The organism is Rhodococcus sp. 06-1460-1B (assembly GCF_002258475.1).
Taxonomy (GTDB): domain Bacteria; phylum Actinomycetota; class Actinomycetes; order Mycobacteriales; family Mycobacteriaceae; genus Rhodococcoides; species Rhodococcoides fascians.
Map to the genome: position 1 here is coordinate 1 of NZ_NOYS01000046.1, position 57,671 is coordinate 57,671.

General features: G+C 60.8%; 40 protein-coding genes and 1 pseudogene (1 of these 41 running past the window's edge). 17 read left to right on the forward strand and 24 right to left on the reverse strand.

Annotated elements, in window-relative coordinates; translation table 11 throughout:
* Nucleotides 1–267 precede the first annotated feature (267 nt).
* From CH268_RS27155 to CH268_RS27170, 4 genes are all read left to right on the forward strand, one after another.
* Nucleotides 268–1,413: a DUF6361 family protein gene (locus tag CH268_RS27155; RefSeq protein ID WP_094666546.1), complete on the forward strand. Its 1,146-nt coding sequence runs from the start codon at nucleotides 268–270 to the stop codon at nucleotides 1,411–1,413.
* A gap of 13 nt (nucleotides 1,414–1,426) precedes the next feature.
* A complete protein-coding gene (locus CH268_RS27160; protein WP_255182521.1) occupies nucleotides 1,427–3,184 on the forward strand; it encodes a phospholipase D family protein in 1,758 nt (585 codons plus the stop codon).
* A complete protein-coding gene (locus CH268_RS27165) occupies nucleotides 3,177–6,380 on the forward strand; it encodes a DEAD/DEAH box helicase (RefSeq protein WP_094666463.1) in 3,204 nt (1,067 codons plus the stop codon). Before CH268_RS27160 ends, CH268_RS27165 begins: the two co-directional genes overlap by 8 nt.
* 165 nt (nucleotides 6,381–6,545) lie before the next feature.
* A complete protein-coding gene (locus CH268_RS27170; RefSeq protein WP_094666465.1) occupies nucleotides 6,546–7,904 on the forward strand; it encodes a Fic family protein in 1,359 nt (452 codons plus the stop codon).
* Nucleotides 7,905–8,045: 141 nt separating this feature from the next.
* Here CH268_RS27170 and CH268_RS28495 read toward each other — a convergent pair whose 3' ends face one another.
* The 3 genes from CH268_RS28495 to CH268_RS27185 all read right to left on the reverse strand — a co-directional run bounded on the left by CH268_RS28495 (nucleotide 8,046) and on the right by CH268_RS27185 (nucleotide 13,027).
* The gene (locus CH268_RS28495) at nucleotides 8,046–8,300 is read right to left on the reverse strand and encodes a DUF262 domain-containing protein (RefSeq protein ID WP_094666467.1); all 255 of its coding nucleotides are present in this window, start codon (nucleotides 8,298–8,300) and stop codon (nucleotides 8,046–8,048) included.
* A gap of 141 nt (nucleotides 8,301–8,441) precedes the next feature.
* Entirely contained in the window at nucleotides 8,442–11,012 is a 2,571-nt protein-coding gene (locus CH268_RS27180) for a DEAD/DEAH box helicase (protein ID WP_094666469.1), read from the reverse strand.
* The gene (locus CH268_RS27185) at nucleotides 11,009–13,027 is read right to left on the reverse strand and encodes a site-specific DNA-methyltransferase (RefSeq protein WP_094666471.1); all 2,019 of its coding nucleotides are present in this window, start codon (nucleotides 13,025–13,027) and stop codon (nucleotides 11,009–11,011) included. The genes CH268_RS27180 and CH268_RS27185 overlap by 4 nt, the downstream gene beginning before the upstream one ends.
* A 1,044-nt stretch (nucleotides 13,028–14,071) precedes the next feature.
* Between CH268_RS27185 and CH268_RS27190 the strand changes: the two genes are divergently transcribed.
* The 4 genes from CH268_RS27190 to CH268_RS27205 all read left to right on the forward strand — a co-directional run bounded on the left by CH268_RS27190 (nucleotide 14,072) and on the right by CH268_RS27205 (nucleotide 23,239).
* The gene (locus CH268_RS27190) at nucleotides 14,072–16,810 is read left to right on the forward strand and encodes a PD-(D/E)XK nuclease family protein (protein ID WP_255182522.1); all 2,739 of its coding nucleotides are present in this window, start codon (nucleotides 14,072–14,074) and stop codon (nucleotides 16,808–16,810) included.
* Between the two features lies 1 nt (nucleotide 16,811).
* A complete protein-coding gene (locus tag CH268_RS27195; protein ID WP_094666473.1) occupies nucleotides 16,812–20,060 on the forward strand; it encodes a UvrD-helicase domain-containing protein in 3,249 nt (1,082 codons plus the stop codon).
* A 567-nt stretch (nucleotides 20,061–20,627) separates the two neighbouring features.
* Entirely contained in the window at nucleotides 20,628–21,509 is an 882-nt protein-coding gene (locus CH268_RS27200) for an SIR2 family protein (protein WP_176458076.1), read from the forward strand.
* Nucleotides 21,506–23,239, forward strand: coding sequence for an ATP-binding protein (locus CH268_RS27205; protein WP_094666477.1), 1,734 nt, complete (start codon nucleotides 21,506–21,508; stop codon nucleotides 23,237–23,239). Before CH268_RS27200 ends, CH268_RS27205 begins: the two co-directional genes overlap by 4 nt.
* Before the next feature lie 190 nt (nucleotides 23,240–23,429).
* On the opposite strand, the gene CH268_RS27210 is transcribed toward CH268_RS27205, so the two are convergent.
* Nucleotides 23,430–24,611: a glycosyltransferase family 4 protein gene (locus CH268_RS27210; RefSeq protein WP_176458077.1), complete on the reverse strand. Its 1,182-nt coding sequence runs from the start codon at nucleotides 24,609–24,611 to the stop codon at nucleotides 23,430–23,432.
* Between the two features lie 75 nt (nucleotides 24,612–24,686).
* On the opposite strand from CH268_RS27210, the pseudogene CH268_RS28500 reads away from it, so the two are divergent.
* From CH268_RS28500 to CH268_RS27220, 3 genes and pseudogenes are all read left to right on the forward strand, one after another.
* A pseudogene (locus CH268_RS28500) lies at nucleotides 24,687–24,869 on the forward strand (HNH endonuclease); the annotation flags it as partial.
* Nucleotides 24,870–25,106: 237 nt separating this feature from the next.
* Nucleotides 25,107–25,946, forward strand: a complete 840-nt coding sequence (locus CH268_RS27215; protein ID WP_255182523.1) for a hypothetical protein — start codon at nucleotides 25,107–25,109, stop codon at nucleotides 25,944–25,946.
* On the forward strand, nucleotides 25,909–26,778 hold the full coding sequence (locus tag CH268_RS27220) for a glycosyltransferase (protein WP_141215199.1): 870 nt from the start codon (nucleotides 25,909–25,911) through the stop codon (nucleotides 26,776–26,778). The genes CH268_RS27215 and CH268_RS27220 overlap by 38 nt, the downstream gene beginning before the upstream one ends.
* 312 nt (nucleotides 26,779–27,090) lie before the next feature.
* Here the strand turns inward: CH268_RS27220 and CH268_RS27225 are convergent, their stop codons facing one another.
* The 7 genes from CH268_RS27225 to CH268_RS27255 form a co-directional block, all read right to left on the reverse strand.
* Nucleotides 27,091–27,912 carry an ABC transporter permease gene (locus CH268_RS27225; protein ID WP_094666484.1) on the reverse strand — a complete coding sequence of 274 codons (822 nt, stop codon included), beginning with the start codon at nucleotides 27,910–27,912 and terminating at the stop codon, nucleotides 27,091–27,093.
* Nucleotides 27,912–28,736, reverse strand: a complete 825-nt coding sequence (locus tag CH268_RS27230) for an ABC transporter permease (RefSeq protein ID WP_094666486.1) — start codon at nucleotides 28,734–28,736, stop codon at nucleotides 27,912–27,914. Before CH268_RS27230 ends, CH268_RS27225 begins: the two co-directional genes overlap by 1 nt.
* Nucleotides 28,733–29,497: an ABC transporter ATP-binding protein gene (locus CH268_RS27235; protein ID WP_176458080.1), complete on the reverse strand. Its 765-nt coding sequence runs from the start codon at nucleotides 29,495–29,497 to the stop codon at nucleotides 28,733–28,735. The genes CH268_RS27230 and CH268_RS27235 overlap by 4 nt, the downstream gene beginning before the upstream one ends.
* A gap of 76 nt (nucleotides 29,498–29,573) precedes the next feature.
* Complete coding sequence (locus CH268_RS27240; RefSeq protein ID WP_094666490.1) at nucleotides 29,574–30,590, reverse strand: ABC transporter substrate-binding protein; 1,017 nt, start codon at nucleotides 30,588–30,590, stop codon at nucleotides 29,574–29,576.
* A gap of 175 nt (nucleotides 30,591–30,765) precedes the next feature.
* The gene (locus tag CH268_RS27245) at nucleotides 30,766–32,025 is read right to left on the reverse strand and encodes an amidase (RefSeq protein WP_255182524.1); all 1,260 of its coding nucleotides are present in this window, start codon (nucleotides 32,023–32,025) and stop codon (nucleotides 30,766–30,768) included.
* Nucleotides 31,971–33,788 carry a hydantoinase B/oxoprolinase family protein gene (locus tag CH268_RS27250; RefSeq protein WP_037148397.1) on the reverse strand — a complete coding sequence of 606 codons (1,818 nt, stop codon included), beginning with the start codon at nucleotides 33,786–33,788 and terminating at the stop codon, nucleotides 31,971–31,973. The genes CH268_RS27245 and CH268_RS27250 overlap by 55 nt, the downstream gene beginning before the upstream one ends.
* Nucleotides 33,785–35,866: a hydantoinase/oxoprolinase family protein gene (locus CH268_RS27255; RefSeq protein ID WP_094666492.1), complete on the reverse strand. Its 2,082-nt coding sequence runs from the start codon at nucleotides 35,864–35,866 to the stop codon at nucleotides 33,785–33,787. Before CH268_RS27255 ends, CH268_RS27250 begins: the two co-directional genes overlap by 4 nt.
* A 305-nt stretch (nucleotides 35,867–36,171) precedes the next feature.
* Here CH268_RS27255 and CH268_RS27260 point away from each other — a divergent pair, with 305 nt between their 5' ends.
* The 6 genes from CH268_RS27260 (at nucleotide 36,172) to CH268_RS27285 (ending at nucleotide 42,200) form a co-directional block, all read left to right on the forward strand.
* Nucleotides 36,172–36,906 carry a FadR/GntR family transcriptional regulator gene (locus CH268_RS27260; protein WP_032399112.1) on the forward strand — a complete coding sequence of 245 codons (735 nt, stop codon included), beginning with the start codon at nucleotides 36,172–36,174 and terminating at the stop codon, nucleotides 36,904–36,906.
* Between the two features lie 131 nt (nucleotides 36,907–37,037).
* On the forward strand, nucleotides 37,038–37,586 hold the full coding sequence (locus CH268_RS27265) for a MaoC family dehydratase (RefSeq protein ID WP_032368993.1): 549 nt from the start codon (nucleotides 37,038–37,040) through the stop codon (nucleotides 37,584–37,586).
* Nucleotides 37,583–38,800, forward strand: coding sequence for a CaiB/BaiF CoA transferase family protein (locus tag CH268_RS27270; RefSeq protein ID WP_094666494.1), 1,218 nt, complete (start codon nucleotides 37,583–37,585; stop codon nucleotides 38,798–38,800). Before CH268_RS27265 ends, CH268_RS27270 begins: the two co-directional genes overlap by 4 nt.
* Nucleotides 38,797–40,167: an MmgE/PrpD family protein gene (locus CH268_RS27275; RefSeq protein ID WP_094666496.1), complete on the forward strand. Its 1,371-nt coding sequence runs from the start codon at nucleotides 38,797–38,799 to the stop codon at nucleotides 40,165–40,167. The genes CH268_RS27270 and CH268_RS27275 overlap by 4 nt, the downstream gene beginning before the upstream one ends.
* A gap of 39 nt (nucleotides 40,168–40,206) precedes the next feature.
* Nucleotides 40,207–41,370, forward strand: a complete 1,164-nt coding sequence (locus CH268_RS27280) for an acyl-CoA dehydrogenase family protein (protein WP_032384865.1) — start codon at nucleotides 40,207–40,209, stop codon at nucleotides 41,368–41,370.
* Nucleotides 41,367–42,200: an HpcH/HpaI aldolase/citrate lyase family protein gene (locus tag CH268_RS27285; protein WP_057474841.1), complete on the forward strand. Its 834-nt coding sequence runs from the start codon at nucleotides 41,367–41,369 to the stop codon at nucleotides 42,198–42,200. Before CH268_RS27280 ends, CH268_RS27285 begins: the two co-directional genes overlap by 4 nt.
* Nucleotides 42,201–42,202: 2 nt before the next feature.
* Here CH268_RS27285 and CH268_RS27290 read toward each other — a convergent pair whose 3' ends face one another.
* The 13 genes from CH268_RS27290 to CH268_RS27350 all read right to left on the reverse strand — a co-directional run.
* Nucleotides 42,203–42,580 carry a DUF6941 family protein gene (locus CH268_RS27290; protein ID WP_094666498.1) on the reverse strand — a complete coding sequence of 126 codons (378 nt, stop codon included), beginning with the start codon at nucleotides 42,578–42,580 and terminating at the stop codon, nucleotides 42,203–42,205.
* 61 nt (nucleotides 42,581–42,641) lie between these two features.
* Nucleotides 42,642–43,952, reverse strand: a complete 1,311-nt coding sequence (gene codB / locus CH268_RS27295) for a cytosine permease (protein WP_094666500.1) — start codon at nucleotides 43,950–43,952, stop codon at nucleotides 42,642–42,644.
* Nucleotides 43,949–44,413: a nucleoside deaminase gene (locus tag CH268_RS27300; protein WP_217900947.1), complete on the reverse strand. Its 465-nt coding sequence runs from the start codon at nucleotides 44,411–44,413 to the stop codon at nucleotides 43,949–43,951. Before CH268_RS27300 ends, codB begins: the two co-directional genes overlap by 4 nt.
* 87 nt (nucleotides 44,414–44,500) lie before the next feature.
* Nucleotides 44,501–45,337: an SDR family oxidoreductase gene (locus CH268_RS27305; RefSeq protein WP_094666504.1), complete on the reverse strand. Its 837-nt coding sequence runs from the start codon at nucleotides 45,335–45,337 to the stop codon at nucleotides 44,501–44,503.
* A 9-nt stretch (nucleotides 45,338–45,346) separates the two neighbouring features.
* Nucleotides 45,347–47,278 carry a hydantoinase B/oxoprolinase family protein gene (locus CH268_RS27310; RefSeq protein WP_032389507.1) on the reverse strand — a complete coding sequence of 644 codons (1,932 nt, stop codon included), beginning with the start codon at nucleotides 47,276–47,278 and terminating at the stop codon, nucleotides 45,347–45,349.
* Nucleotides 47,278–49,377, reverse strand: coding sequence for a hydantoinase/oxoprolinase family protein (locus tag CH268_RS27315; RefSeq protein WP_094666552.1), 2,100 nt, complete (start codon nucleotides 49,375–49,377; stop codon nucleotides 47,278–47,280). The genes CH268_RS27310 and CH268_RS27315 overlap by 1 nt, the downstream gene beginning before the upstream one ends.
* A 248-nt stretch (nucleotides 49,378–49,625) precedes the next feature.
* A complete protein-coding gene (locus tag CH268_RS27320; RefSeq protein ID WP_094666506.1) occupies nucleotides 49,626–50,288 on the reverse strand; it encodes an SRPBCC family protein in 663 nt (220 codons plus the stop codon).
* Nucleotides 50,285–52,765 (reverse strand): aerobic carbon-monoxide dehydrogenase large subunit, encoded by a 2,481-nt coding sequence (cutA, locus tag CH268_RS27325; RefSeq protein WP_094666508.1) that lies wholly within the window; start codon nucleotides 52,763–52,765, stop codon nucleotides 50,285–50,287. The genes CH268_RS27320 and cutA overlap by 4 nt, the downstream gene beginning before the upstream one ends.
* On the reverse strand, nucleotides 52,762–53,400 hold the full coding sequence (locus tag CH268_RS27330; RefSeq protein WP_027497753.1) for a (2Fe-2S)-binding protein: 639 nt from the start codon (nucleotides 53,398–53,400) through the stop codon (nucleotides 52,762–52,764). The genes cutA and CH268_RS27330 overlap by 4 nt, the downstream gene beginning before the upstream one ends.
* Complete coding sequence (locus CH268_RS27335) at nucleotides 53,400–54,314, reverse strand: FAD binding domain-containing protein (protein ID WP_094666510.1); 915 nt, start codon at nucleotides 54,312–54,314, stop codon at nucleotides 53,400–53,402. The genes CH268_RS27330 and CH268_RS27335 overlap by 1 nt, the downstream gene beginning before the upstream one ends.
* An 80-nt stretch (nucleotides 54,315–54,394) precedes the next feature.
* Nucleotides 54,395–55,855 (reverse strand): uracil-xanthine permease family protein, encoded by a 1,461-nt coding sequence (locus tag CH268_RS27340; protein WP_045840797.1) that lies wholly within the window; start codon nucleotides 55,853–55,855, stop codon nucleotides 54,395–54,397.
* Nucleotides 55,856–55,984: 129 nt separating this feature from the next.
* A complete protein-coding gene (locus CH268_RS27345) occupies nucleotides 55,985–57,652 on the reverse strand; it encodes a helix-turn-helix domain-containing protein (RefSeq protein WP_094666512.1) in 1,668 nt (555 codons plus the stop codon).
* Nucleotides 57,646–57,671, reverse strand: the 3' portion of a protein-coding gene (locus CH268_RS27350) for an XdhC family protein (protein WP_094666514.1). Its footprint extends 1,117 nt past the window's final position; only the last 26 of its 1,143 coding nucleotides appear in the window; its start codon lies beyond the right edge, outside the window — the gene reads right to left on this strand; its stop codon occupies nucleotides 57,646–57,648. The genes CH268_RS27345 and CH268_RS27350 overlap by 7 nt, the downstream gene beginning before the upstream one ends.

A 57,671-nucleotide genomic window follows, 5' to 3' on the forward strand; every position in this document is an offset into this window, starting at 1 on the left:
CGAAGGGTGGCCCTTGTCGTGGGCGAGTTACGACAGGACTCGCCGAGCACCTACATATGAGGTTGTACGGGGACCATCACGTGAGGGTGTACACCGATACCGGCTCGCACCTGGGAGCGCGATTCGCAACAAAACGTCCCGCTGTCCACAATCCGGTCGGTCAATCGTGTTCGGGGTGCGATGAGGAGAACGGACGCGGAGTTCCCACACCGACGTACGTCATCTGGCACGATCGGTGATCGAGCTAACTAACGGACGGGAGTGCTCGTGTCGGATATTGCATGGCTGGACACCTCACCTGACGAAGAGCGCCGGATGCGAGAGCTGGTCAAGCTCTTCTCCGACTCAAGCACACTCGACGATATAGGGATCGGACAGGTTCGAGACACGCTGTCCGACCAGCTGTTTCCGGCAACTTCGACGGTGCACACACGGGCAAAGTACTTCCTGTTCGTTCCCTGGATATATGCGGAAGCAGCGAGGAAGCACTCGGGTACGGCAGCCCGCACAAGGGCGCGCGATACCGAACGGAAGCTAATTGAGACCATGCGGAAGGACGGTCAGACGCAGGGATTGATCGGTCGAGTCGCGGGCGCAAGTGTCAACACCCTTCCCTCCAATCTCTATTGGGCCGCTCTCAAGCGGCTCGGTATTCGACACGACGGCCCGCAGGGTGCGATGTGGAGCATCAGTCTTGACCCCCCCAAAGGATTCCCAACGAAGGTCGAAACTGGTTTCGACCTGAGTCGTTCCGAGGCCGGATGGCTACAAGAACGAGTTCTTACTTCAGCGCCCGACACATATCTGGCACACCTCGTACGTGAGGGGCTCGAACACGATGTCAAAGCTGTCGACAGTCCGTGGGATCACCCCGCACTGAAGACCGCGTCGGTTACCACCCGTGGACTGGTCGAGCATGCGCGCCTGTTCTCTCTGACTATCAATGGCGCCGGCTTGCTATACAACCTGTTGATCGCAGAGAAGTACGAAAAGGCCGTCACCCCCGGTGACACGACCTATATCGAGTACTACCGCGACTTACTGGACAACTGGGCCAACGAGGTGTCCGCCCAATCCCGCGACATCTCGAGCTGGGACATGTCAGCTTTCTGGACGGCAGTCAACACGGGCAGAAGCACCCCAATCCCGCTGAACACCAAAGCGTTTGTCGATTCTTGGCTTACCGCCGTAAGTAGAGGCAATGCCTACGACCCAGCAACCTCCACGGACTTACGCGGGTTGATTGCGGACCGTGAACGGGTCAACAAAGGTGAGCAATCACGTTTGAACAACGCTCGGTTGCTGAAGGAATGGTCGGGCGCCTCAGGTGCCGGACGCCTGACTTACCGGTGGTCGACCGTTCAGACGATGGTCGGCGACATCAAGGAAGGCCTCGATCGTGCTACCTCCTGACAGCAGAGTCACCTTGCTCGAACGCCTCGAACCCGCGCCGGGCTACGCAGTCACACACGTGGTCGGCACCACCTACACGTTGGATCTCGACAGCGCACTGCTGCCGTCGCTTGCTCTATCGCGAAGTGCCTCGGCAGGATCTGCAGACCCTCTCGAAACGATCGCCGCTGTGCAAGCAAGCATCGGCAAGATCGATATCTTCCATCAGCGCGGCATGATTGGCGTCCCGACTACGCGGTCGCGCCTACACACATTGCTCGAACCGGCACTGCATGCCGTGCAGCACTCGTCCAATTTCTTGTTTCACCCCAAGTTGTGGTTGGCGAGATACGAATCCGAGACGACTGGGGAAGTGTCTCTCCGGTTGGTGGTGATGAGCCGCAACCTGGCCCGGGGCAGATCGTGGGACGTCGCCATCACCCTGGACGGCACTCTCGTCAGCACGCCGAGCGCCAAAAACAAGCCGCTTGTCGACTTTTTACGATTCCTGACCACCGCAGTCCAGCCCGGCTTGCCGGAGAATCGTGCGAGTCGCATCTTGGACCTCGCCGAAGAGATCCGGTGGGCAGAGTGGGACCTTCCCTCAGGCGCAACCGACGTCAACTTTCACATCTTTGGTGTGCGCAGCTCGCGAACATCGAAGCCTGACTTTTCCGGCTACAAACACTTGCTGGTTTCACCCTTTCTCACAGATGACGGCCTAGCGACGCTCGCCGAGTACTCCCGCGGCTCGGTGTCGGTCGTATCGCGGCAAGAATCGTTCGATGCATTATCCAGCGATGTTGCAGGATGGATCTCGGAGCCGTACGTGCTGTCGCCGACTGCGGGCATTCCGGCAGACGACCAGGATTCGACGGGTGGCCCTGCTTTGTCGGGGCTGCATGCGAAGCTGTACTGCGTCGAGCGGGACAAGCGTGCGCACCTGTTCATCGGGTCGGCGAACGCGACCCATAGAGCGTTCGGAGGAAACGTCGAGATCCTCGTCGAATTGACTGGCAAGACCGCAATATTCGGTGTCGACGCCATGCTTGGTAAGGGTGGATTCCGTTCAATTTTGCAGTCTACGACCATCGAACCGGCCGGTGACGCAGAGGACGACCCGCAGGCAGTGCTCGACCACCAGCTTCACCAGCTGGTGTTCGACGTGCAGCTTCGGGCTGAGCTGACTATGGACGACGACCGCTATGCACTGCACCTCACCAGCTCGGACCCGATTTCTGTGCCGCCCGAGTTATCTCTGGCGGTATCGCTTCTGTCTGTCAAGGCAAGTTCGCTGGTTGCGGACACGGACAGAATAATTGATCTGCAGTTCAGCAATTTAAATTTGTCTGATGTGACAGCGCTTTTCGTGCTCACTGTTTCCGACGGCGGTGGCCGTCTAAGCTCGGCCGTTGTCATGGCGGAACTGATCAACGATGTGGCCGAGCGTATGAGCTCGATCGTGATGCAGGAGATCAACACGCCCGATGCGTTCCGTCGCTTCCTCGCACTATTGCTTGCTTTCGGCGCACCAAGAGTTGCTGCCGACGGCGAGGATGGTGAAGACGACGCGTCTCTGACGGCTGGTCGCTGGGATGCGTTGGAGAATGGCCTGTTCGAGCAGATGCTCAGAGTGTCGACGTCCAACGCACAGGTCCTCGAGCACCTCGCTGGCGTCGTCACAAGCATCATCGATAATGACGATCCGAACGGCGTCTTGCCTGAGGGGTTTCGCGAGCTGTGGTCCGCGGTGTACGACCCGACCCAACGAGAGGCACAGATAGATGCCTGATCACGAGCGTTTCGCAGCGGAACCTCACCTGGCTACGTTGCGTCCGTTCCAGCGGGCAACGGTGGATCATGTCTCGGATGTGCTGTACGGGAACAAGACTGGAAATCGATTCCTTGTCGCTGACGAAACAGGCCTTGGCAAGACCATGGTGGCGAGAGGCGTCATAGCTCGGGCAATCGAAACGCTGCAGGATGATCCGGAAGTCGACCGCATCGACATCATCTACATTTGCTCCAACACCGATGTCGCACGGCAGAATATCCAGCGTCTCGACATCCTCGGCAATCAAGTGACGATGTCGACGCGGCTCAGTTTGTTGGCAACATCGACAGAAGCTCTGAAGTCTGCGCCGGGGGTCGCTGGCAAGCCGGTCAATCTCGTGTCGCTTACCCCGAAGACCTCGTTTGCAGACAAAGGATGGCGTTCGGGCACCGCCAGGGAACGAGCGCTGCTCTTCGTAATCCTGAGCAGTCATCTCCAGCTCAGCGGCGCGGCGAAGACTGCGGCTTACCGGGTTCTCCAGGGAACAGTGCAGAGCCTCGACAGTTTCAAGCAACGGGTTACCGATCTCGAATTGTCGATGAAGGCGGCACCGGGGAAGGCCCTTCAAAAGCTGGACAAGGACATCGTTGAGACGTTCTTGCGGCTGGTGGATGAGCCAGGACCCGACGCCACTACTGTGCTGGAGCGTTTTCGCACGTTGGTCGACGAAACGATCGGCAGAGCCGCGGTGCCGGGCGGCTACAAGGCCTCGTCCGCTGTGATCGGCGAACTTCGACGGGTGCTGTCGCGCGCCGGGGTGGAGGCTCTGGAACCAGATCTGGTAGTCCTCGACGAGTTTCAGCGGTTCACTGAGCTGCTCGACGTCGACAGTCCGGTCAGTGAGCTCGCGCGGGACCTGTTCGGCTACCGCCACGCCAAGGTGTTGCTTCTGTCTGCAACGCCGTACAAGCCAATCGATGACGGGCCCGACGGCGACGGTACCCATCAATCGCAGTTCCTTGGGATACTCGACTTTCTCTCGCAAGGTAAAGCCGGTGAGGGTGCGAGGGGTATCGCGAAGCTGCTCGACGAGTACCGGCAAACGGTCAAGAATCGGCAGGATCCGGGTGAGCTGCGCGATCGCATTCGCGCGGAGTTGCTCGCGGTCATGTGCCGGACCGAACGGCCCCCGCGGCTCAACGAGTCGATGGTAGAAGAACGGCGAACGGCCGCACCACCTATCAGCGCGGCTGCCGTACGCCAGTACAAGACGTTCGCTGAACTTGCGGATATCGTCGACGCACGATTCCCGATGGACGTCTGGAAATCGGTCCCGGAGTTGGCGCACTTCCTCGATTCCTACCAGCTTGGTCGGTATCTGCACGACCACATCAGCGAGCCGGACGTCCGCGTCCTGGTCGAATCGTTGGATCGTCTGGATCCTGCCGCGGTAGAGGACTACCGCCCTTTGGACGCGCGGAATCCGCGTTTGGAAGCGCTGATCTCCCAGACCACGGGTCAGGACTGGCAGACGCTCCTGTGGCTGCCGGCGTCGCTGCCTTACTTGAAGCCGGCGGGTCCGTACGCGCGGGCTGACGCGTCTCAGGTCACCAAGAAGCTCGTGTTCTCACTGTGGACAGCGACTCCTACTGCCGTTGCGTCTTTGTTGAGCCATGACGCAAGCCGTCGAATTGCGAGGTCCGGGGTTGAGTCAGGACGGAGTGTCACGGCTTCACACGAAAACGTCTCGCAGAGGCTGCAGTTTCGTCGTCGCGGCGAGCAGCTGACAGCGATGGCAGGGTTCCTGCCGTTCTTCCCTATGCCGGGCCTGGCAGACATGGCGGACCCGCTGCGACGCGCCGGAGCCGCGGGGCGTCCATTCGACCGCGACTACGCCGAGTCGCGTATTGCGAGTGAGCTGTCTGTCAACCTTCCGCAGGGTGTGCGCGAAACGGGAGCCAGTGAGGTTGCGTCGTTAGTGTGGCAGTGGCCTCTGGCGCTGAGCGACGGCAAGTTGGACGAGGCTCTGAGCGGGCACGTGGCGAACCTCAGCGCTGCCGATGCCATTGCAGGGCGTGGTTCTGACAAGGGGGTCGAGAGCGACGACGACCGGGCTGATCAGTCGACGGTCATCGACGAGTATGTCCAAGCCGCGGTCACAGCGCATCGCGGGCGGGATTCGCTGGATCTATCCGAGATCCCGTCCGGACTGACGACGCTCACGGCCCGGTTGGCCATGCACTCTCCGGCCAACTGCGCCTGGCGAGCATTCGGTCGCTTGTCGGTGGATACGTCACGAGTGACTGTTGGGGGCCAGTGGCGAGCTGCCGCGATCTTGGCATCCGGTCTTCGTACGTTGTTCAACCGGTGGGAGTCGGCGCTGATTCTTGACCACCTGTACGCCGAGGAGGCGTCGTACTGGCAGCGGGTTCTTCGATACTGCGCCGATGGGAACCTCCAAGCCGTGCTTGACGAGCACCTCTTCCACCTCGTGCAGGTCGAGGGCAACAGTGAGTTCGATGACGAAGCACTGATCGCATTTGCCTGGCATGCAGCGAGCGCGCTGAAACTGAAACCTGCCGTCTACAAGGCGAAGGATCTGTTGCAGGAGGGCAACGACATCGACTTCTCGAGTCGCTTCGCGCTTCGATACGGCGACGCGGGCCAAGGGGAGACGGACTCGGCCCGGCCTGGAGAAATCCGTGAAGCCTTCAATTCACCATTCTGGCCATTCGTGCTGGTGTCCACGAGCGTCGGCCAGGAGGGGATCGACTTTCATCCCTGGTGCCACAACCTCGTCCATTGGAATGTCCCGGGCAGTCCGGTGGATTTCGAGCAGCGGGACGGCCGTGTCAATAGGTTTCGCGGCCATGCTGTTCGACGAAACATCGCAGACAAGCATGGTTCCGAGATGCTGGCTGCGGAGAACCCGTGGCAGGAGGCATATCGACTGGCTGGGGATGACGCACCGAATGCCGAGATCTCTGGTCTAGCTCCTGACTGGATCTACCCCGGTCCGTACAAGGTCATTCGGGATGTGTTGCCGTATCAGCTGAGCGTGGACGCGAACCGACTCAAGAGAACGCGTGAGCGAGTTGCGTTGTATCGGTTGACATTCGGGCAGCCGCGTCAGGAGGACTTATTCGAATTGCTGCAGTCCTCTGGAGTTTCGGACGAGCAAGCAGACTCGTGGCGAATCGACCTTCAGCCGTGAACCGCTAACGCTAAGGTCCGCAACTCAAAAACGTCAATCGCGAATTCGTGATGACATCGCGCCAAACTGGAAAGGTCAGTGTTCAGGCTTTTGCAGTAAGGCGCGGCCACAAACATGTTCGTCATTTTTGGTGTCCGTTTCAACGGCACAGGATAAGATTTCTGAATGACTGACTACATGGCCGACACACCGTACTTGCTTACGGATGATCCTGAAGTGTTGAACAACTTTGACAGACTTCTTCGTAAGGCGGAATCTGCACGAGAGTTGGCTGGCCGCGCAGCTGTGAAGATTGAATCTGACGCCAAAGACATTTTTGGCCAGTTTCGTCAAGAAATTCGTTCGGATTTGGTCTCGGAAAGTAACAAGATCGAAGGTTACATTTGGAGTTCAAAGGACGTGAGCGCGACGGTTCGCGAGTATCGTGAACTATTGAATCAGCCGGTGCGTGAATTCATGACCGGGCTGAGAGGCGACCCTAGGGTATATGAAGCCTTGGGGCTCTATCGCGCCTACGCGCTTGCTGATGAGTGGGCAAACGAGAAGCGCCGTCCTCGTCAAAGCGAAATCAGAGAGCTGCACCAATTGATCATTGGCAATGAAACCCATGCAGGCGGCTATAAGTTGCACCCAAATAGAATTGGTGGCTCCGAGCACACTCCGCCTGAGCCATTCCAGGTCCCCCAGGACATGCAGGCTCTATCGGATTGGTGGTCGAAGGGAACTGGAATTACCGTTCTCGATGCCGCAATAGTTCACGCTTGGATCACGCACATCCACCCTTTCGAAGACGGAAACGGGCGAATGGCTCGGGTTTTAGCGAATCTAACCTTGGTGCAGGATGGGTACCCGCCGTTTTTGCTGAGAGATGCATCTGACAGAAATCAATACTATGACGCTCTTGCGCGCTCCGACTCCGGTGAATTACTTCCGCTGTTTGACCTTTTCGTCAAGGTGCTGCGCCGAACTAGCAAGCAGATGTGCCGCGATAACTATGCCCGAAACCGGATTCGAGGCACTCTCTTGAGTGACAGTCGAAAGCGGTACGATCACTGGTCTGAGCAGGTCGAGTTACTTTTCGACAAAATAAATCAAGATGTTTCTTCGAGTAAGATATCGATGAAATACCAAGGTGTACCTGCGATCGATTCATTCGTTGAACTGCAAGAGCTGGATTCGGCGGGTAATAGCTGGGCTGCGATATTTGACCTCGGAAATAGCGCCTGTCTTCTTTGGTTCGGCTATGTGTCGGATAGCTTGCGAGGGATACTCAATCTTAACATCGACGCCGACCGCTATCCGTCACTATTCCTTTCGGTGAAGTCTCAAAAGGGGGATTCTGTACATCCGTTTGTGTCGAGAATAAATTCTTCAGACGGTCTACTGAATGAAATCTATATTTCACCGTTGACCTCTATGCCTGTTGATATTCGCACGGGGCATGATGTGCGAGACTACTCCATTTCAGAAGCGGCCAGAGAAATTGGCGACAGCATCCGAACTGCGCTAGTGAAAGAGCTCTAATTGCCTGAATTCATTGTCGGAAGCGGCTTCTTTTGGTTGAGTTTGTTTTGACGGTGTTCGGTGCCGGGATTTGGCCGGTCGTTTCTGGTCGGGGTTTACCTCCTCAGGATGTGCGTTCGTACATCGGCCGGTTGTTAATGGTCAAGTATTTGCCGGGGTTCGGCACTTTCCCTGTGTGTCTTCGACTGGAGTGGGTTGGAACTGTAGATGCTCACCACTAGCCTGCAACGTCATGATCACGCCGAGTGGGTAGCCAAGTGAAACGGTCATGAGCAGGGAACGAATTTGCTCGTCGTCCCACCGATAGCTTCGCTGAAATTTTGTGAGCTGGATTTCGCCACAGTGCACCTGCTCCACGAGTTTGGAAAGCATGTATTGCGGTGCTTCGAACCCCATGGAGCAATGCCTTTCCGTTTATCATATTGTTAAATCAAGACCGCACCCAGAAGCTCCTACAGGGGTTGCGTCACCGTAGATGACGCAGGTAGTTCTCTGGGCCTGGCCAACGTCAAAGGGGAGCCGCGGGCCATTGCTCGTTTAGCTGATACGTCCTCCGACGGTGGCAGAGCGATGTTTCAAGTCTGTCCAGCTCTCGGACGCTGCGATGTCATCTTCGTAAGCTATGAAGTAACCCCAGCGTTGGCCCACGAAGTCGTCGTGACCCAGCAATTCACGCACCAGTTCTTCAGTGGCAATGCGCTTGGCTTGCACCGAGAGATCATGCCGCCCGGCTGCAGCCTTACCCTCGACAATCCAATATACGTCGTCTGCACGGTCGAAAACCACGAAGTCCGGGTAATAATTGTCGCGCACCGTGTAAGCGATCCGCGCTTGATCCTCCGGGTAGAGCTTCTTCCACCAAGCCACTTGGTTACTTGTCTCCAGAAGTTGCGCAAGCGCGTATTCGCCGCTGTAAGAGTCAAACCTTACCGCTGGGAACAACGATAGAACGAAGGGTGCGTATAACCGGCCGTTCGCGTATTCACTGCGATCATCCACAAAAGTGTACGTACGCGCGCCGACTCCATAGGATTGGACTTCGCGGATCGGCAAACGTCTTGGTTCGATGACGGTGACCATGGGCCGATTTCGGTCAACGCGCTTGATCTCTTCTGCCAGTAAATCTACGAGCTCCTTGATTGCTGACGTCAATGACTTTTCCGTCCACTCCACGTCCACATGAGACATGAAGCGAGGCACCGTCTCCGCTCTGGCGATCGTCAGGTTTGCCTGTGTACGCGGCACTGGTTGATAGCAGGCCACCACATCGACCAGGGATTCTTCGATCTCCGCGCTTGCCATCGGCGCAGCTTCTCCCTCGGCCTGCATGATCCGATGCGTCGCCAGAAGACGTTTGGCAACACGAGCGCGTATCTCTTCCCGGTGTATCACGACACCCGAGCCCGAGACCCTTCGGGCGGCTGCACGTAAGGTCTCTTCGCCGATTTTGCTGAGCTTAAAGTCCTCTTTAATTCGCTCGATGCGGGTCGTGGGAAATAGAAATGTTGTTCCCGCATATGCGGGATTGATTTCTACTTCTAATACTTGCTGGGCTGGCTGGTCGACGATACCCTCACCCAGATTGACAATCACTGGGCCCGAGCTAGTTCCATCCCGCTCGGCCTCTGCGTCGGAAATCGGGCCGGAAGGGTGTCGATCTTCGTGGCCCTCAGTGCCCGCGTCGTCGTTATTGGTGTGGTCGGCGTTACCACCAGGTATCGGCGGGTCAGGGCATGTAACCACTCCTGTTGAAGGATCAAACTGTCCGACTTGTGGTGTGGTGCCGCTACGAGTGGCGCTTTCAAGCCCAAATGTACGCAGGATGTTCTCATCGTTAAGCATTGAGCGGAACGACTGATGGCTGATGATGTCTAGTTGGTTCACTGCTGGTTCGTCGGTGTAGGACCCGTATGGCAACCGCAAACCGCGGCCCATTGTCTGCTGGGTCAGTACATCGGACGCCATCGCACGTAACGTACACATCACGGCGATATTTTTTACGTCCCAGCCCTCTTTGAGCATGTCAACACTGACCACAGCCCTAACGGGCGAATGCGGTCTCTCAATCTCCTCAAGCTGGCGGCGGACTGAGTCGTTGATGGTCCTAGAGTCCACGCGGAGTACTCTTGTTGCGTCCGCGAAGAATTCGGGTGACGCGAGTAGTCTGGCGATCTCAGCTGAATGCTCGGTGTCCGAGCAAACTACAAACAGCACGGGGCTAACTGCCGGAACTCCGGTCTTCGACGCCCACTGCGAGTACGCCAACTCTTTAATCGCCAATAAGTTCATCGCATCGCGCAACTGACGCTCTTCCGCGACAGCAAGTTGGTCCGCTGTGTCCGTGTCCCCGTACCCCGAGTTGCGGAACGCTAGGACTGGGATCTTAACGTTACGGTCTTCAATTGCTTGATACAAAGGATAGTTGTAAATCACGTGATCTACTTTGCTTGCCGATGCGGTCAATCCTATTGCTGCTGCGGGCTCTAGTTCGCGTAGCGCCGCATTGAACGCCGTCGCTGAAGCCCCATATAGATGAGACTCGTCGGCTATGAGAACGAGATTTTGACTATTTTTGAGCTCTGTAAAAACATTACCATGAACCTCATTGTCCTTGCGTAATCCACGCTGCACTGCGCTGGCGGTGCCATTTTTAGTGTTACCCTCAAGAGAAATTGGCGCGATGAGCTGCTGTACGTTGAAAACATACAACCGCATTGGGTCCTGGCCCATCATTGCCAGATTTGTCGTCATTGCTGATAGGTCTGTCGGCGTCGCGACCAGTGGAGAAACCAATGCCCCCGGAATGTACCGTCGATGACCCGGGGCAAAGTTCGCGACAGTCTTCTCCTGCACGACGAGGCCTGGAGTCACAATAACGACTTTTTGTACACCTTCGTGCCGTAGGTATTCAATGAATGCAGCCATCAAGTACGTTTTTCCAGACCCAGTAGCCATATTGAGAACCTGCTGCACCAGTGGATCGTATTCTCCCGATAGCGTCTTCACTAGCACGCCCAGGGCATCGATATTGTGACGACGTAGAGCGAACCGAGCGCCGATGTCTTCAATTAGTTCGGGTCGATAGCCGACTGCAAGGTTGCGAATCATTCTTGTATCCCCATCTCGATCGCGTTGTCGCCTAGGGTTGCAAACAAATCGTCAGGAACATGCAATATTCGAGAACCACGTGATGCCTTACGTAAAGCCGCTCTCATACCATCCGGAACGCCGGTGGCTGCAATAGTTACCCTCTCCTGATTCCCTAGAACAGCAACCGCGTCTGCGACATCCTCTTCGGACACGGGCCCTTCAATCACGAGGAGTTTCATGCTGCCTAGTCGGCCGTGGAAATGTGGGTCGGATGGAGTACAAGTGAAACCAAGATTCGCGGCAATAGCTGAGATCAAGACCTGGCCGCGCGCATTCTCGGTGAGCACCACCAGACCAAGTTTTGGGTCTACGTCGAACACTTTTGGAGACAGCTCCATGACCCGGAACGACCCACCGCCAAGCCAATTGACTGTTGCTGCGTCCCTTGTTCGAGTGGCTTCCCTCAGCTGCTTCGTCACACCTGCGAATAGATCTACGATCGGTGGTTCAGGATCCTTACTGAGCTTTCTTAGCAGCGAGTTCAACAGTTTGCCCTCGTCCTCGGTGAGGGATGTCTGATTCTCCTTTGCCCTTGCTCTTACTAGCTTCGCGATCTCCTTCGCGACATCGACTGGAGTGTCGACCACTTTGGCTAACTTTGTGAGCGTCGAGTTGAACACCCTAGCTTCAGCCGCGGACATGTCTCCGGGGAGCTCGCAGCCGTCGTCTGAGACGCGCTCGACTGTCGAAGTAACTCCACCCGGGTCCTCTCCGCACACTACTTTGGTGAGGCGGGGGAGCGTGAACTTTGTGAGAGTGTCTTCGATGAGCTCCGCAGTCACCCAACGACGGCCCATTTTGTGGGCCACTGCCGCGGTCGTGCCCGATCCTGCGAAGACGTCAAGAACGATGTCGCCCGGGTTTGAACCGATGTGGATTATTCGCTCCAGTAGACGCTCCGGCTTAGGGGTCGAGAATGGGTCCTCGCCGGGAAAAAGGGCTTTTATCTCTTCTTTTCCTACTGGATTTCCACCCACGTCTAAGGTTTGCCAGATAGATGTGGGGGGAACCGGTTTCTTTCCATCGTCCATGAAGGATCGCACGTATGGCGTCAGACCCACGGGCGCGGGCATCTCTAGCCATTCGAGTGATTCGTAGTTTGCGTCTACCATTTTTCTTTTCCAACGCCAGCAGCCTTCTCTGCCATCTGGACGAATCGGATATACATTCGTGCCGTCCGGCGCTGTGATGGGATACCACATGGTCGGACGGTCCGTCCGTAGCGAGTTCTTTCCCCACTTGCGCAACTCGCGACTGGAGTAACGTCGTCCATCCGTCGTGACCTTTGGAAAGTCTTTTTCGGTAGCCTCAACTCCGAATTTATTAGGAGACCAATTCTCGCTTTTTCGGTAGCAAGTAATCGTGTCGTGAGTGATTGAGACGCCTTCGTCATCCATCTTCGGGCTGTCCTTTTTCTCCCACGCCACCTCGGCGACGAAATTCCCAGCACCGAATATTTCATCGAGTAGGCAGCGCATCCGGTGGTTTTCGGAGTTATCGAGGTGTACCCAAATCGATCCGTCGTCTGCAAGCAATTCCTTGATGTGGAGCATGCGGTCTCGCATCATTGTGAGCCAAATTGAGTGCTCCAGGTTGTCTTCGTAGTTCGGAAAAGCTTTCTCGGTGTTGAACGGCGGATCGATGTAACAGAGCTTGATATTTCCTAGGTACTGAGCAGCGAATTCAGGCACGTACCGTAACGATTCGAGTACGTCACCGGACTCTCCCCAAACCAGCAGATTGTCCATTGATGGCTCAAGCTCGGTCAGGTCAGAGTACGCGGTACCCTCCAATTTCTCCTTGCGTTCCCCGCAGACGTAGTCCGTTTCGACGAGCGTGTGAATCTCGGAGTACCGAGGGTTATGGGGATCGACCCATGCGTAGCCATATTTTCCGCGCTCCGCGGGGATCAACACCCTATCTTTGTTGAACCACGTCAGCTCAAGCCGCTGGGATCGCGCGGACGATGCCATACCTACTCCTCATTTAAATTAGACCACGAGAGCGTTTGGCTCAGCGTGTACCAGACGTTCTGCAGCTGCTGAAGTTGCTGCGCATGAAATTGCGTACTCTAACTGGTGGTGAGCAGACCCGCCGTGATCAGCCAGCCACTATTGCGCCTAATCATCGGGCCAGGGAATGGTATTTCGCGCTCCTTGTTCTGGAGCCGCTGAAGGCTCATGTCGCAGTGTACGTGCTTCATCCAGTGGGCTGGCGTGCTTTGCCGCCCGTTGCGGTTCGCGATTCGATAGTGCAAGGGATCTTCTCTTGGGAACGTTTGTCGCGCCCTGTCGCCACGGTCGGATCCACGGGACTTCACGATCTGGAACCTCGGCGGCACTCGGTTCCAGCGGGACCAACAAGCAGTGATCACGTCTTGGTGGTCCAACGTCATCGGGTGAGGTGTAGTCACAGTCTTATATTAGAGGGCTAGCTCTGTGGGCGTTTGGAGTCTCACCGAGATGGCAACATTCGTCGTTCTGCCCGGGACATGACGCGTGCACCGGTGTCGAATTGCCGAGCGATAAGTGGTTCAGAGGGTGGGAGCCAGCACAGCCGCACACTACTGACCACGGGTAAACTAGATCGTGATGTTACCCCGTCGATCATCGAAGCCTCGGGTGATGTACCGGAATATCGAACCCCTAAGTCTGACTATCATGGAAACGCGTTGTATTGCAGATTGTTTGAAGAGGCGCACGGGTTTCGTGACGTACGCCGGAGCGCACGCTGGCGGAGTTGGCGGACGTCGTTCAGGTCGTTTGTGCGCTGGCCGCTCATCTTGGATTGAACGAGGCGGCTTTGGACGCCGTCGCGGCTGACAGGTGGGCAGAGCGCGGTGGCTTCCAGCAGCGGATCTGGCTTGAGTAGCCACTGTTGACAGCGCTGCGTTGGTCAAGCGGCGGACGCGGACGGTGACAGTCAGACATGATGTGAGGGTGGGAAACGATCTGTATGGCCGCCTCGCCGACGCCGTCACTCGAGCGAAGGGGGATCGCCCACTTAGGCTCGTCACCGTGATCGTGCCCAGTCGAGGTGCCATCCGAGACGTTCTGCAGTATCTCGCCCGACATGGCGGTGTGGCCAACACTCGAGCCCTGACGCTGGATTTGGCCGTCCACACGCTGGCTGCCCCGGCACTGGCACCCCGCGAGCCACTGACGTTCCCGTATCTCGCCGCGTCTGTGCAGAAGGTGCTCGCCGACGAGCCCGGAGTGTTCGTCGATGTTGCAGATCAGCCCATCACGGCCGAAGCTCTGGCCGCTGCCTCACGCACGCTCGGTGCGGTAGCTGACCCATCACCGGTTGACGCGACTCCTCTGGTGCGCGACATGCTCCGCGTCCACACCACCGCGACCGCCGCGCACGCCGAGACGCACTACCTTCCGCACGAGGCATACACCGCTGCAACATCGCGTATCGATGAGCTGGGTGAAGTGGTGGTGTTTCTCCCGACAGCTGCGGACGCAGGAGCGTCGCAGTTTCTCGACGCTCTCTCCAGCCGGGCTCACTTGATCGAGAGCGATGCTGAACTAATCGGCACCATGGTGATTCACGCATCCGACGCCGACGACGAGGTTCGGTCCATCACCAGGCTTGTCCGGCAGCATCTCGCAGCCGGAGTTCCCGGGCACCGGATCGGCGTGTTCTATGCGAACGCCGACCCTTACCTGCGCTTGATCCACGAGCACTTCGACAGCGCGGGAATCGAATTCGCCGGCGAACAGTGCCACACCATGAAGCATCGGCCGGTCGCACGATCATTGCGCCGACTGCTCAGTATCGACACCGACGTCATGCCCCGACGCGAATTGCTGTCGATACTGTCCGAACGCGTCGTGACCTGGTACTACGGAACTCCTATCGCAGCTCTTCCACTCCGGCGCGTCGAGCGTCTGACACGCGCAAGGATCAAGATTGTCGGCGGCTCCGATTGGGGAAAACTAATGGAGCTGGACCCAGAGGACCCGGACGCCATCGTCGCCACAGCACTGCATTCTTTGATGACCACCCTCCGCGATGATCTCAATGCGGTAGCACACGCCTCGACGTGGTCTGAGGCATCGCGACGCGTGATCGATGTCCTTGGGCGGTACTTCAACAGCCGGTCGAAACAGCCAGATGATCCGACCACCAGAGACTTACGTTCCTTGGCGACGATCTGCCTCGAGCTTGGCGAGCTGGACGGCGTGGCACCGCCGCCCACCCTGTCGAGAATTGTCAACGCGATCTCCGTGCGAATCGATGCTGTGCCGGAGACAGTCGGAACCACGACATCGGCTGTCACCGTCGGCACACTCGCCGCCGCCGCAGGACGAGACTTCGAGGAGTGCTTTGTGGTCGGAGCGGCCGAGGGCATCCTCCCTGCCACACGTCGCGAGGATCCGCTGCTGCCGAGCGCACTCGTCAACCGCACTCTGGCCGACGAGATCCAGCAACAGAAGTCGCAGTTCCTGGCCACGCTTGAGTCGGGAAACCATCACCGCATCGTGTCCTTCCCTCGTGGGAGTATGCGAGGCGGAGCGGAGAAGGTACCGTCGCGCTGGCTCATGCCCACGCTCGATGCCCTGTCCGGAAACAAGATCGGCGTCGTCGACTGGCAGAAGCAGACTGCGAACGTCGAGTCCATCGTCACGGTCGAGTCGTTCGATGTCTCGACCCAAACCGTCGATCCCCGCATCGGCCTTAGTGCCGCCTCGGAGACCGAATGGCGCCTGCGAGGACTGGCAGAGCACGCAGCGCCTCACCGCCGCGGCGCTCTGGCCGACCCGGTCGTCGACGCGGGAATGGAACTTCGCAGCGACAGACTAAACGGCCGGTTCACCCGATTCAACGGCAACGTCTCCAACATCGAGAACGCCGTGACGTTCTTCGATAAACCGGTGTCGGCGAGCAGGCTCGAAGACTGGGTGGCGAGCCCATACCGCTTCTTCGTCAAGACAGTCCTCGGCGTCGACACACTCGACGATCCCGACGACGCCGCACAGCTCGATCCGCTGACCCGCGGCAACCTGATCCACCTATCCCTCGAGCGCTACGTCCAAGGAACGATCGACGGCATCGACGCAACGCTCGACCACCTCATCGAAGTCTCCGAAGAGGTCCTTGCTGACGCCCGCGTTGACGCTCCCGGATGGCTGCCGCAGCTGTGGGAGAAGGACAGCAGCATGATCCGACGCGAACTCGTCGAGTGGTTCGCACTCGATCGAACCGATCGTGACGACGGATGGACACCATTGCACGTCGAAAGGAACTTCGGCGTCGAACCCGATGTCGTGGTTCTCGACTTAGTCGGCGAGAAGATCGCGTTCGCCGGGAAGATCGACCGGATCGATCGGCACACCGACGGTCGAATTCGCGTTACCGACTACAAATCCGGCCAGGCAACGTCGTATAAGAAACTCTCCGAATCCGAGCCGACCGATGGCGGCACCAAGTTCCAACTCCCCGTGTACGGGCTGGTGGCGCTGACGTTGGGCGACGACGTCACGACGCGGTATTGGTTCGTCAACCACAAAGCGAAGTACGAGACCATCGGCTATCCGCTCACCGATGCCGCAGTCGAAGTGTTGAAGGCAGATATCTTCCGGGTGCACAGAATGATTCGAGCCGGGTACTTTCCGCCGCGTCCACCGGACAGCTTCTGGGCCAATCCGCTGATCGACCTCATCGGGAAAGCAGGACTGGAACGAGCGTGGTCGAGTCTGCGAGATGTGCCCGAGCTCGCCGACTACCGCGCGAAGTACGGAGACTGACATGGCAAACCAAGACACCCTTTTGGTCGACCGCGTCGATCGAACACGCATCGCAACCGACACCTCTGCAACGCTGTTCGTCGAAGCCGGCGCAGGAAGCGGCAAGACGCACTCACTTGTTCAGCGGATCTGTCACCTCGTACTCGTCGATGGAATCGAACTCGACCGCATTGCAGCCATCACGTTCACCGAGAAGGCTGCGGCCGAACTCCGTGAACGAGTCCGAACACATCTCGCGTCCTTCTCCGGTGATGCTGCAGGGAAGGCAATGCAGCAGATCGACACTGCCGCGATCGGGACGCTACATTCGTTTGCCGCACGCATCGTCAGCGAACATCCGCTGGAGGCAGGGGTACCGCCGCGGGTGGCCGTCGTGGATGCGATGGGTTCGCAGCTGTCGTTCGAGCGCCGGTGGCGGAGAATTCGGGCTGCGCTCTTTGCGGATGAGTACGCCGCTCCTAGCGGGCTCACGGACGCGATGCGCATCGTCCTGGGCGCGGGAGCGTCGCTGGACCAGGTACGAACTCTCGCCGACGCGCTCGATCGAAGCTGGGACCGATTGATCCTCGACGACGTTGCGCCGACGATGGCTATCGCGGATATCGATGCTCTCCTTCGCGCCGCCGATGAGGTTGTCGATTCTGTTATGGACTGCACGGACCCGTCCGACAAGCTGGTCATGCGGTTATCCCTGATCGCCGAGTGGCGAGTCGCTATGGCCGACGCCCGATCTTCCACCGCCTGGATTGCACTCGCGGCGGAATGCCCGTCCAAAGGTAGCGGCGGCAGGGGCCCGAACTGGGTCGGCGGTGCTGCAATGGTCAAGGACATCAAGAGCTCGATCGACGAGTTGAACGCTGCTGCCGTTGCAGAGCGGACGCGGTACGTTGCGTCTGCGTTGGCCATCGTCGTGCACCATCTTTCCCGGGTGATCGTCGATGAGGCCACCGAGCGTCGTCGACGGGGCGAACTCGAGTTCCACGATCTGCTCGTCTATGCCCGAAACGTGCTGCAACATAACGACGTTCGTCGGATCGTCCACAGCTCCTATCAGCGGATCATGCTGGACGAGTTCCAGGACACCGACCCTCTACAATTGGAGATTGCCCGGTTGATCGTCGACGGTCCGGACGAGTCGGGCCGGTTGTTCACGGTCGGGGATCCGAAACAGTCGATCTACAGGTTCCGTCGCGCGGACATCGCGTCGTACATGGCGGCGCGCGATGCTACGGATGCCGCTGACGTGGTTCGACTCACCACGAACTTCCGATCCACAAAACCTGTTCTGGCTTGGGTGAACTCGGTGTTCGGATCCTTGGTCGTCCACAACGCCTATGTTCAACCCGACTACACGCCGCTCGATCCAGCGCCAGGCCGACCGGACTGGTCCGTCGGAACAGATTGGGGTCCGGCACCATTCGTCTTCGAGGACACCGGTGACGCCGTCGACGACGAGCACTTGTTGACTGCCTCGGAAGTGCTGAGGGCCCGGGAATCAAGGGATGTCGCGCGCATCATCGCGACCGCTCTGGATCAAGGTTGGCAGAAGGAGGCCGGCGGGTTCGGTGAATACACCCATCGGGCAGTGACCCTCAGCGATATCTGCATCCTCATCCCGTCGCGCGCAGTACTGCCGTTTCTCGAGCGATCTCTCGATGACGCCGGTATCGAGTTTCGGTCCGAAGCATCATCGTTGGTCTACTCGACGCAGGAGGTCCATGATCTGCTCGTCACCTGCCGCGCACTGGCAGACACTGCGAACGAAGCCGCGGTTGTTGCTGCATTGCGGACGCCGCTGTTCGGTTGCGGGGACGATGATCTGCTGCGGTGGAAAGCTGCAGGAGGACGGTGGGACTTCTTCTCCGACGCACCCACGGGTCTGGAAGCGTCGCCGGTTGCTGCGGGGCGTGCGTATCTGAAGTCGGTGTGGTTCGAGCTGGGGTTGTTGAGTCCTGGTGCTCTGCTCAGTCGCTTGGCTGCCGACCGTCGGGTGTTCGAGGTGTCAATGGATTCGCCACGACATCGGGATGTGTGGCGTCGACTACGGTTCGTCGTCGATCAGGCGCACGCGTGGTACGGCGAGGACGGCGGCGATTTGCGGGACTACCTCGCGTGGGCACAAACCCAGCAGGACGAGAACGCGCGCGTCACCGAAGCGGTGTTGCATGAAGTCGGGGTCAATGCTGTGCGGATCATGACCATGCACGCAGCCAAGGGATTGCAGTTTCCGATGGTCATCGTCGCGGGGATGAGTGGAGGTTTCCGGACGACATCCGACCCGGTGGTGTGGGGTGATGACGGGACGATGCATCTGAATGTCTGCGCTGCAGTGCAATCCGTCGACTACACGAGCGTCTCCACGATTGAGAAGGCGCATACCGAGGCCGAACGCGTTCGTCTTCTGTACGTGGCGTGTACGCGGGCGGAGAGCTTTCTTGCGGTGTCGGGGTATGTCGGAGCCAAGGGGAGTTGGGGCAAGACTCTGGCTGCGGGCACCGCGGGCGTTCCCAATGTGGTTCCCGATCTGATCGAGCCGGTGCGGGTCGAGGACGGCGGTCAGTCGAGTTCGGTTGCCTTGCAGAGCTGGGACGAATGGCAGGCCGAGACTGCGAGGGTGGCTGAGGTCTCTGCGTTGCCGTCGACGGTGTCCGCAACGCAGATTGCGCATCCGGTTCTGCCTGTACACGAGGCAGTGTCGGCAGAGTACCGGTCGGCAAACCTTGTCTTCCACGCGAGCTCGATCGAGATGGTTGCGCCGCTGGTCGGTTCTGTCGAGAGTGGCACGACGCTGGGTATCGCGATACACGCGCTGCTGGAAACGGTGCCGCTCGATGCGGACTTGGATTCTGAGTTCGACGAGAAGGCGAGGAACGCAGGCGCTTTGGCTGGTTTGGTCGATCTCGATCGGTTCGTGCTTCTGGCGAAGTCGGTGTTCAGCTCCGAGCCTGTGCAGCGCGCTGCCGCGCGCGAACATTGGCAGGAAATGCAGCTAGCCGGCATGTCGCCGGACGAGACATTCGTGGTTGAGGGAATCGCGGACCTGGTGTATCGCGAAGACGACGGGTCGCTGGTGATCGTGGACTACAAGACCGATGTGGTGGTTACGGCAGAGACGCTAGAGGCCTATTGGACCCAGTTATCGGTATACGCGCACCTCCTTGGCCGGGCGACGGGCGAGGAGGTGAGTCGCGTGGTGTTGGTATTTGCGAGGCCAGATTTGACTGTAGTAGTCCGGCGGCAGCCGGGGTGACGGAATCCGAGGTGATTTGGGTGGTCTCGACAACATGCGCATCGAACTTCTTGCAATTTCAATTGGAAAGGCTGGTTCAGGTTAGGAAATTAAAATCGAGAGGTAAGGGTATCTTGTCGTGACTTACGCCCAGTTTTACAACCAATACTGGGCACAATCGCTTTCCGAAACCGAGCTCGATATTGAAGATTGAAACTGATATGGGTAAGGGGGGCAAGAGATGACATAGTGCTTCTCGTATCGATATCGGGCTGTTTGTGCAAAGTTCGAGCGCGACCGTTCGACTCGCAAGACTCAGAAAGGACAAGCAACGCGGTGTACGGTTGACAAGAAACCGTTTGGTCCTCCCGGCGAAACAGTCGGACTCACATACTGTCGGAAAGGGTAGGGTGAATTTGGGTGTCCTTGTCAACTGACGACGTCTTTACCTACGTGCAGAGCTTGTTCCGTCGGGGACTCGTCGTTGTGGTGGGTTCAGGCGCTTCGTGTGCCTACGGGTTACCAGGGATGGGTGAGCTTGCAAGTCATCTTCAGGCCGAGGTACCGCGTCATATTAGAAAACTAGACGTGGATGCTGCTAGTGAATGGAGACGTGTCTCTTCTGCTCTGGACGGCGGAAAGGGATTAGAAGATGCACTAGGGACTGGTGGCCTGCCAGAAGCGCTTGTTGATGCAGTGACGGCAATAACGGCGCAGTTCGTTCAAGAGGCCGAGGGGAATGCAGTTGAGTCGATTCTGAATAGCGCAGATGTGTCACCCTTCGGCCGCATGTTCCTGCATATTTTGAAAGCATGTGAGATAGTCGATGTTGTGACTACGAATTACGATCGATTGATTGAAGTACATGCCGCCAAGGCGGGGGTGCGGGTCGATTCAATGTTCTATGGCCACACCGTTGGTAGGCTCGACGAGGAGCTCAGTCGGGGTGAACTCATCAAGAAAGCTGACTTTACTGGACGAAATATTCGAAATACGTTGCGCATGCACCCTCACATTCGACTATCTAAGCCCCATGGAAGCCTGGACTGGTTTAGCACTAACAGCGAATATTTCAGATCTGACTTGAAGATTCCTGGGTCTCGTTTAATAGTTGCACCTGGTGGTAACAAGTACCGAATTGGTTACGAGGTGCCTTTCGATCAGCAACGAAACCGAGCGAACTCCGCGATACAAAAAGCGTCGTCGTTATTTTTCATTGGCTATGGCTTTAACGACGATCATCTGCAGACGCATTTGAAGCGGGTATATCCACAAGTGCCGTCTGTAATACTGTCGCGTACATTAACTAGCAGTTCTAGGGATTATCTAAAACTCAATCCGCAGGCGGTCGGTATCGAAGCTGCTTCAGACGGAAAGCATAGTTTGATCAGTCGGGGTGCTGAAACTATCGAATTCGAACACGCGATATGGAAACTTGAAGATCTAAACGAGAGGGTGCTTGGTATATGACGTCCCCCGCATTGGAGTTTGATTTCAAGGATTCCCTCGGTCGTGCTTTTAGGATTGACACCGCAAGCGTATGGGCGGAGGCCACAGATCACGAACGACTAACCCGAATAAGTGTGGGTAGTCTTGTGGCATTCCAGGGATCCCATTCCTCGGAATATCTAATTGGCATTCTAGACAGGGTAACGCGGGATTTGCAGGATGATTCGATGCTAGACGTTGAGAGCGAGTCAATTGCTATTCCTGCAGAAATCAGACAGCGCGACTTGCTCCGCGTGATCTTGTTGGGAACATATCGGACGGTCGATGGCCTTAAGCATGACACATTCAAGCGCGGGGCGGATAGCTATCCACTGGTTGAATCCCTTTGCTGGGTCGTCGACGGCCTTAATCTGCAGCGCCTTATGGGGTTGCTTTCAAGTCAGCTCGAGCCAGAAAAGCGGCTGCAGCTCGGTGTATTCGTAGCGGATACCTCGGCAATCGCAGTTGCCGATGGCGATCGATTATTTCAACGTCATGCTGCGTTGCTGGGCAGCACAGGATCGGGAAAGAGTTGGGCAGTCGCATTGATATTAGAACGGGCTCGGGCTCTTCCGCACCCAAACTTAATTGTGCTAGACATGCACGGGGAGTACAGCCCGCTTACGAAGGGACTGAATCCCATCGCGGAAGGTTTTCGGATTGCGGGCCCAGGCGATGATGATCTCGACAATTCGATTGTCCACTTACCTTGGTGGTTGCTAAATCAAGATGAAATGCAGGCACTTTTGCTTGATCGTTCTGAGGAAAATGCACCAAATCAGGCGGCACGGCTTAGTAGGCATGTTCGGGACTTGAAGTACGATTATTTGGTCAGCCAAGGAAAGGTCGAACTCTCTGAGCAGTTTACTGTCGACAGTCCGATTCCGTACGACTTGGCAGAGTTGATTGCGCGCTTGGAACGGGACGATACTGAAATGGTCCAAGGCGCGGGTGCGAGAGAAAAGCAAGGTCCATTCTTTGGGCGATTGACGCGTTTGGTAAATAGGCTGCAGAGTCGAATCGACGATCGGCGTTATCGATTCATGTTCACGTCTTCCGGGTCTGTAAACGAGTACCGCTGGCTTCACGAGTTTGCGAAAAACATGCTAGGCACCAACCCGGGAATTAAGATACTTGATTTCAGTCAGGTTCCGAGTGATATCTTGCCCATCGTGGTTGGGGTACTTGCTCGCATTCTGTACCAGATTCATTTCTGGACTAATGAGAGTAAGCGCACGCCTGTCACGCTGGTTTGCGACGAGGCACACTTGTACCTTCCTGCCTCGAATATGGACGCTTCTGCAACTCGGGCCCTTGACTCGTTTGAGCGTATTGCAAAAGAGGGTAGAAAGTACGGTATTTCGCTCCTAGTCGTAAGCCAAAGACCTGCGGATGTAAGCAGAACGGTGCTGTCTCAGTGCAACAACTTTATAGTATTGCGGCTTACAAATGATCAAGATCAAGCAGTTGTAAAGCGGCTCATGCCGGATAGTATGGATGGGCTAACTGCGGCGTTGCCCTTACTCGATGTCGGTGAAGCCCTTTTGCTAGGTGACGCAATCATCCTGCCAACCCGCATTCGGTTAGATCCTCCAGCTGTGAAACCTCATAGCGCTACACGGAATTTTTGGTCTGAGTGGAGCGATCACGGTGTAGACGATGCCGAGCTGGTCAACGCTGTTGAAGCCATGCGGAAACAAAGCCGCAGCTAGTTTCATCACTACTAAGGACGTTGGCGTTTGCCTCTTATGCTGCAGTTTAGTGCACTGGCTACGGTGCAGCTGCAGCCCCTCATTATTGGGAAAAATCTTTCATCGCGAAAGATTGTTGACAAGGAGTCTCCGGCTCAGTCGACAGTATTTTGTTCTGATTGTGTAGGCGCTACTCGAGCCTAAATTGTGCTCAAATCCCTGCTGTATTTTTTCGGTTGGTAGAGGGAGTACTCCTGTGTGTTCCCGAGTAAACGTGATCAGTCTTTCTAGGCCGCATATTTGGATCGCAAGCTCGAAGTATCGCTGGCCCAATTTTTTCGATATCGTGACGATCTCGAATTATTTCACCGTCGGACAGGATTTTACCGTAACTGTCTGATATATCGCCAAGTGCTTTTTTCATATGAACTGCTTGGCTGACCCAGTCACCAAATTTGAATATGAATCTTGAGCAGTAAGTTCCTTGAAGCATTTCACGCACCCCGCCAACGTCGGAGCCCACGAACAGCCGGCCTGAAACGATGGATTCTAGCGCGACAGTTGGGGTTGATTCGGAGCTCGAGTGTAGGGTGGTAAGTGATGCAGATGAATAGTACTTGCTGACGTCGTCGCTCTCGCCCAAAATTTCGACGCTTTCCATCAGCTGGAGTTCTGATATTTTTTCTCGAAGAGACTTCTCCTGGTGCCTATCAACTGGGCCAATGAACTTTAATCTCGAATCAGGGTACCTTCTGTGCACGTCAGAAAATGCCAGGACAGTCAGTTGAGGACCTTTGCGCTGGTACACCTTTCCAACCTGCAGGATGTCGTAAGTTTGTGGTGGTTGGGGGTCCGGGTACCTGGAAGAATCTATCGCTATGGCGATTTGAGAGACTCGCGGGTGTGTGTCAAGGAAGTTCTGGTAGAACTGCGCAGCGTGAAACGTGGGGACTATGATATTTACATCCTCGCTGTTACGGGGAAATAATCTATGGGGCGGTTCTATTGGTTTGGTCCACAGAGTTCGAGATCCAGACATCGGAACTTCTTCATGGATACGAAGGGTCCAAGGTATCTGTAGCTCGTTTAGTGCCTGACGCCATAGGGACTGGGTGCCAGCCGTCAAAGTAAACAATGACTCGATGATGACGATGTCAGGGGCTGTCGTCTGTAAATACTCCCTGACGGCTGCGATGTTTGGCATTACATGCTCGACACCGCGTGCACAGATTCCGTTGCCTTCAAGAGGATCTTTGCCGATTGCAACGACCTTGGCGGATTCGACGACTCGGGCACGGAGAGCCCAACGCGCGAGAAGGTGAGCCTGTTCAGTCACACCATTTTTTCGAGAGTCTGGAACAATCAGCAGCAGGTTGGGTTTACTCACGTCCATCCGAGGCTCTTGGTGCGTGGTGGGTCTTGGAGTATCTGACGCGCGCATGATCGGAAGTTCTAGCATACTTCTGGCATGGTTCGCGCTGTGTCATACGCAGATCGCATCAGTGATGCGCGCCTGTTCGGGAATCGTTGTGCATACTGCCGCATCAGGCTTCCGTCTGGATATCACTACGACCACGTACAGCCCCGTTCAAAGGGGGGTGCAGACAAGCTGGAGAACCTCGTTCCTACCTGCCCCTCCTGTAACTTCGCCAAAGGTGCCACTTGGACGCCAGTACGCGATCCGTACCGCGGCGCACGCGTCCGATGGTTCGACCCGAGATCGGATATCTGGGATCATCACTTTGCAAGATCGGGAGAGATCGTGGTGGGGACGTCCCCCATAGGCCGGGCCGTGTGTGGAGTTTTATATCGCCCGTCACCCGCGTCGAAGATCGTAGACGGTGCATTCGCGCCGGCAAGTCTTGCGTCAGATGAGGGGCTTGTCGAAGTGCTGAACAGTCTCGTATCGCAACAGCGTGCGGGTAACTATAGAGAATCTTTACGCGCGAAAGTTCATTTAAAGCATTGGCTTGAAAGTGGACAAAATTCTGATCGGTGGGTTGCAAATTTCGCTGGTATCTGGCTTCCTGCAATGGCGCAGTGGAAGATTGGCACACCTAACTATCTGATTTCGAGTTGGAAGAATTCGGTAGTTAATTACCGCGAAGGTCGGAAAAGTGATGAACCTCCGCATGAGGAGCGCTTTAGGTTGGAATGGTCAGCGACCAGCGCAATCTTGCTTGCGACAGTTTATGCTGATCGAGGCAACCGGGAACTCGAGGCGAGGTTTCGGAAGATCGCAGTTGGTCTGTATTCCCGAGTATCCGTTGACGAGCGGATATGCGACCCCTGGCTGGCTTGGCGTTCCTTGTCCAATCGAATGCTGCTGGAGCCTGAGTCGATCAAGCTGGATGCGGCAGTTTTAGATGAAGTCCAGATTCGTAGCGAGGCCCTATCGTTCCAACTTTTGGGGGATTTGGCGGATTCAGTCGTTAGGGCGATGCCCATCGTGAGCTACTCAGTAGTTGAGCAAGTATGGATTCAGGTCGATGAGCTGATGCAACGTTGCGGGTATGGTGCAAGCGGCGATCTTGCGGAGAGTGTCGGGCTGCGCCGGCGCTGGTGGCTTCTTCAATGCGCCCTTGGGCAGTCCCTGGATCTCGACTTACTGTCCTGGGACATCGACTACTGGGATCGAGTGAAATTGGGGAGTGAAATTCGATTGCTCAGGGTTGATTTACAGTCGATAGGTGCACCAAGTGATGTCATACACACGGTTAGGCGGTAAGATTTTGGCAAGAGGTAGCAAGATTCGTAGCACACTCGTGGTGATTCCTTCTTACGGTCGCCGCGATCTTTTGGAGAAGTTAGTCGCTGACTTGGTTCGTGATAGGGCTGATTATGACCGGTTACTCGTTATTGACAACCTGGGCGATCCGAATATCGAAGCTCTAGGTGTCGCTACTGTGAGAGAACCAACCAACTTGCGGTGGATAGGGTCGGTGAACTGGGCTCTCGCCTATGCTGTAAGGGAGGGGTTTGAGGTGTTAGTGGTTCTTAACTCGGATGTGCGGATATCGATTGGGTTTGTGGAGGGGCTGGCGAAGTGCTTCCATGCTGACAGTGATGTGGCGGTGACGGCACCGTTGTACGACGACTTTTGGCCGCATCAGCGGGCCAATTCTATTCCGAAAGCCGCGGCTCTTTACCAGCCAAATGATACGTTGTGCAAGGTGAAGTTTGTCGACGGAACAGCTTTGGCGTTTAGCGTTCCATTAGCGACGTGCGTTGGCCTCTTAGATTCTCGTTCGTTTGACTGGCATGGGTATGGGGCGGACTTGGACTACTGTGTTCGTGTGCGGCAGATGGGTCTATCGGTGGCAATAACTGGATCGAGCTATTTGAGTCACGTTCGCCGCGCCTCTATGGACGCGGCCTTGCAGGACGAGACTCTCGCTGTACAGGAAGTGAAGACCGGAATGGAGGCCAAGTACGGCCCATCTTGGCGTCGACTGATCGGCCTCAATCCGGCAGCTTTCGAGGATGAGGCAGGAAGGGTGGCAGAGTGGAGTTGGTATCAATCCGATCAGAATCCTAGGCACGGTTTCTCGGTCACCTGAGAACCAGACGCTCAAGACTGGTGTATCAGGAGCGCAATGTCGCCAGCATGCTCTCGAGTGTTGTCGGTACCGTGTACACGAAGAGATTGGACGTGACGGTGACGGTGCGGCTGTCAATAGCGGTTCGACAGGAGGCGAAGCCGCGACGGGTGCATGGTAGTCGGTATTCTGAAGTGCAGCTTGACCAGTTTTCGCTTGGCCGTTGTGATGTGAGCGTTCGGAAGCTTTGTCTGCTCCAGCGGCGCGGTGCTTCGTATTTGGCCTGTTCGGCATCAAGACCGTTGCTTTCGCGATGAGTAAGGTTGTGCCGGTTCAAGATCCGCCGTATTTTGAGGTGATGCGGCTCTCCAACCACTGCAGGGCGATGGTTGGTGGCAGTGCCATCACGAGGATCAACACAACCGTGCCCATGATGTTTTCCATGCGCACCAGGCTGACGTTGCGGAGCAGTTCGTATCCGATGCCGCTGGACGACGAGAACATCTCGGCGAGAAGCAGACCCAAGAACGCCAGGCCGAAGGTCATCCGCATACCCGTCGCCAGCGCCGGCAGCACTGCCGGAATCACGATCTGACGGATCAGCCTGGGCCAGCTCACCTGCAATGACGCCGCCATCTTGAGATGGATTCTCTGGACCGATGCCGTCGCCTCGACCGCGACGAGAAACATCGGGATGAAGGCGGCGTAGAAGGAGAAGCCGAATCGGCTCAATGCGCCGATGCCGAGGAACGACAGGAAGATCGGGTACAGCACGATCTTCGGGATGCTGTTGATGGAGTAGACGATCGGGGCGATGGTTCGAGTCCAGAACGGACTCAGGCCCAGCGTCAGTCCCAGCAGGGAACCCACGACGGTGCTCGCCAGGAACGCGAGTACGAGAATGCGCAGGGAGTCGCCGACATTGGCGCGGAAGTCAGCCTTGCCCAGGTCCTCGAAGAGTGAGGCCATGGCCTCGGCCGGCGTCGGGAAGATGAGACTGTCGACGAGAGCCGCCGCGACCCACCAGATCAAGACCGCGACGACGGCCACGACCAGAGGGGGGAGGAACCGTCGGGCGTTGGTGCGGCCCGCGGAGGAGGTCACCTTCGGGGGAATTGTGGGGGCGGTGGCTACTCTGTCCAAGGTGCTGCTCATCAGCGGCGCCTCCAATCGAATCGGTTGAGCGCGAGAGAGATCAGCGAGGTCGAGAGCAAAGCGATCAGCGCCACGATGAGGATCCCGGCGTACATGTCGGCGATGTCGAACCCGTCGTAGGCGATCGAGATGAAGTGGCCAAGGCCTTGAGTCGACAGGATGAACTCACTGGCCAACACCGAGATGACGGCGTACGAGAGTCCCAGTTTCAGTCCGGTCACGATGCTCGGCAGCGCATACGGAAGGAGCACCGATCGGAAGTACTGCCACCGCGTCAACATCAGCGTGGTGCCGAGCTTGGTGACGATCGGAGAGACCGCATTGAAGCCGGTTCTTGCATTCAACGCCACCACACCAAACGCGAAGATGGTGGACAGAATGGCGATCGGAGCCACACCCGCACCGAACAACACCACCATGATCGGGTACAGCGCGAACGTCGGGACCGCGTAGTAGACGTTGAGATACGGTTGAAACGCTCTGTCCCACAGCTCGTATCGCCACAGGACGTAGGCGGCGGCGACACCGAGTACGGAGCTCAGCACGAAGGCAAGAACGATGATCCCCAGCGTCCGGCCCAACTCGTCGATCAGGAAGTCAGGGTCGGTCAGCAGGCTCAGCGACGTCGAGATCATGTCGGTCACCGGAACGATGTCCAGTGGTGAGGCGAAGAACCGTGCCGAGATGTCGATGGCAACCAGTGCCGCGACGAGGATGAGCACCGTCCATCCCCATGCGGGGAGACCGAGTTGTTTGAAGGGGGCAGGCCGGATGTATCCGGGGACCACGGAGGCGCGCGTGCTCTCGCGCGTGGGCGCACTCATGGTTCGATGCTCATCGTCTTCTTGGCCTCGTCCCGCAGCCGCGACCAGATACGTTCGTGCAGAGCGACAGCGTCGGTACTGGCCAGTACGTCTTCGGACCGCGGACGCGGAAGATCGATGTCCACCTCGTCGATGAATCGACCGGGCCGTGCACTCATCACCAGCACGCGATCGGACAGCAGTACCGCTTCCTGAATGCTGTGGGTGATTAACAGAACTCCGCACGTGAGCTTTTCGACGATCTTGAGAAGCTCGTACGACATCACCAGTCGCGTCTGCTCGTCGAGTGCACCGAACGGCTCGTCCGCGAGAATCAGGTCGGGCTCCATGGAGAGGCAGCGCGCGATGGCCACACGCTGGCGCATACCGCCGGACAACTGGGTGGGGTAGTGGTCGCCGAACTTGCTCAGCCCCACAGTGTTCAGCAGCTCGTCGGCGCGGGCGCGTCTCTCTTTCTTGCCGACACCTCGGACTTCGAGAGCGAACGCAACGTTGTCGCGGACGGTCCGCCAGGGCAGCGTCGCCGATTCCTGGAAGATCACTGCCGTCTTGGACCGAGGGCCGGTCAGCGGTTGGCCGTCGACGTGCACGGTGCCGCCGTCGTGATCCTGTAGTCCGGCAAACACCTCGAGCAGAGTGGACTTGCCGCAGCCACTGGGGCCGACCACGGAGACGAATTCGCCTCGGCCGATGGACAAGTCGATCTCGTGGAGTGCGGTCACATCACCGAAGCGCCGCGACACCGACGATGCGACGGCGATGGCGGAGGTGGTGTCGGGGCGGGGTCGAGTCGCTGCGTGAGTCACGTCGCTACCTTCTGGTGGTGGGAAAATGCTGTCAGGAGTCGCAGTCGCCGGGGACATCGTTCTCGACTCCTTGGGCGAGGAACTCCGGGTCGAACAGAGTGCAGAAATTGGGTACGCGATCGCTCCCCGACGCTTCCACGCCGTCCTGAGCGGATTCGACGGACGCTGTGTCGAAGCCGCCGCCCCACGTGCCGACCGAGGACGCGCGTTCGACCACTGCGGTGGCCGACTCGACGTCGAATCCCGTGTACGCCGCGTAGATCTCCGCGGCGGCAACAGGATCGGCCTCGATCGACGCGACCGCCTCGGTGTAGCCGGCGTTGATGGCTCGTACGACGCCGGGATTGCTCGCGGCGTAATCCTTCGTTGTGGTGATCGTCGACTGCAGGAACCGCGACATGTAGTCAGGGCTACTGACGATCAGCTTGAAGTCCTCCGGTCGCTGCTCGGCGACGATGGAGGGGACGAGGGCGATATCTACGTTGCCGGCTTCGAGCAGTGCAAACCCCTCGCCGATTCCGCCGGAGGCGACCCGCTCGATCTGGCCGGCGTCTACGCCCGCGAGTGAGGGAATGAGGCGGGTGAGGGCGTCGGAGGCCGAGTTGGGTCGGGTGTAGGCCCAGCGGCGGACGTCCTCGATGGAGTTGATGTTGGGGTTCGAGGCGAGCGCGTAGAAATTCATCGGGTACGGCCCCTGCGTGCCGCCGCCGACGATGCGCAGTTCGGAGCCGGCCGCGTCGGCCTGGACGATCGACGGGTAGCTGACCTCGCCGATGGGGATGTTGCCGTCGAGCAGCGTGCGCATGGTCGCGCTTCCGCCCTTGCCCGGCACGATGTTCTCCACGATCACGCCGTGCTTCTCGAACAGTCCCTGCTTCTGCGCGACAAGCCAAGGGATGCTGTAGATTTCGGCCGCTGCCGAGACGGTGACATCGATCGTGACTGGGTTGTCGGGGTCCGCGTCGGGACCGGGATCGGATCCACAGGCCACCAATGCGGTGGACAGCGTCAGTGCTGCCATGATGGACGTGGCTCGGCGTAAATGCATCTGCGTCCTCGCTGGATGATCGGCGTGACGGTGCCGAAGTGGGAGTGTCGGCTGTCGCATCTTCACCCGTAGTGAGACGTACGTAACAGCTATTACCCACCTAAACATAAGATGTTTAGGGCGTCAAGGTGAGGCAAAATCGGACAATACCACGCAAACGGCCGAGCAACTCATGCTAAAGATCTGATGTATGCGGTGGCGTGGCCCGATGCCAGTTGCTCACCGACTGATAGCGCTCGCCTACACCGAACAACGCACCCTCACGATGCGCCGCAGCGGTGAGTTGAGCTCCCACCGGCATGCCCGAGGACGGGTGGAACCCGACCGGCAGAGCGAGCGTCGGACCGTCGTGCAACGACCACGGATACGTGAATTGTCCCATCCGGCGCGAGAGCGCGACAACGTCGTCGCCCCCGTCCCTCGGGGGAACATCGACGGGCATGGCCGGGGACAGCACCGCGTCGACAATCTCGAACGTGGCGGTCATGGCCTGACGGAACCGATCGCGGCCGGTGAGTGCACGGGCATGGTCGGACTCGGAGATGCTCAGGCCCAACCTTATTCGCTCGTAAGTCGCGGGCTGGAAGCGAGAAGGCTCCGTGTCGAGCCGGTGCCGATGGCGGCGAGCGAGGTCGCTGTAGACGATCGTGTAGACGATGTCCTGGGCATTGGCGGCATGCCCCAGCTCGATGGGGACGATCTCGTACCCCAGTTCGGCGAACGTGCGCACCGCGGCCGCAACGGTCTGCGCGACGCCCGAGTCCACGTCTGCGGTGAGGAACACGGTGGGGACACCGATGCGCGTGACGTCCGAGGGCTTGGATGGGCTGGGGGACAGGACGTCGAAGAGGGCCTTCACCTCATCGACCGACCGCGCCATCGGGCCGACGGTGTCGAACTGCTCGCTCACCGGGAACACACCGTCGTTGCTGATCGATCCCCAGCTCGGGCGTAGACCGGTGATGCCGCACGCGGCGGCGGGGAGGCGAACCGACCCGCCGGTGTCGGTGCCGAGGGACGCGTCGACCAATCCGGCGGCGACGGCGATCCCGGATCCGCCACTCGACCCGCCCGGCACCCGATCGCGATGCCACGGGTTGTACGACGGGCCTGCGGCCGAGTTCTGTGAGGTGACGCCGACGGCGAACTCGGCCATGTTCAGTTTCGCGACCACCGACGCGCCCGCGCGACGCAGGCGGACGACGACCTCGGCATCAGCGTCGGCGACGTTGTTCTCGAAGAACTCCGACGCGCAGGTGGTCTCGACACCGGCCACGTCGATGTTGTCCTTGACGCCGATGCGCAGGCCGGACAGGGGCCCCGGGGTGTCGTTCCGGTCGTCTATCCACCGGACGACACCGCCGAAGGTCCCATCCTCGATCAGGCTGCGCTCCGGGCGCGGAGCTCGGCCGTCGCGTCCTCGTCGACCGTCCACGAATCGGTGTTCACGACCACACCGTAGTCGCGTCGAGCATCGTCCTCGGTGAGGTACTCGTCCCAGACATCGCTGAGCACTTGGAAGGGATCACGCTCGAACGGGTTTCCGAAGCCACCGCCCGAGGGCAGCTTGATCTCCAGCGTCTCACCGGAACGGATCGTCTCCTGAGTGACCTTGGAGTACAACACTTCCTCGCGGTCGGTCCCGGCATTTCTGGTGAACGAGCCGGACACACCGTTGTGGCCACCGAGGGCTCCGGCCGGCGGGTCCGACCGGTTGTCGGCCTCGGAACCGAGGAACGTATCGGTCTCCATCAACCACTTTCGCACACTGCCGATACCGCCGCGCCACTTGCCCGGTGCGGGAGCCTCGTCGCGCAGCTCGTAGCGCAACGCGCGCATGGCGTGATTGAGCTCGAGCTCCTCGATCGGGTTGTTGCGCGTGTTGGCCATCAGGGCGTCGACAGCGTCCATGCCGTCCTTGCCGTTGCGGCCGCCGTACGAGCCCTCGTTGATTTCGATGTAGACCCAATAGGATTCGCCGTCCGGCGCGATACCGGAATAAGCGATGGCGCACAGAGCCGCAGACGATCCCGCGATCGCATGGTCCGGAAGCACCGGGGCCAGAGCCAAGTTGATCGAGTCGAACACGCGGTTCACCTGCGAGAACCGCGCGAAGCACGATGCGGGGAAGTCCGGATTGAAGATCGTGCCCTCGGGGGCATAGGCCTTGACGGGGCGGAAGCACCCGTCGTTCTGGGGAACGAACTCCTCGGTGAGGTCCTCGTCGAGCAGAATCGTGCGAATGGCCGAGACGGCCACCGGCAGCACTGAACCCTCGAACGGGACGTTGAACGCGGTGGGCACTTGGCTGTTGGAGCCGGTGAGGTCGATGAGAATGTCCTCACCCTCGACCTGCACCCGAACGGCCACCTTGAGCGGTTCGTCGCGGTTCTTACCGTCGTCGTCGAGGTATCCGATGGGCGCGGTGTAGCTGCCGTCGGGAATCTCGCGAATCTTTTTGCGCAGCATGGATTCGGAGTAGTCCATCCAGCGTTCGCCCGCACTCATGACGGTGTCGAGGCCGTACTTCTCGAGCAGCTCGGTGAATCGTTTCTCCCCGATCCGTGAGCACGCGATCAACGCTTCGAGGTCGCCGCGGTTCTGTTCCGGTGTACGGACGTTGTCCAGGATGTGTTGAATCAGGTAGTCGTTGCGGACCCCGGCCTCGTAGATCTTCATCGAGTCCATCAGCTTGCCTTCGGCCCACACGTCGACGACGTCCATGCACAGGCCGGGGAAGTTGCCGCCGACGTCGGACACGTGTCCGGTACACCCGGCGAACCCGATGTGCTCGCCCTGCCAGAAGATCGGAATGATCACGCCGTAATCGGGGGAGTGGGCCGCACCGTGGTACGGATGATTGTGCAGCACCACATCTCCGGGCTTGTACGTTCCGGCGAGGCGACGGTTGACACCCTTGATGTAGGCGGGAATCGAACCACAGTGCATCGGAGTCGAATCCGATTCACACAGTTCGCGTCCGTTGATGTCGAAGATGCCCGCGCCGAGGTCCTCGGACTCGCGGATGAGCGAGGAGTACGCCATGCGGTAGAGCACCTGCGCCATCTCCTTGGCCATCGACTGCAGGGCTCCGCCGATGACGCGCAGCGTGATGGGATCGACCTCGACGTCGTTCCAGGTTCGAGTGGATTCGCCCGCCAGTGACACTCCGGTGGTGGGCATCAGCGCCTTGCTCATGCGGGGTTCCTCTCGATGATGATGTGGCCGACGGCGTCGACGGTGGCGTGCTGATTCATGCCGATGATCGTGGTGGAATCGAACTGTTCGACGATCGCGGGACCGTCGATCTCGTTGTTCGCCAACAACAACGACCGCTCGTAGACCGGGGTGTCCACCCACTGCGGCGCGGACGTCTCGTCCTGCCAGAACAGCGCCTGCGTGGTCGTCTTGATCGCGGCCGAGGAGTCGGCGGTGCCCACGGCGATGTCGGCGATCTGCACGTGCGGGACCGCACCCACACCGGTGACACGGACGTTGATCAGCTGCACGGGCTTGTCGTCGAACCGCTGTGAGTAGGTGCGGCCGTGCACGTCGTGGAACGCCTCCGCGACGGTCTTGACCCATACGTCGTCGATCTCGCCGTCCGGCGCAGCGACGCGCAATTCGTATCCCTGGCCGACGTAACGGCAGTCGACGCTGCGTTCGAGCGAAATGTTCTCGGCCGCAACACCGTCCTTCTCGAGCTGCGCGACGGCGAGCGCGGACAGGCGCTCGACCTGCTCCTGTAGCAGTTCGATGTTCGGGTCCGCAGACGACGTCCAGACCGTCGTCGGCTCCTCGTAGCGGATGTCGGTGGTGAGCAGGCCCACAGCCGAGGTGATGCCGGGGTGACCGGGCACGATGACGCGCGGAATACCGAGCTGGTCGGCGATCTGCCAGGCGAACAGCGGACCAGCACCACCCTCGGCGATCAGTGAGAAGTCGCGTGGGTCATAGCCTTTGCGCACCGAGTGCAGACTGATGGCCTCGGTCATGGAATGGGCGAGGATCTTGAAGATGCCCATCGCGGCGTCGTCGAGTGGGGTGTCGAGCATGTCAGCGATATGAGTCTGGATCGCCTCTCGCGCCAGCTCGGGCTTGACCTCCATGGTTCCGGACAGGAAGCTCTTCTCGCGCAGCCATCCCATCATCACCATGGCATCGGTGGAGGTCGGTTCGGTGCCGCCGTGTCCGTAACAGGCGGGTCCGGGTACGGCACCCGCACTGCGCGGTCCGACGCGGAACATGCCGCCGTCGTCGACCACGGCAATGGAACCGCCACCGGCACCGATGGTGTCGACCTCGGCCATCGGCACCATCGCGTGATAGTCACCGATCCGGGTATCGAGCAGATGCTTCATGCGCAGCGCGCCGTCCGGGGCCACGCCGACGTCCGCGGAGGTTCCGCCGACATCGAGTGTGATGACACTGGGGAAACCGGACGCTTTGCCGATGGCGCACCCGCCGAGCAGGCCGGCGACCACACCGCTGGTCAGAAGCGAGACCGGGATTTCGCTGGCGCTACGCGAGGTGACGAGCCCGCCCGCGGAGGTCATGAGATGCACGTCTTCGCCGACCTGCGCGGCCTTGGCCTTACCGGCGAGATTCTCGATGTACTTCGAGGTCTTCGGTCCGATGAAGGCGTTGAGCGCTGCGGTCGAGAAGCGTTCGTACTCGCGGTATTGCGGCGCGACCTCGCTGGAGAGGGAGATGAAGACGCCGGGGAACTCCTCCTCGATGATGGCTCTGACGCGTTGCTCATGAGTCGGATTGCGGTACGCGTGCAGGAATGCGACGGCGATGGCCTGCACGCCTCGCTCGCGCAGCAGGCGAACCTGTTCTCGCACAGCATCTTCGTCGAGCGGGGTCAGAATATTTCCTGCGGCATCGATGCGTTCCGGGACCACCCGACGGTTGCGCCGTGGCACGAGCTGCCACTTCTGCCACGGAAGATCCTGGTAATTCGAGTAATTGAGAGGACGCTTCTTGCGCGCGATGTGCAGCAAGTCGCGGAAACCCTCGGTGGTGATCATGCCGACGTCGCAACCGTTGTGCTCGAGCACGATGTTGGTGGCCACGGTGGTGCCGTGGAAGAACATGTCGATCTCGGACGGGTCGATCCCGGCGCGTTCGGCGAGGACCTTGATTCCGTCCATCGTGCCGATCGAGGGGTCGTGATTGGTAGACGGGGTCTTGTGCACGACGACCGTGCCGTCGTCGTCCCACAGGACGAGGTCGGTGAACGTGCCGCCGACGTCGACTCCAATGCGTTTCATGCTGCGTCCGTTCTGTCGGTGCCCGAGGGGAGCGGGAAGGCGTGCTCCGCGTGTCCTACGAAGTCGTGGGGTCACTGCTGAGGTGACTTCAGTCATAGTGCGGGTAATCGCAAGGAAAAGCAATACCTCTGATGTATTGCGTCGGCTTTGTCCAAATAACGGTCCTCGCCGGAGCCGATTTGCGTGTTTTCTCGATAAAAGGCGGATGTATCGAAGGGTGCGATCTCCGCATCTCGGAGCGTCGGCCACGATAAGCTCGAGCCGACCGGTCAGTAAAAACAGTCGAGCGACATCAGGGGGAAGACGTGGCCCAATCGGCTCCGCTCAAGGCGACCGCCAAGAGCGTCCCCGCGTATGCGGTTCTCGCCGGCCATCTTCGGAGCCGCATTCTGTCCGGTGAGCTGCAACCGGGGGAGCGGCTGCCCGGCGAGGCCGAGCTCACCGCCGAGTTCGGCGTCGGCCGTAGCACCATTCGTGAAGCTCTCCGGTCCCTGGCCAGTCAGAACCTGATCGAGACGACCAGGGGAGTGACCGGAGGAAGCTTCGTCGCCGTCCCCAGCGTCGGACACATCAGTGAGCATCTGGAAACCGGTGTGGCCCTGATGGCCGCCGCCGAGACCGTCACCGTCGACCAGCTGATGGAAGTGCGCAACCTGATGGAGGTACCGGCCGCAGGCATCGCTGCGTTCCGCCGCACCGACGAGCATCTCGAGCAGCTCAACGCGACGATCTTCGACCCCAACGACGTGCAGGGGCCCGAGACCTTCGCCAAGAACCAGGAATTTCACCTCGTCTTGCTGCGCGCAGCCCACAACCCCCTGCTCGAGCTCATCACGGCTCCCGTCTTCCGTGTCCTGTCCGGCCGATTCGGCCGCGATCATGCACCCGATGGGTTCTGGCAATGCGTCGACAGCGACCACCGGGGACTGCTCGACGTGGTGGAGTCCGGTGACTCGATGGCTGCGATGGATCTGATGCGTAAGCATCTCGACCACCTCGGCGACTCGTACCGCCAGATGGATCGACTCCGTAACCCATAAACATCTGCTCTTTATCGAGTCGATTCAAGTGAAGTCTGCTGATTACCGGTTTTCTCGAACCCTTGACGGCGTAAACGTCTGATGTTTATGGTCTAGGTAAGGCACTCGCCAAACCGACACGAGGAGACACGGTGGCAATCCATCCGGCCGTTCTGGGGCGCTTCTTCGACGACTACACCGTGGGGGACGTCTACCAACATCCCTTCGGGCGGACGATCACGGAGACCGACAACACGTGGATCACGCTGCTGTCGCTCAACACCAACCAGAACCATTTCAACGCGCACCTGGCATCGCAGAACCCCATCACCGATGGGAAGGTCATCGTCAACTCCGGCTTCACAGTCTCTGTGGTACTGGGACTTTCGGTGATCGACATGAGCCAGAACGCGATCTCGAACCTCGCCTTCACCGACATCAAGATGTCGCACCCGGTGTACGCAGGCGACACGCTCTACGCCGAAAGCATCTGCACCGGACTGCGTAAGTCCGAATCACGCCCCTACGCCGGCATAGTCTCGATGATCACTCGCGGCCTCAATCAAGATGGCGTCGAGGTTATTTCGTGGAAGCGCTCGGTCATGGTCGCCACCCGGGACAGCGGCATCGGGCAGAACTACTTCCCCGAAGCGCAGAACGGCCCGCTCGAACTTCCCCAGACTAAGGATTCCGACGCATGAGGCCACTCGAAGACGTCCGCATCATCTCGCTCGAGCAGTACGGCGCAGGCCCGTTCGGCAGCCTGCACCTCGCCGATTTGGGCGCGGATGTCATCAAGATCGAGGACCCCAGCGTCGGCGGCGACGTCGGACGCTACGTGCCGCCCTACAACGAGGGCGAGGACTCGCTGTTCTTCGAGAGCTTCAACCGCAACAAACGGTCTCTCTCCCTGGACCTTTCGACCCCGAGTGGCCGAGCGGTGTTCGAGGACCTCGTCCGTACCAGCGACGCGGTCTACTCCAACCTCCGTGGTGACGTGCCGGAGAAGATCGGCATCACCTACGACCAGCTCAAGCATCTCAATCCCGCGATCGTGTGCTGCAGTCTCACCGGTTTCGGCATGACCGGTCCGCGGTCGAAAGAGCCTGGCTACGACTACATCCTGCAGGGTCTCGCCGGCTGGATGAGCGTTACCGGCGACCCGGACGGCCCGCCCACCAAATCCGGTCTGTCGCTGGTCGATTACTCCGGTGGCTTCGTCGCCGCCATTTCGCTGCTGTCAGGACTGCACGCAGCCCGGCGCGACGGCATCGGCGGTGACTGCGACGTCTCGCTGTACGACACAGCGATGTCTCTGCTCACGTATCCCGCGACGTGGCATCTCAACGCCGGCTTCGAGCCGATCCGTACGAAGAACTCGGCGCACCCGTCCCTGGTGCCGTTCCAGGCCTTCGAGGCGACGGACGGTTGGCTCATCGTCGGCTGCGCGAAGGAGAAGTTCTGGGACCGGCTCGTCGTCGCCATCGATCGCCCGGACCTCGGTGCCGATCCGCGGTTCAGCAACTTCTCGCTGCGTGGCAAGCATCAGGACGTGCTGCTGCCGATCCTGGAAGAGGTGTTCGCCACGAATACCGTCGATCACTGGCTCTCGAAGCTCGGCCCTGCCGGGGTGCCTTCAGGTCCGATCAACGACGTCGAGCACGCACTCACCGAACCTCACACGCTCGCACGCAATCTCGTGGTCGAGACCGAGCACCCGGTCTACAACACGGTCCGTCAGGTCGCCTCACCGGTGAACTTCGGTTCCGAGGCCAAGCAGTACCGCCGAGCGCCGCAGCGCAACGAGCACTTCGACGACATCGTGCGCGAGCAACTGGGCTACGACGACGAACGCGTCGCGAAACTGAAGGCGGAGGGTGCCTTCGGTACGGCGAAGGACGAGGTTCGGGCGTGAGTTCGACGATCTTGGCAGAGTGGGCATCGAGTGTGACCGTTGCCGACCTGCCCGAGAACGTCCGGCACTCGGCGGCGCGACACCTTCTCGATGGCGTCGGCAATACCGTTGCGGCCCAACGTCTCGGCTACGGCCGACCGGGCTGGACAGTGGCCGACGCCCTCGGAGGCCCACCGGAGGCGCGGCCTCTCACCGGCACCCGAGGCCTGTCCGCACCGGCAGCCGCCTTCGCGACCGGGGTGATGCTGCATTCCCTGGACTTCGACGACACGCATGCGGGCGCACTGGTCCACGCGACGGCCGTATCTCTTCCTGCGGCATTCGCCGTCGGGCAGCAGGTATCGGCCTCTGGTGCAGACGTGCTGACCGCCGCAGCCCTCGGTCTCGAAACTGCCTGCCGCCTCGGTGAAGTCAGTCCGCACGGATTCCACGCTCGGGGCGTGCATGCGACGGCAGCCGTGGGACCGTTGACCGCCGCGCTCGTCGCCGGCCACCTCTCGAAGTTCGACACCGAAACACTGGTCAACGCCCTGGGCATCGCCGGGTCGTCCAGCTCGGGGCTGCTCGAGTTTCTCGATACCGACGCCGACACCAAGGCACTGCATCCCGGATCGGCGAGCATGAACGGTGTGCTTGCCGCCCGGCTCGCTGCCGCCGGTGCCACGGGACCATCGTCGGTTCTCGAAGGTCGACGCGGCATCTACGCTGCGCTGACCGATCGGCCGACGAACTTCGCGGCGTTGACGGAGGGGCTCGGCACGCGGTGGGAAGCCACCCGCATCGGCATCAAGCCGTATCCGAGTTGCCAGCTGATGCACGTGACGCTCGACGCGGTATCGGAAGCACTCGCAGACAATGCGGTTCACGTAGGCGAGATCGCCGACATCGAGGTCTTCGTGCACCCCGATTCGAGTCCCTTCGTGTGCGGCCCGAACACCGGGGTCGCGTCCCCGCGCAGCACCTACGACGGCAAGTTCGATCTGCCCTGGAGTGTGGCCGCGCTTCTGCACGACGGAGCGATCACCGTCTCGACCTACACCGACGAATCCATCGCGCGCGAGGACGTTCTCGTCACTGCCCGCAAGGTGCGGGTGACGAACCTCCCGTCCGAGGTTCCCGCGGCCGCCGCGTCGGGCAGGGCGGTTCTCACGCTCACCGACGGTCGAGTGCTCGACGCCTCCGTCGGCGGCAGTCAGGGATCCGCCGGGTTCCCGCTGAGCGACGACCGTCTGCTGGAGAAGTTTCTCGCCAACTGTGGCAACGACTCTCGTGCCACCGAATTGGCCGACCGCATCCTCGGGTTGGTCGACGAAACCGATTTGACCGCCATCCTCGACCTCGCCGCAGCCATCGCGCCGGCACCGTGACACTTCGATCGACGACACCCCAATCGACAGGACATCATCATGGACTTCACGTACGACGAGCAGCAGACGGCCTTCCGCAAAGCATTGCGCACCTTCGTCGACAAGGAAATCATCCCGGTCGCCAACGAGTGGGAGAAGACGGGCCGATACCCCACCGAGATCGTCGAGCACATGAAGGCCATGGGCCTGTTCGGCATCACGACCCCGGAGGAGTACGGCGGCCTCGACCTCGACAAGGTCTCGTTCACTTTGGTGTACGAGGAACTCGCCCGCGGATGGATGGGTGTCGCCGGAATTCTCGGCAGCCACAACCTCTCGTGCTGGATGATCGGCAAGCACGGTACCGACGAGCAGAAGAAGACACTGCTGCCCAAGCTTGCGACCGGTGAATGGCGTACGGGAGTCGGCCTGACCGAGCCCGGTGCCGGAACCGACCTGCAGGGCATCAAGACCACCGCCAAGCGCGACGGCGACCACTACGTCGTCAACGGTGCGAAGACGTGGATCACCAACGCGCGCCACGCGAATGTGCTTCCGGTACTGGTCAAGACCGACACCACCACGACGCCCGCGCACAAGGGAATGTCGCTGCTACTGATCGACACCACGACCGACGGGTTCGAGGTGCAGCGCGACATGGGCAAGCTCGGCTACAAGGGCACCGAATCGTGCGAGATCACGTTCACCGACGTACGGGTCCCCGTCGACGCAGTGCTCGGTGGCGTCGAGGGTCGCGGTCTGCAGCAGGCACTGTCGGGTCTCGAGATCGGCCGTCTCAACATCGCCGGCCGCAGCGTCGGCATCGCGCAGGCTGCCTACGACGCCGCCCTCGAATACGCCAAGCAGCGCACCGCATTCGGTCAGCCCATCGCCGAGTTCCAGGCCATCCAGCTCAAGATTGCCGACATCGCGACCCAGCTGCAGGCCGCACGCTTGATGACGTACTGGGCGGCGTCGCAGGCGGATTCGGGTAAGCGCGTGGACATGGAAGCGGGCATGGCGAAGTACTTCGCGTCCGAGGCCGCCATCACCGCCAGCCTCGAAGCGATGCGCATCCACGGTGGCTACGGATACTCCACCGAGTTCGTCGTCGAACGTCTCTACCGCGATGCGCCTCTCATGGCCATCGGTGAGGGCACCAACGACATCATGCGCACCGTCATTGCCAAGTCCCTCGTAGCGGGCACGGGCGTCATCGGATGAGGACCGCTCTGACGTACCTCTACGTCCCGGGGGATGTGCCGGAGCGGTTCGACAAGGCGCTGAATTCGGGTACCGACGCGGTGGTGTTGGATCTCGAGGACGCCGTCACTGCGGCGAACAAGGACCATGCGCGTGCGACGGTGGCCGCGTGGGTTGCCTCCTGCGAGCCGGGTGACGTGCAGATCTGGGTGCGTGTCAATCCTGGGGCGTTGCAGGAGAGCGATATTCGCGCGGTGTTGCACCCCAATCTGACCGGTATCTGGTTGCCGAAGGTGTCGTCTGCTCGGGAGATAGAGCAGGCCGACGCACTTCTCGGTGCGAGCGGCGTCGTGGTCTCGCCACTGATCGAGACGGCCGCCGGAGTGTTTGCCGCTCTCGAGATTGCCCGCGCGCCTCGGGTCAAGTTTCTCCAAATCGGGGAAGTGGACCTGGCCGCCGATCTCGGCGTCGACGGTTCCGCGGAGTCATTGTCGTTCGTGCGTGCTCAGGTGGTGGCGGCCAGCGTCGCGGCGGGGATCGATCCACCGCCTGCTGCGGTGTCGCGAAACTTCCGCGATGCCGAAGCGTTCGAGGCCGATACCCGCACTTTGGCCGGTCTCGGTTTTGTCGGGCGTGCGTGTATTCATCCGGCTCAACTCGGGCCTGTGCGAACGGTGTTCGTGCCGTCGGAGTCGGAAGTTCTGGAGGCAGAGCAACTGTTGGCCGACTTGGAACGTGCCACCTCAGGAGTGGCCGTCGACAGCAAGGGATTCCTGATCGACGAGGCTGTGGCCCGAACTGCTCGTCGAGTGGTGGAGCGCGGTGCCGCGCGGGAGACGATCAACAACTGACGTCAGCCGAAGGCGATGCGAAGCCCGACACTCGCTGTGGCCCCGCCGGCGCTGAGGATGAAGTTGTGCCGTCCTTCGTCCCGGAAGACCATCTGCATCGGCAGGAACCAGAATCGATTCTCGCCGGTGAAGCCGGCGCCGGGGATCTGGAGGCCCCGCTGATTGACGATGTGTTCGCCCTTCGCGTCGAGCACTTCGAGCGTCGTGGGGAAGTCCTTACCGATGTCGTCGGGTCCGGTCTGTAGCAGCGCGACCAGACGGCATTCGAGCATGCGGGTGTCGCGAGGGACCGTGCAGGTATCCCAGACACCGCCGAGAATGTCCAGCATGTCTTCGCTGACTCGCGCGTACTCGGCGAAGAACAGCCCGGTGATGATCATCGGTTTCGGCCACCTCTTTCGACCAACACTGGCGTCGGGGTTGACAGTCGTGTCGACAACCCTAAACGGCCAGGGAGCCATGTGCTGACGCAGCGGCGCGTCGATGCAGAACCACCGTCAGTGCGATGGCGACGATGATGCCGATCAACGGCGGGATTCCGATGTCGAGTTCCCCGGACAGCCAAGCAAGGAATGCGGCAAAGGCGTACACCGCGAGATGTCGCCAGTGCACGAGCGGGGGAGTGTGCCCCTCGGGGATACCCCGACGCCAGCGGCACAGGAAGTCTCCAATGAGAACACCGCCCAACGGAGGAATGAAGGTACCGAGCAAACTCAGGTAGTCGACCAGATGATTGTGCACACCGACGAGCGCGAGCAGGGTTCCGATTACGCAGCCGCCGATGATGAACGGTGCCTTGCGGGGATGCCGAAACATCTCTGCGCCGGCAACTCCGAAGGCATAGGCGGTGTCGGCGTTGCTCTTCCACAGGTTACCGAAGAGCAGAATCAGGCCCCAGCCGACGAGTCCCAGGTTGTAGAGAACCAGAACGAAATCGCCCTCACCGAAGGTGATTGCTCCGATCGCTCCGAACAGAATCATCATTCCGTTGCCGAGAAGGAACCCGATGATGCACGCCCACGCCGCTTGCGACCCGGATCGTGCGAATCGAGTCCAATTGGGTGCCTGTGTCCCCGCGGAGACGAAAGTGCCGACGACCGTCGTGATGGCGAGCGTGACCGTCATGGTCGTCGTGGGTGCGATCGACGTCAGACCGGAGAACCCACCGACCTCGTCGAGAGAGCGGGAGACCACCCAACACGCCAAGGCAATAATCAATGGCGTCGACACGACCGAGACCCAGTACATCCCGCGGTATCCGTAGCAGGCGGTGATGCACATGAGGATGCTCGCACCGATCATGACCGCCGCCCGCGCGGCATAGGACTCCCAGCCCAATGCCTGCGAGGTGAGCTCACCGATGGTGCCGATGATGACGCCATACCAACCAATCTGCGTACCACCGAGGAGCAACGACGCGAGCTTGGATCCGCGGGAGCCGAAGCTGTAACGCGCCATGAGCACGGTCGTCAAACCTGTACGTGCACCGGCAAATCCCATCATGGCCACGTACGCGCCCAGAATCGCCGAGCCGGCGACGATCACCAGGATGAGGGTCCAGAAACTGAACGCCGTGCCGAGCGCAGCACCGGCCAGCATTGTCGGCGTGAAGATGGTGAAGCCCAGCAGAACGATGGCCAACGAGAAGAACGGCTTGCGGGCAGTGCGGGGCACGGGCGTGACGGGGTAGTCCAGGTCGACCGGTTCGTCGGCCTTTTGTGCGGTGGACTCGTGATCGGCTCGGTTGCTCATGCCTCCTCGCCGATGTCTTCGAGCCACAGGCCTGGGCGCTCCGCCAACATGCGTTCCATGAGCTGCAGACAGGCGGGGTCGTCGACGACGTCGAGCTGTACTCCATGCTCGCGCAACAGACTCTCCGACATCTCGAACGAGCGGTTCTCGCCGATGACGATTCGCGGAATCTCGTACAGCAATGCGGTTCCCGCGCACATGAAGCACGGGGACAGGGTGGTGTAGAGAACGGATTTGCGGTACACCGAAGCCGGTAGTCGCCCCGCTCGCTCGATGCAGTCGGTTTCGCCATGACGAATTGCGCTGTCCATCTGCACGCGTCGGTTCCGTCCCACCGCCAGTACTTCGCCGTCGTGCACGAGTGCCGCGCCGATGGGAACGCCGCCCTCCTCCCAGCCGATCTGTGCCTGCTCGATGGCGAGGCCGAGAAAGTACTCATCGGTGCGTGCGGGATCGGTCACGGTTCCTCCTAGGCGTCTACGAACTGTGAACATTGTGCGCGTCGACAGTCGATCACGCGTCGCGAGATTGCCAAGGGGCGATCCGTCCTAGCGAATCAGAGCGCGAATCGGCGTCGGCGATCTACCCAGCAGAGCAGCGGTGACAACCCCGCTGGCGAGAAAATCGCGACCGTTGTAGTACTCGAACATGGCCGAGAGACGCTGTTGCGCATCGGAACTCAAACCGGTGCCGTGAAGGCTCATCCACTCGTCGACACCGATGGACTTCACCGACACCGCCCGACCGGTCATCGTCTCGACCAGACGAATCAGGTCTTTGACGCTCAGCATCTCCGGTCCGCCGAGCTCGTACGTCGATCCGTGGTGAATGTCCGCACCCTCGACCAGAATCCGGGCTGCCACCTCGGCCACATCGTCGAGGCTGATGAACGAGAACGTGGTGTCCAGGCTGTAGGGCACAGCAAGATCGGCAACAGTCCCGTCCAGAACCGCCTCAAAGTTCTGTGCATAGGCGCACGGCTGCAGGATGGTCCAGCGCAAGCCCCGCTCCGAACTGAAAGCACGTAGCGCTTCCTCGCAGCGGGCCTTGTCCATGTGATGCGGCATCCTCGGGCTGTAGGGCCACGCCACCGAGTGGTAGACGACGTGGTCCACTCCGGCGGACGCCGCCGCGTCCAGCGCCCGCAAGACTAGAGCCGGCTCGTCCGGATGCACATTGGGCGCAATGAAATACACCCCACGGCACCCGGTGAAGGCCTCGGTAAGGCCTTCACCGGTCTCCAAGTCCACCGGATAATCCGGCGCTGAACGGCTCAGCCGCCGCACCAGTGCAATGCCGTCGAGTGCATCTGCGACGGCTCTTCCGGTCTTACCCGTGGCACCGAGGATCGCGATGTCGGTGCCACGGGAAAAAGTGAGCGCCATCAGCGAATCTCAGCGATCGATGAAGTCGTACTCGGCGAACTTCGCGCCGCCGGAGAGGCGTTCGTAGCCCGGCCCACGATCGAAGAACGGCTCATCGAGTCCGCGTGCATTGCGCATCTCCGCGCGGAGCTTCTCCGATGCCTCGACATCCGCGGTCGCTGTGCCCTCGGCAATCACGACGCCGTAGTCCGTGGCCGCGAACTCGCGAGACACTTTGCCCCACAGCACGTCCTGTTCCACCGATTCGATGGGACGTTCCAGGGGATCGCCCCAGCCGCCGCCACCCGTCGTGCGGATACGGATGGTGTCGCCCGCCAGGATCGGCTCGGCATCCGTCAACGCGTCGAACTCACGCTCGTTGGGCTGGCCCGGATTCAGCGTTACCGAGAACGATCCGCCGGCCTTGCCGCCCTTGACGCCCCAGCACGCGAGAATCGAACGGTCGGCGATGGACATGAAATGCGCATCCTTGAGCATGCGGATGTGCTTCTCGTAACCGAGGCCGCCGCGGTAGCGTCCGGCACCGCCGGAATCCTTGGCCAGTCCCAGCTTTTCGACGATGAACGGGAAGCGGCTCTCGGTGAACTCGGTCGGCAGGTTCCGCGAATCGGGCACAACGTGGATGGTGTCTTCACCGTCCGCGTAATGCCGTCCACCGGAGCCGCCACCGAGCACCTCACGCATGAGGTACGAGTTGCCGTCGAAGTCGTCGCCGTACACGCCCGTGTAGCGGATGGTTTCCTGATCGGCAGGCATGTTGCCGTCCACAGCTTTTGCCACGACGCCGGCGAGCACACCGAGCAGACGCAGGATGACGAACGTACGAGCGTTGGTCGGGGCCGGGAAGATCGGGGTGATGAGCGTGCCCTTCTCGGGGAACTTCATCTCGATCAGCGGGATGACGCCCTCGTTGACGTCGAGCTCGGCCATGCGCTCGGGGGAGTCCGCGAGGTTGCGGAGCACCGGCGCAAGCCATTTGGCCAGGAAGTTGCCGTCGGCGTAATCACCACAGTGGTTGATCGGGCCCTTGGCCTGCGGTCCGGTGCCGGTGAAGTCGAGGATGAGTCGCTCGCCGCGCTCGTCCTCCGGACCGGTCTTGGTGAGCGTGATCCGCTGAACGTGCAACATGGGCTCGTCGACGCCGTCGTGCTCGGCGTAGTCCTCCCAGGTGTATTCACCCTTGGGGATCTTGCTCAGGATCTCGCGACGGTAGATCTCGGTGGTGGCATCCATCATCGAGTCGAAGCACGCCTCGACGGTATCGACGCCGTAGCGCTCGTACAGCTCCGTCATACGCCGGGCACCCATGAGGCACGCCGAGCATTCGGCGTCGAGATCGGCGGCCAACGCGTCGGGCATGCGCGAGTTGCGCGTCATGATCGTCAATGCAGCCTGGTTGGGTACGCCCTGATCCCACAGCTTGATCGGCGGAACCATCAGGCCCTCTTCGTACACGGTGGTGGCACCGGACGGCATGGAGCCGGGGCAGCAGCCGCCGATGTCGTCGTGATGGCCGAAGGCCTGCACGAAAGCAACGACCGACGGCTCGGTGTCGCCGGGCTTCGTCGCGAACACCGGCACCGTGACACAGAGATCAGGCAGGTGGCCGATGCCACCCTCGGAGAGATAGACGTCGTTGTGGAAGTAGACGTCACCCGGCTTCATGGTCTCCAGCGGGAAGTCGCGGGCAACCGGATGCACCAGCGCGGAGTAGGAACGCCCCGTCAGCTTGCGCAGATTGCGGTCGTGGATTCCGGCGCGGAAATCGTGGGCGTCACGAATCATCGGGGACCGCGACGTCCGCGAAATGGCCGTCTCCACTTCCATTTCGACGCTTGCGAGGTAGCCGGCCACGATCTCGACGAGAACGGGATCAGGCGCAGGCGCGTCGACCGGAGAGAGCCGGTAGGGCTTGTTGTTCACCATGTCGATGACGGTCATCAGTTCGCTCCGTTCGAGTCGAGAGTGCGGGTGATGCGGACGTTGCCGAACGTGTCGATGCGGGCGGAGAAGCCCGGATCGATCGGCACGGTGGAGCTGAATTCTTCGATGACGGCCGGTCCGGTGATCGTGTCACCGGCTCCGAGATCCGCACGGCTGTAGATCGCGGTCTCGTGCCAGCCGTCGAAGTACGCCTGACGCGTTCCGGTGCGGGCACTTTCGGCTCCGGTGCCGGCGGCGATCTCCGACAGCACGGGGCGCTTGATGGGGCCGATACCGCTGACCCGCAGGTTGACCCACTCGACGAACTGACTCTGATCGCCGCGGAAGTCGTAGCCGTACAGCTCGCGGTGCGCTTCGTGGAAGGCCTCGGCGGCCTGATCGATGCTCGCCTGGGTGATCTCGCCGTCGGCGATCGGGACACGCACCTCGAAGGCCTGACCGAAGTAGCGCAGATCGGCCGAGCGTGCGTAGCGACGATCCTCGGCCGCAAAGCCCTCACCGGCGAGCGCCTCGTCGGCCCGAGAGGCCAGCACGGCCAGCTCCGATTCCAGATCCTCGACGCGCAGACGGTCGTGCCGGCTGACATGCGTCTGCACGTAGTCGTTGCGCACGTCGACGGTCAGCAAACCGAACGCCGACACGTTGCCCGGGTTGAGGGGTACCAGAACATCTTTCAGACCCAGGATGTCCACCAGGCGGCAGGCCAGCAGCGAGCCGGAGCCGCCGAACGTGACGAGCGTGAAGTCGCGAACGTCGAGACCACGCTTGACCGAGATCTGCCGCAGCGCATTGGCCTGGTTCCAGGCCGACACCTCGAGGATGCCGGTGCCACAGGCCTCGACTTCGAGCGAGAGCTGATGCGCGAGGTCTTCGATGCCCTTGCGCGCCAGATCGGTATCGAGCGGGATCTCGCCGCCGAGCAGGTGAGGAGGAATGCGGCCGAGCAGAACGTGGGCATCGGTGATGGTGGGAGCGGACCCACCGTTGCCGTAACACATGGGGCCGGGATCGGCTCCGGCAGAATGCGGCCCGACGCGCAGCGTTCCCTCGGGTGTCATCCAGGCGATCGAGCCGCCGCCCGCGCCGACGGTGACGACGTCGATCATCGGGATCTTCGACGGGTAGTTGCCGACGCGTCCCTCGGTGGTGAGCGCGGGCTCGCCGCGGACCACGACGGTCACGTCGGTGGAAGTGCCGCCGCCGTCGCAGGTCAACACCTGTTCGACGCCTGCAGCGCTGGCCACCAGGGCCGCACCCAGCGCGCCGGCGGCCGGCCCGGAGAGCACGGTGGTGATGGGCTGGTGCACAACCTCTTTGGCGGAGAGGACGCCACCGTTGGACTTCATCACGTAGAACGGCACGTCGCGTGCATCACCGGATTCGGTGGCGAACTCACGCAGGCGGTTCGCGATGTTGTTGACGTAGCTCCGAATGTTCGGCTTCACGGCCGCGTCGACCAATGTGGTGATGGCGCGCTCGAATTCGCGGTACTCACGCAGTACCTCGGTGGAGATGGAGACCGTCGCCTCGGGGTATTCCTCGAGCAGGATGTCGCGGACACGCTGCTCGTGATCGGGGTTGGCATAGGAGTGCACCAGGCACACGCCGAGGGTCTTGACGCCCTCTGCCTTGAAGAATGCTGCTGCCGCGCGTACGTCGTCGTCGTTGAGAGGGCGAATCTCGTTGCCGTCGAACGAGAGCCGGCCGCGGATTGTGCGGACGCGGTGCGCGGGCACGATGCGATCGGGCTTGACCCAGAAGTACGAGTTGCCGTAGCCGTCGGGTACCGACTGGCGCGCGATCTCGAGTACGTGCTCGTAGCCTTCGGTGGTGATGAACCCCAGGTTCTCCACCTTGCCTTCGAGCAGCTTGTTGGTAGCGACGGTGGTGCCGTGGCTGACGGCGCTGAGCGAATCGCCGGATACGCCGAGCTGGCGGAGTACCTTGTCGATGCCGGTCAAAAATCCCTCGGCCGGATCACTCGGCGTCGACGGAGTCTTGGTGGTCACCATGGCTCCCGACTCCTCGTCCACTGCCACGACGTCGGTGAATGTGCCACCGGTGTCGATACCGACCCGAATCTTTCGTGGTTCCACGCTTCCTCCTCGATATGGTTCGTAGGCCACGCGTCCGTTGATCGGATCGGCGGGTACCTGACGTGTACTCACATTCGACCCGTTCTGCGTCTCAGTATCTTTGGCACAAGGTGCCAAACTCCGGCCGAGCATTTGAGCTTCGCGCGCCCTGCACCGGCGTCGAATTGGCAGTACTTGCAACGACAAAGGCCGCTCACCCCCGATGGTTGGGATGAGCGGCCTTTGTCGTGAGCCGTGACGGCGCGGAGCTACCGGTGACAGGACGAGCGAGTGAGCAGTCCGCCCAACACGACTCCGGCCAGTGCGAAGCCTGCGCCGGCTGCGGCGGCCAGCAGTGTGCCGCGGACGGACTGCGCAGCGACGGGTGCACCGGCACTCACAGCGCGCCCGGCGGCGACGGGCGGGGCAGTGGGGGTGGTGACGGAATCGCTGGCTGATACCTCCGCGGGCGCAGCAGCGGCCTCCGGCACCCCGTTGGCGATGACGCCGTCGAGGCCGTTGAAGAAAACCCCCGCCATCTTCTTGGCGACACCGGTGATCATGCGCTGACCGACCCCGCCGACCATTCCGCCGACCACGGCGTCGGCGTCGTAGCTGAGCATCGTGCCGCCGCCCTCGGTGGGCTCGAGCTTGATGGTGACGTCGGCGCGCACCGTGCCCGGTGCGCCGGCACCGGAGGCGGTCATGACGAACGACTCCGGCCGGTTCTGTTGCGAGAGCACCACTTCACCGTCGTAGGTGCCCTTGATGGCCGCGACGCCTGCGGTGATCGAGAGCTTGTAGTGATCATCGCTCAACTGCTCGAGCGATTGCACTCCGGGGATGGTCGCGGCCAATACTCGGCCGTCCTGCATGCTGTCGTAGACCTCGGCGGGCGGTGCGGCCAGCGTTGCGGTTCCTGCGATTCTCATGAAATCTCCTCGGTTGGCTGGGCGACCGCGTGGGTCAGCCGCAGCTCGTACAGGTCGGACGGTGAAATGGGCATCGAGGTGATCGAGAAGCCCTCGGCGTCTTCGACGGCGGCCGCGATCACGGCACTGGTGGGGATGACGCCTGCTTCGCCGGCACCCTTCATGCCCAACGGATTGAGCCCGGACGGGGTGACGGTGTGGTCCATCTCGATGGTCTCGGGAACCTCGGTGACGAACGGCATGAGGAAATCCATGAACGAGGCGTTCAGCAGCTGCCCGTGCTCGTCGTAGGCGATCTTCTCGTACAACGCACCGCCGATTCCCTGGGCGACACCGCCGTGAATCTGACCCTCGACGATCCGAGGGTTGATGACGTTGCCGCAGTCGTGCACCACCGCATACCGCTCGACGTGGATCTCGGCCGTCACCCGATCGGTCTCCACGATCGCCGCGTGGATGCCTGACGCGAAGGTCGAGCGCGGGGGAGAGTAGTAACCGGTGGCTTCGAGGCCCGGCTGCTCGCCCTCCGGCACCGGCGGGATGGTCATGTCGGTGTCCAGCTTGGCGAATCCGGTGGCCTGCCTCGACTCCTTGTCGAAGGCGTAGCGCAGCGGATTGGACAGTACGGCAACCACACCGAGGGAGATAGACGTGCCCTCTGCTCCGGGTTCGGTGCCGATCTTGCACACGTAGCCGCCGCGTAGTTCCAGCTCGACGGGGTCGAGATCGAGGGCGCGGCCGGCGATGATCTTCGCTTTCTCGGCGACCATCTGCGCGGCCACGTGGAATGCCGAGCCCGACATCACCGCTCCGCGGGAGGCGAATGTGCCGACGGCATAGCCGAATCGACGAGTGTCGCCGGTGGTGATCTCGACGTCGGCGATGGAGACACCCAGATCATCGGCGACGATCTGCGCGAACGTCGTCTGATGGCCCTGGCCCTGAGTCGTCAGACCCGTTGCGCCCTTGATCTTTCCCGAGTTCTCGATGAGCACGTGCGCGCCCTCGTACGGCCCCGGGCCGGTGCCTTCCACGTAGGCACCGACACCGATGCCGACGGTGCGGCCCTGAGCTGCGGCCTGCTTCTTGTATTCGGGGAAGCCGTCCCAGTCGATCAGCGCCTTGAGCTTGTCGATCCCGGCCTGGTAGTCGCCGGTGTCGTAGATCAACGGTCGACCGTCCTGGAACATCAATCCGAAGTCGTAGGGCATCTCCTCGGGCCGGATCAGGTTCTTCTCGCGGACCTCGAGGCGGTCCTTGCCGAGGTATTGGGCGATGGCATCCATCGAGCGTTCCATCGCGAATACACCCTGCGGGCGGCCTGCTCCGCGATACGGAATGACGATGACGGTGTTGGTGTACAGCGAATAACCGTTGCAGCGGAACGAGACCGGCTTGTAGGGCCCGAGTACCTGCGTCGCGGTGTTGATCAGCACGATGATGCCGTACGGCAGGTATGCGCCGTTGTCGTGCCAGACGGTGAAGTCGAACGCCAGCAGCCGTCCCTCGTCGTCGAAACCGAGGGTGACCTCTTGGACCTGTGCACGTTCGTGCGCACTCGAGATGAAATGCTCGCGGCGGTCCTCGACCCACTTGACCTCGTTGGAGATGCCGGCGCGGCCGAGCTGCCTGGCTGCCCACGTCACCATGACCTCCTCCGGCCACGGGTGCATGATCTTGACGCCGAAGCCGCCACCGACGTCCGGGGCGATGCAGTGAATCTTGTTCATTGCCATGCCGAGTCGCGCCGCGACGGCCGCGCGCACCGACGTGGAGGTCTGCGTGGACGACCAGAAGGTCAGGGTCTCTTCGTCGCTGTCCCAGCGCGCGTAGACGCCTTTGCCCTCCATCGGCATCGCCGCCGAACGCTCGATGTTCAGGTCGAGGGTGATGCGGTGTGGTGCAGCGGCCAGTTCGGCGTCGATGTCTCCGAAACCGTGCTGGAGGTGCGCGGCCACGTTGTCCGGAACGTCGTCGTGTACTCGCCGAGCCGCGACGCGCGCGGTGTCGATGCCGACCACGGGTTCGAGGATGTCGTAGCGGACGTCGATGACCGCACAGGCATCCTCGGCCACGTAGCGGTTCGTTGCGATGACCATGACGATGGCCTCACCGACGTGATTGACCTCGTCCTTGGCGAGCGGGAAGCCGTTGCGTGGAGCCACGATTGCCGGATGGGGGATCAGCAGCGGCAGCCCTTCGGCCATCTCGGCCGAGTCCGCTTCGAGATCGTCGTAGGTGTACACCGCGTGCACGCCCGGCATGGCCAGCGCGTCGTCGATGTCGATGGCCGTGATGCGTGCATGTGCGTGAGGGGAGCGAACGAAGGCAGCGATCAGCGCGCCGTGACCGAGGTCGTCGAGATACTTGCCCTTGCCGCTGAGCAGGCGTTCGTCCTCCGACCGCGACAGCGGCTGGCCGAACAGGGGAGCGGTGTTGGTGGGAGTGTGCGGCGGTGCGGTGCGCGTGGTGCTCATGCTCGGCCCATCCGTCCGCCGACGGGACTGGTGGATCCGCGTACCTTGCGGTCGAGTGCGGCACGACTCGACTCGTCGTCGGGACCGAGCGGAAACTCGCCCGCCCGCTCACGTTTGATCTCGGCAGCGCGCAGCACCGAGGCCTTGATGTTCTGATAGCCCGTACACCGACAGATGTTGCCGGCGATGGCCTCGGTGGCCTCCTCCTGCGTCGGTGAATCGTTTTCGTCGAGGAACGCGGCGATGGTGGTGACGAATCCCGGTGTGCAGAAACCGCACTGCAGACCGTGGCAGTCCTTGAAGGCCTGCTGCACGGGATGCAGGGTGCCGTCCGGCTCGACGAGGCCTTCGACCGTGGTGACGGTCTGCCCTTCGAGGCTGGCGGCGAGCATCAGGCAGGCGCGGACGGGCTTGCCGTCGAGGAGCACCGTGCACGCGCCGCACACGCCGTGCTCGCATCCCACGTGGGTGCCGGTCTGACGAAGGTCGTGGCGGATGGCGTCCGAGGCAAGGGTGCGGGCCGGAACGACGATCGTCTGCTTGGTTGCGTTGAGCGTGAACGTCACCTGTACGTGTTGTTCACCGGTCTCCGCCATCAGATCGTCCAACTGCTGTTCGATATCTGTTGTCTTCATCAGTGGTTCACTCCGGAATCGGCGTGCTGCGGGTGAGTGGAGGTGGACGACGCGCCGTCGACTGCGGCGGCCATCACCACCCGTGCGGTCAGTGCTGCGACGAGTTGGGATCGGTACGCCGCGGTGGCGTGAATATCGGACTCGGTCTCGACGCGTCGACGTGCGTCCTCGGACAACGCGTTCCACTTCGGATCACGTGCGTCGGACACGGAGGCCCCACCGATGACATCGGTGTAGTCGACGACCTCGCCGAATTCTCCGGCGGACACATACGTGACGTGCGCGGTGCGTACTGCGTTGTCGGCAACGGTGACGCGAGCCGCCACTCCGACGAGCGCGTAGTCACCGTGTCGGCGGGCAACCTCGTCGATGGCCGTGCCCTCGCCGGATCTGGCGGCGGGAACCGTTGCGGCGATCGCGATCTCGTCGGTTTCGAGCGAGGACTCCAGCGGCCCGAGGAACAGATCCTTCGCCGCGATCTGTCGGCGGCCGCGGACGGACTGCACCGTCACCGTACCGTCGAGCAACCGGATGACGGCAGGCATCTCCGCCGACGGGTCGGCATGCACGATGGATCCAACGGTGGTCCCACGGTTCCGGATGGTCGCGTGGGCCACCAACTGCAGTGCCCGTCCGAGCAACGGCTGCGTCTGAGCGGCAGCCCGGTTCGACGCGAGCGACGCGTGCGTGGCCAGGGCCGCGAACGTGACGCCCGACTGGGTCGACCCGGTGATGTCGTCGAGACCGTCGATGCCGGTGATGTCGATCAGGTTCCCGGGAGCGGCCAGGCGCATCGACAGCATCGGAATGAGGGACTGACCGCCGGCCAGCACCTTGCCGTCGACCTCGGCCAGGATGCGGCACGCCTCCTCGATCGACCGCGGCCGATGGTATTTCAATGGAGAAGGTTTCATATCCCGATCCTGCCTGCCTGTGCCTGTAAGTGTTTCGTCAAGAGGTGACAAACGTCACGCCCCAGTGTTGCAATCGCTCGTTACCGCAACGGCTTCAGGGTGTCGACCTCGCCGGCAACCCCGTCTCCGTCGCTGCCGTCGGAACGTGCTGTGGTAGAGGAGGATCGATGCCGAGGCGACGCGTCGACCGGTGTCTTCATGTGGGCCGGGGCAATGCGAGCGCACAGGTGGTAGAGCCCGATAACGACGATCGTGCCGAGGGAGATGCCGCTCAACGAGAACGAATCGCTGAAGACGAGCGAGGTGTCGCCGATCGCGATGATCAGACCCGCGGCAACCGGCATCATGTTGAGCGGGTTGCCGAAGTCGACACCGTTCTCGCGCCAGATCTTGGCACCCAGCAGGCCGATCATGCCGTAGAGGACGACGGTGATACCGCCGAGTACGCCGCCGGGGGTGGCGGAGATCAGCGCGCCGAACTTCGGCGAGAATCCGAGGATCATGGCGATGATTCCGGCCGCCGTGTATGCCGCCGTCGAATAGACCTTGGTCGCCGCCATGACGCCGATGTTCTCGGCGTAGGTCGTCGTCGGTGAGCCACCGACCGAGCTGGCCATGACCGTTGCGATGCCGTCGGCAGCGAGTGCCCGGCCCATCATCGGGTCGAGATCGTCACCGGTCATCTCCGCGACAGCCTTGACGTGTCCTGCGTTCTCGGCGATCAGAGCGATGACACCCGGGAGGACGAGCACGATGAAGGCGAGGCTGAACGACGGTGCGTGAATGCCGACGATGCCGTTGGCCTCGTCGCTGAACGGCGGGAGCCCGAACCACTGCGACGCCTCGACACCCGACCAATTGACGCGGAAGTGCTCGGTGACCTCGCCGGCCGTGGCGTCGTAGGACGTGATGGGCCCGGATACGAGGTCGAGGATCCAGGACAGTGCGTACCCGAAGACCAGCGACAGCAGAATTGCGATCCGACCGAGGAACCCGCGCAACGCCACGCTCATGACGATGAGCACGAACATCACTGCGAGAGCGACCCATTGGTCCTGTGGCCAGTAGGTGCTGGCGACGACGGGCGCGAGATTGAAGCCGATCAACATGACTACCGCACCGGTGACGACCGGGGGCAGCACCCGCACCACGACGCCGCCGCCCATGAAGTGGATGGCGAGCCCGGCGAGAGCCAGGACGAGGCCCGATACGAGGATGGCACCGGTGACCTCGGCCGACGTTCCACCCTGCGCTCGGATGGCCGCGACACCGCCGACGAACACCGCGGACGTGCCGAGGTAGCTGGGGATGCGGCCCTTGACCATGAGTAGGAAGAAGATGGTGCAGAAGCCCGACATCAGAATGGCGAGTTGAGGATTGAGTCCCATGATGATGGGGAAGACGAATGTGGCCCCGAACATCGACACCACATGCTGGCCGCCGAGACTGATGGTGCGGCCCCAGTTCAACCGTTCGTTCGGCGCGACGACGTCACCCGGTCGAACATTCTTTCCGTCTCCGTGAATCTTCCAGATAGGCATGTCGAGCCTTTCTCCAACGTATCGAACCGGGGTGGTTCGCGGGATGGGTAAAGCATTGTCCTGCAACGTTACTGACGCATTTCTAAATCGCTACGAGCGCAATCTGCCAAGCGCTCGATGGCGGGTCCGTCACATGTGGTGGTCGGTTCCGCGCATGGCCATGATTTTCAGCGCAAGGGAAAGATCCAGGCGTAGATCGGCGCGATCGGTGAAGGGGCCCAGTATCTTTTCGAGTTTCGTTATTCGGTATCGCAAGGTGTTGTAGTGAAAGTGCAGTGCCCGAGCGGTTTCGGCGATGTTGATGTTGGTGGCCAGCAACGTCTCCAGCGTTCTGCGCATGTCGCGTGCCTCGTCGTCGTGTCCGGCGAGGTCGTGCAGGGTTTCCCGGGTGAACGATTCGAGCTCGTCGACGTTGTCCACCAGGCTCAGTAGTCGGAACACGCCGAGTTCGTCGAACGTGGTGACGGCCCAGTCCCCGGATACCTGCCGGCCGACCTTCAACGCGGTACGCGCCTGGCCGTACCTGCTGGGGATGTCGGCCACCGTGGTGCACGGACGCGAAATCCCGACCGTGAACGGTTGCCGACCACCGCCGCCGTCTCCGTGCACTCGTTCGACGATCTCGTGCACGTCCGCGACCGTCGTCGGACGTTCGCCCATGATGATGACGGTCTCGGTGCCGAGGGCGGCGATGGCGGCCTGCGGATCTCGTTGTGCCAGAGCCCCTGCGAAAGCCGACATCTGCCGATCGACGAGTGGCCTGCGGCCGGGCGTCGGTTCGTCGTCGAGGTGTGGGATCGGTTCGATCGCGACGATCACCACCGGCCTGCCGAGATCCCAGCCGAAGCGTCGAGCATGCGCCACCGCGTGTGCGTGCTCGCCGCCTCGGCCCAGGAGAAGATCGCGCAGAAAATTCGATCGGTGTTTCTCCTCGACTGCTGACAGCGCGAGATCGCGAGTGACGACCATCGCCAACATGCCTGCGGCCGCGTCGGCAGTGTGCAGGTCCGATTCCGTCAAAGGCCGACGTGAGGAGAACAGGACGATGCGTCCGTGGTCGATTCCGTTGGCAGTAATGGCGCATACCGCGATCGAATTGCCCTGTTGCGAACGAAGACCGAGGCCGCCGTCGACGGAGTCGGTGCGCAGTCTTCCGGTGGGATCGAGGGCGGTGCTGGTGCGGAGGGCGGACAGTTCGTCGTCACTGCCTGCCGAGGCAAGTTCGCGTCCGTCCACCGTGGTGATCGACACTGCCACATCGCATTCGACCGAGGTTGCGAATGCCAGTTGTGCCACCCCGCCGCCGGCGAGCGTGATGTCGGTCAATGCCCGGCGCAGACGTTCGGACCGAAACATCGCTCGTGCCTGCGTCTTTGCGTTGTCGCGTAGGCCCGCGGTGAGATCGTGCCCGGGGTCGAGTTCGCCGCAGACCTGAACCAGCGGCAGGCCCAGTGTCTCGGCACTCACGCCGACGCTGTCCGGAACGGCGATGTCGTCGTCCACCCGCACCAGAATCCCGGCAACGCCGAGGGAATGCGCTCGGGACAGCAGCGCTGCCGTCGGCTCCGTCAGGTGCGTGAGGGCCTCGCTCGTCGTGGACAACAGGTCACCCGGCCGAATCCAGAACCGAATGCCGGCGGGGTCGTCGACATGATTGATTCTGCGTACCGGCCGGCCGAGGCCGGCGCGACCGGCGAGCAACGTGGCGTGCGCCAGCAGGTTCGAGCCCAGGACGGTCTCGACGGTATGCGGTACCTCCGTGGTGGGCGAGCGTCGCTCGTCGTGCAGTGTCAGCACCTGACGGCCGATCGAACGG

Coding starts and splice junctions, on each gene's coding strand:
- CH268_RS27165 (WP_094666463.1), top strand. CDS start 3,177: ATGCCTGATCACGAGCGTTTCGCAGCGGAACCTCACCTGGCTACGTTG.
- CH268_RS27170 (WP_094666465.1), top strand. CDS start 6,546: ATGACTGACTACATGGCCGACACACCGTACTTGCTTACGGATGATCCT.
- CH268_RS28495 (WP_094666467.1), bottom strand. CDS start 8,300: ATGGGGTTCGAAGCACCGCAATACATGCTTTCCAAACTCGTGGAGCAG.
- CH268_RS27180 (WP_094666469.1), bottom strand. CDS start 11,012: ATGATTCGCAACCTTGCAGTCGGCTATCGACCCGAACTAATTGAAGAC.
- CH268_RS27185 (WP_094666471.1), bottom strand. CDS start 13,027: ATGGCATCGTCCGCGCGATCCCAGCGGCTTGAGCTGACGTGGTTCAAC.
- CH268_RS27195 (WP_094666473.1), top strand. CDS start 16,812: ATGGCAAACCAAGACACCCTTTTGGTCGACCGCGTCGATCGAACACGC.
- CH268_RS27205 (WP_094666477.1), top strand. CDS start 21,506: ATGACGTCCCCCGCATTGGAGTTTGATTTCAAGGATTCCCTCGGTCGT.
- CH268_RS27210 (WP_176458077.1), bottom strand. CDS start 24,611: ATGGACGTGAGTAAACCCAACCTGCTGCTGATTGTTCCAGACTCTCGA.
- CH268_RS27225 (WP_094666484.1), bottom strand. CDS start 27,912: ATGAGCAGCACCTTGGACAGAGTAGCCACCGCCCCCACAATTCCCCCG.
- CH268_RS27230 (WP_094666486.1), bottom strand. CDS start 28,736: ATGAGTGCGCCCACGCGCGAGAGCACGCGCGCCTCCGTGGTCCCCGGA.
- CH268_RS27240 (WP_094666490.1), bottom strand. CDS start 30,590: ATGCATTTACGCCGAGCCACGTCCATCATGGCAGCACTGACGCTGTCC.
- CH268_RS27250 (WP_037148397.1), bottom strand. CDS start 33,788: ATGAGCAAGGCGCTGATGCCCACCACCGGAGTGTCACTGGCGGGCGAA.
- CH268_RS27255 (WP_094666492.1), bottom strand. CDS start 35,866: ATGAAACGCATTGGAGTCGACGTCGGCGGCACGTTCACCGACCTCGTC.
- CH268_RS27270 (WP_094666494.1), top strand. CDS start 37,583: ATGAGGCCACTCGAAGACGTCCGCATCATCTCGCTCGAGCAGTACGGC.
- CH268_RS27280 (WP_032384865.1), top strand. CDS start 40,207: ATGGACTTCACGTACGACGAGCAGCAGACGGCCTTCCGCAAAGCATTG.
- CH268_RS27285 (WP_057474841.1), top strand. CDS start 41,367: ATGAGGACCGCTCTGACGTACCTCTACGTCCCGGGGGATGTGCCGGAG.
- CH268_RS27290 (WP_094666498.1), bottom strand. CDS start 42,580: ATGATCATCACCGGGCTGTTCTTCGCCGAGTACGCGCGAGTCAGCGAA.
- codB (WP_094666500.1), bottom strand. CDS start 43,952: ATGAGCAACCGAGCCGATCACGAGTCCACCGCACAAAAGGCCGACGAA.
- CH268_RS27305 (WP_094666504.1), bottom strand. CDS start 45,337: ATGGCGCTCACTTTTTCCCGTGGCACCGACATCGCGATCCTCGGTGCC.
- CH268_RS27310 (WP_032389507.1), bottom strand. CDS start 47,278: ATGACCGTCATCGACATGGTGAACAACAAGCCCTACCGGCTCTCTCCG.
- CH268_RS27320 (WP_094666506.1), bottom strand. CDS start 50,288: ATGAGAATCGCAGGAACCGCAACGCTGGCCGCACCGCCCGCCGAGGTC.
- cutA (WP_094666508.1), bottom strand. CDS start 52,765: ATGAGCACCACGCGCACCGCACCGCCGCACACTCCCACCAACACCGCT.
- CH268_RS27330 (WP_027497753.1), bottom strand. CDS start 53,400: ATGAAGACAACAGATATCGAACAGCAGTTGGACGATCTGATGGCGGAG.
- CH268_RS27335 (WP_094666510.1), bottom strand. CDS start 54,314: ATGAAACCTTCTCCATTGAAATACCATCGGCCGCGGTCGATCGAGGAG.
- CH268_RS27340 (WP_045840797.1), bottom strand. CDS start 55,855: ATGCCTATCTGGAAGATTCACGGAGACGGAAAGAATGTTCGACCGGGT.